This window comes from Trichococcus alkaliphilus, assembly GCF_003008695.1.
GTDB classification, from domain to species: domain Bacteria; phylum Bacillota; class Bacilli; order Lactobacillales; family Aerococcaceae; genus Trichococcus; species Trichococcus alkaliphilus.
On record NZ_PXZT01000011.1, the window covers coordinates 1 to 57,671 of the forward strand.

Consider the following 57,671-nt stretch of genomic DNA (forward strand, 5'->3'; position numbering starts at 1 on the left):
CAAAATCCAGTGCCCGCAAGGGCGTGCCGGTTCGACCCCGGCCGCCGGTATCCCACAAAACAGGCTCCCAACGATGACAGCATCGTTGGGAGCCTGTTTTTTTTTTTGCATAGTTACACACGAAACTGAAAGGAATATTTGAAATTGTCTCATTTTAAGTATATAATTCGTTGTAACTTACAAAAAGAAACTTACTATCTATGAGGTGAACAAGATGCTGACCAAAGAAGAATTGCCATTTTGTCCGGTTGCGACAACAGTCGATCTGATCGGAAATAAATGGAAACTGCTGATAATGCGCGAACTTTTGACAGGAACCAAGCGTTTTAATGAGATGCACCGACTGGTTGATGGCATCAGCCAAAAAGTATTGACTGAAAATCTTCGGAAGATGGAGACTGATGGGATCATCAGACGCGAAGTATTTCCAGAAGTTCCACCCCGAGTGGAATATTCATTAACCGATCTGGGTGACTCCCTAAGACCGATCATCAACAGCATGAGTGATTGGGGAACGGATTATATCAAAAATAATCTCTTGGAACAAAAATAAGCCAGCATAGAAAGTAGGAAAGCGGGTTGCGAATCCGTTCTTTTCTATGATCCGATACGGGTGCCAAAAGTTGTATCATTTTCATACTCCCTTTTGAAGCGTTATAATGCTTCAAAAGGGAGTTTTTTTTACAATCGTTTGTTGTAGGTATCATTGTAGCTGTAGCTTACAAAAAGGTAAGTACCTGATAAAAAAGTGCGTACTTTTGTAAGGGCATCTTTAAAGATATAGTAAGAGTATGGGAATCCATCCATAAGTATGGAAAGGGAGAAACATCAGTGAGGTGTTAAGCAAGTCAGACACGCACGAAGGCCCATCATGATGATATTGCTTGTGCGAAGAAGCTGGCTCAGCGAGAATTTTCGGTGCGCGTGTGTTGAAGGAGGCGGAATGCAGGTCATGATAGATCCTTTATTGGTATTTACAACAATCTTTGATACTGACATTAAGATTGCCATTATGTACCTGTTCCTTTACTACCCGACCATGAGCTGCAATGATATCGTCCGCTTGACTGGCGAGAAAAAAGAAAATGTGGCCAGCAGTCTGTGGCGACTGCAAGTGGACACGATTGTGGTCAATCAGATGGAAGGGGACAGGCAGTGCTATTATTCCTTGACGAGCAGCGGCACCGCCAGCTTGAAGATATTTAGCGAGGCGGCAAACGTTTCGGATCAATGTTTGAAGTGAAAGGAGGGCCAACATGCTAATTGATGACATACTGCAATACTTTCAAGAGAATTTTAGTCAATATTTGATTTACGTTTATCAGCACCTTGGATTGAGTATCCAAGCGATCGGCATTTCATGTCTGATTGGCATTCCACTGGGATACATCAGCCACAAGCACCGGAAGCTCAGTCAGATGATCACCCTCAGTTCTCAAGCCTTGCGGATCATCCCCAGTTTGGCGGTCCTCTTTTTATTGATCTCCTTCATAGGCGTCGGAAGGGCTCCAGCGTTGATCGCATTGGTGTTGTTGGGAATTCCGCCGATTTTGGTCAATACAACGGTCGGATTCCTGGAAGTTTCTGCTGTGATGATCGAAACGGGAAAGGGTTTGGGGATGACCGATTGGGAGCTCTTGAAAAGGGTGAAGATTCCGCTGGCTTTTCCTTTTGTGATGACCGGTGTGAAGCTGGCGTTGGTGGAAATCATATCGAGTGCGACGTTGGCTACATACATCGGGGCTGGCGGTTTGGGAACATTGATTTTTACAGGATTGGGTTTGAACAGGATGGATCTGCTTCTCATTGGAGGGGTATCGGTAGCGATGATTGCCTTCACGACAAGCATCTTTCTTGATTACATAATTAAAAGGAGCGTAAATTAAATGAAAAGAAAAAATATCATCACTACGATTGCAATGTTGGCCGTAACACTTATAGTCTCAGGTTGTTCAGGCCTGACTGGCGGAAGCGATAGCAGCACGGAAGATACAGTCATCCGAGTGGGCTCCAAGGATTTCACTGAAAACTTGGTGGTTTCGGAAATTTATGCGTTGGCTCTGGAAGATGCCGGTTATGAAGTTGAAAGGATCCCGAATATCGCCAGTTCGGTCGTCCACACATCGATCACCAATGATGAAATTGATCTTTATCCGGAGTACACAGGTACAGGTCTGTTGGTAATATTGGAAATGGAGATGGAAACCGACCCTCAGAAAGTCTATGATACAATCAAAGCAGAATACGCAGAGCAGTTTGATCTGACTTGGTTGGATTATGCGGAAGCCAATGACAGCGCGGGGCTGGTCATCAAAACGAGCGTAGCCGAAAAATACGGCATTGAGACCGTTTCTGATCTGCAGGAGCATGCAACTGAGCTGCGTTTTGCTTCCCAAGGTGAATTCGATCAGCGGGAAGATGGCCTGCCTGGCTTGACAAAAGCTTACGGTGAATTCAACTGGAAGAGCTCGACAGTCTACGACAACAGTTTGAAATATGAAGTTTTGAAAAACGATGAAGCCGATGTCGCTCCGGCCTATACGACAGAAGGACAACTGACCAATAAAGAGGAATTCACTGTTTTGGTGGATGACAAGAATTTCTGGCCACCGTACAACTTGGCTCCAGTAGTCCGGAATGAAGTGCTGGAAGAGAATCCTGAGATTGCAGAAATTTTGAATAACATCAGCAGCACGTTGGATACGGAAACGGTGACCGGATTGAATGCCAAAGTGGATGTCGATGGAGACGAGTATGAAGCAGTAGCGAAAGAGTACTTTGATTCGATAAAATAAGGAGGCGTTGAGGCCGCATGGAGCAAACCGCGATAGAATTCAAAAATGTGACGAAGCTCTACGGGGAAGGGGGCACGAAGGCAGTCGATGATATCTCTTTTGAGATTAAGGAAGGCGAGTTCATCACTGTCCTGGGCTCTTCAGGCTCCGGCAAAACGACGACTTTAAAAATGATTAACCGCTTGATCCGTGAAGATACAGGAAACATAACCTTCTTCGGGGAGGACATCAGCGGAATGAACGAAGTGGATCTTAGGCGGAAAATCGGTTATGTCGTCCAACAAATCGGCCTGTTTCCGCATATGACTGTTGCCCAAAATATCGCGACAGTACCGGAACTGCTGAAGTGGGACAAGAAGGAGATCCAAGCCCGCATCAAAGAATTGTTGGAGCTTGTTCAACTTGATCCTGAAGTGTTTGCCGACAGAAAGCCGAAACAATTATCCGGCGGGCAGCAACAGCGCGTGGGCGTTGCGAGGGCCCTTGCTGCCAATCCGAAAGTGATGCTGTTGGATGAACCGTTTGGAGCGGTCGATGCGATTACACGCCTGCAACTGCAGAATGAACTGCAAAAGATCCATAAAGAATTAGGCGACAAAACTTTTGTGCTAGTCACCCATGACATCAATGAGGCGTTCAAGCTGGGGACGAGAGTGCTGATAATGGACAAAGGCAAGATTTGTCAATTTGATACGCCGCGGGAAATCATGCGAAATCCGAAAACGGAGTTTGTTGCGGATTTGATTGCCACCGTAAAGGAACAAGAGGCATTTTGGAGTGAGTTGAAATGATTGCATACTGGAATACTTACCATGAAAAATTGCTTACCGCCACGATGCAGCACATCGAATTAGTGGGGACGACGCTGACGATTGCCATCCTCATCGCAAGTGGCATAATCTTGGCCTGCATGCATCAGGAACGCGTGATGAACGGTTTGATCTACTTGACCTCTTTGCTTTATTCAATCCCGAGTCTTGCTCTATTTGCTATCTTGATTCCGTTGACGGGACTGGGAAGGAACACGGCCATCATCGTTTTGGTGATTTATTGCCAATATGTCCTGTTGCGCAGTTTTTCTGCAGGAATCAGGGAAATCGATCCGACAATCATCGAAGCCGCTGTCGGGATGGGCATGACGAGGAATCAAATGTTCAGGAAAATCCAGCTTCCGTTGGCAATGTCATCCATCATCGCAGGGATACGAATCGCCGCGACCTCCACAATCGGCATCGCAACCATCGCCGCAACGATCAATGCCGGCGGGTTGGGAACCGTCCTTTTCGATGGCTTGCGGACATTCAGCGTCGTAAAACTTTTGTGGGGCACTGTGCTGTCGATGTTGTTGTGTCTGCTTGTCAATGTCGTCTTGTACTTTCTTGAGAATGCATTGCGGCGGAGATACGCTTGATTTTTTCAAAGGAGTGATCGCTTGAGTGATATCTGGAACCCATGGCACGGCTGCAAAAAGGTCAGCCCGGGATGCCAAAATTGTTATATGTTTCATTTGGACAGTCAACGAGGGAAAGATGGCGCGCATATTTATAAAGTCCAAAGCAGCTTCGATCGGCCGCTGAAAAGGAACCGGCGCGGCGACTACGTCATACCGCCCGGTTCCACGATACGCGTCTGCATGACTTCGGACTTCTTTCTTGAGGAAGCGGACGAGTGGCGCGGCGAAGTCTGGAAGATGATCGAGAAGCGGTCGGACGTGCTGTTCTACTTGCTGACGAAACGGATCGAACGCGTGAAGGATTGTCTGCCTGGAAATTGGGGAGACGGTTGGGAAAACGTATGGATGAATGTCTCTGCCGAAAACCAAAAGATGGCCGACAGGCGGATTCCGGTACTTCTGGATCTGCCTTTCAAACACAGAGGCATCATGGCCGCACCGCTGATCGGTGAAATCGACTTGACGCAGCATTTGTCTTCCGGAAAAATCGAACGCGTCATCGTCGGCGGGGAAAACTATGATGGGGCAAGGGAATGCCATTTTGAATGGGTGCAGAGGATGCATCAAGACTGCGTGGAGCAGCATGTGAATTTCGAATTCATCGAAACCGGTAATCATTTCGTGAAGAACGGACGGAAGTATGAAATTTTGGACAAAAGAAAGCAGCAAGAGCAAGCAAAGAAATCCGGACTGTTTTATGAAGGGCGTGCGGTTTCGGTTCACCTGACGGAAGTTGCCCAAGGCGAATCGGTGCCGCTTTTTCAAACCGATGCCGTGACTTTGTGCGATTCCTGTGCCTACAAGAAATTTTGCGGTACACAATCCGGTAGACCGAGCTGCATGCTGTCGTTGTGAAAAATTAAGACAGAGGGTGGAGAAATGAAGGCAGTCGTAGTGCACGAAGCGGGTGGCCCGGAAAAACTGGTGCATCAGGAAGTTCCTCTTCCGGAAATACGGGAAGGCTGGTCGCTCGTGAAGGTCATGGGATTCGGCATCAACCATTCGGAAATCTTTACGCGGGAGGGGAAATCCCCTTCGGTCACGTTTCCCCGCATTTTAGGGATTGAATGTGTAGGGATAGTGGAACGGACGAGCGACGAAGGAAAATTGCCGCTCGGTCAAAAAGTGGTGTCGATCATGGGTGAGATGGGGAGAGCCTTCGACGGGAGCTATGCGGAATATGCCCTGCTGCCGAATGCCCAAATCTACCCTGTCCATACCGATCTGCCATGGCTCCAACTGGCTACCATTCCGGAAACCTACTATACGGCTTTCGGTTCCATGAAGAATCTGCGGATCCAAACATCCGATCAAATTTTGGTTCGGGGGGCAACGAGCGGTGTGGGGGTTGCCTTTGCCAAGTTGGTCAGGGCACAATTCCCGGATATCAGGATTTACGGGAGCACGCGGAAAGCCGACAAAGGTCAGCGACTGAAGGAAGCCGGCTTCACCGACTACATCGAAGACCGCAACGGCGTGTTGGAAACGGAAGAGACTTTCGACAAGATTCTGGAATTGATCGGGCCTGTGACGCTCAAGAACAGCCTTTCCCATATCCGAGAAGCCGGCATTGTCTGCAGCACCGGCCAACTGGGCGGGAAATGGTTCCTGGAGGATTTCGATCCCATTATGGAATTGAAGCACAATAGCTATTTGACTACTTTCCATTCAAGTGACGTCTCCGGCGAAAAGCTGAATGAACTGCTGGCTTACATTGAGGGGAAAGGCGTTGCAGTGGAGCCCGAGAAAGTCTTCATGCTCGAACAGGTTGCCCAAGCCCATGCCTTTTTGCAGAGCCAGGACAGTTTCGGGAAAGTCATCGTGCTGGATCCGAGCGCTGCGGGAGAGCAAGCTTCAGAATAGGGTTGCGTTTCCGCAGCTTATTGGTTAGAATTGAGTGAGAAACACTGGGGGTGCGCAACTGCGCTGAGACCGACACTGTCGGAACTCTTTGTACCTGATCTAGTTCATGCTAGCGTAGGGAATGTGGCGTTTGACTATTCGCATAAATAGACATCAAAACGTTGTATTTTCTGATTTTCGCATCAGATTATATAACGTTTTTTAATTTCAGTAGGGGTGCGCGCGAGCGCTGAGACCGACACTGTCGGAACCCTTCAAACCTGATCCAGTTCGCACTGGCGGAGGGAACTGAGTTTGGTCTGGAGTCCGTACGTATATCCAAGACATCTCAGGGGAGGTGTCTTTTTATTTTCATTCAATTCTGGAGGAGGGAAACGGTTCGGAAAGATCAGGCTGCAAAAAGAACAAATCAAACTGAAAAGGGGAAAACATTATGAACACAAAAAAATTAGTCACCACCGCCTTGATCATCGCCATGGGGGTGGTCAGCAACAGCATCTTCGTCATTCCAATCGGCATTGCAAAAGTAGCGCCGGTGCAGCATCTTTTGAACGTATTGACCGCTGTCTGGTTAGGACCGGGGTATGCCGTCCTGCAGGCCTTCAGCGTTTCTTTGCTGCGCAACCTGTTGGGAACAGGGACCGTCTTTGCCTTTCCGGGCAGCATGATCGGGGCAATTTGCGCAGGTCTGTTCTATGCCAGAACGCAAAAAATCGGTTTCGCGGCACTGGGTGAGTGGATAGGCACCGGAATCCTGGGATCGTTGGCGAGTACATTGCTGGCGCAGTTTTTTATGGGCATGGAAGCCGCATTGATGCTCTTCCTGCCGAGCTTCGCGATCAGTTCCGCCATCGGAGCGGGTATGGCTTATTTCATCATCCTGGAAATGGGAAAAAGAAACGTGTTGGACCGGAACAGAATCTGAAGCATCTGCTCATGAAGGAAGCCGCTCTCGGAAGAGGCGGCTTTTTGCTGTCTAAAAGTGACTCCAATAGAAATAACAAAGAAAATAATTTTCATAAAATAGTAATTGAAAAAACTATTTTCATGTGTTATTCTATCAGCGTAGAGGAAAAGGCGAAGTCAAGAAATGCAGAACGCGCTTTTGACGGTTGCGCAAAGCAGGAGGAGGCAACAAGCAAATGACAATCATCAAAGAAATACAGAATCAGTATTCCGCTTTTTCCGCGAACGAGAAAAAAATCGCGGATTACATTCTGCAGAATAAAGCATCCATCAAAAATATGAACATCAAGGATTTGGCAGCGAAGGTGGATACCTCGACTTCCAGCATCACCCGTTTCTGTAAACGCATCAACATCGATGGGTTTGTGGACATGAAGATTGCGCTGCGCTCATTGGCGAGCGGTCATCCTTCGAAAGAAATGCCGACCGTCTATGACGATATTTATGGCTATTATACGCAAGTCATCGATGAAACCAATCAGATGATCGAGGATCAGGCAATCGAAACGGTTGTCGATTGGATCAAAAACGCAAACAAAACAGTCATCTACGGCATCGGCAGTTCCGGGTTCACGGCCGCAGAATTGGCGCAACGCTTGATCCGGATGGGTCTGAATGCAACGGGGGTTACGGATTCCCATCTTATGATCATCAACAGCTCGATCATCAAAGAGGACGAATTGGTGATCGCCATTTCAAATTCGGGAGAGACACCAGAACTGATTGCGTCTTTGGAAATCGCGAAGAAGAAAAAAGCGAAGATCATCGCCCTGACAAGCTTCAAAAATAGTTCGCTGACGAAACTGGCGGATGTCACGTGCTTTGGTTACCACTCGCGTTTCGTCAACAACACGGTATTCGTCAACACGCAGTTCGGGATGATGTACCTGATCGATGTGATTTCGACCTTCTTGGTGCAGGACGAGAACTTCAAATACAACATGGATCTGACGAGAGCAAATGTGCAGGGTTACTCAAAAAAATCGTAATAACGGGATGTGCCGCCTGAATCATGTAAGTGCACAATGAAAATAAAGGTCAGTAACAAAGAGGGGAAACGCAAATGAAAAAAGTGATTATCCATGCGGAAGTGTATACGGGAGAAACCGTCATCGCCGACGGGTATGTCCGGTTCGGAAAAGAAATCAACGCGGTCGGGAACATGTCGGAGTACATTCCCGAACCGGACGAGGAAGTGATCAATGCGGCAGGAAGCAGACTGGTGCCTGGTTTCATTGATGTCCACAGCCATGGAGGCTACGGAGTGGACAATATGGACGGCGACGCGGATGGCATCAACCGGATGATTGCGGCGATGCACCGGGAAGGGATCACCAGTTATTTTCCGACGACGATGACGCAATCTTCCGGAAATATCGAAAAGGCGTTGATCGGCATCCGCAAGGCAGCGGAAAAAAATCCGGTCATCCAAGGCATCCACCTAGAAGGGCCGTTCATTTCCGCAGTATTTAAGGGAGCGCAACCAGAAGAGCACATCAAACTGCCGGATGCAGCCTTGATGCGCAGGTGGCAGGAGTTGAGCGGCGGCTTGATCCGCTTGGTCACCTTTGCTCCGGAGACGAGTGATGCGACTGCCTTCGAAAAGTATTGCCTAGATAGCCGCATCGTGCTTTCAATCGGACATTCGGACGCCCTTCGCAGCCAATTGCAACAATCCAAAGCAACGCACATCACCCATCTCTTCAATGCACAAAGGGGACTCCATCACCGTGAGCCGGGTGTGACCGGACATGCGTTCCTGGAGGAGAATATCTACGCGGAAATGATTGTCGATGGCCTGCATATCAATCCGGAAATGGTGAAGATCGCCTTCAAACAAAAAGGCGCAGACCGCATCGAATTGATTACCGATGCCATGCGTGCCAAAGGGATGGGCGATGGTATCAGTGAATTGGGCGGACAGAAAGTCATCGTCAAAGATGGACAAGCCCGTCTGGAAAGCGGAAATCTGGCAGGAAGCGTGCTGGGATTCCAGGAGGCCTTCAGAAACATCATCGCCTTTACCGGCTGCAGCATCTTGGATGCGGTAAAGATGAGTTCGGTCAATCAGGCCCGCGAATTCGATCTGGTTCGAAAAGGGGGCATTGCTCCTGGAAAGGATGCCGATATGGTACAGCTTTCGGAGTCATTTGCGGTCGAGCGGACAATCAGTTATGGACAGACAGTATACAAAAATAACAGAAAGTAGGTTACAGATCATGGAAATAATCATTAAAGCGACTCCTGAAGAGGCAAGCCGTTGTGCATTCGAAAAAATCAGGAAGCAAATGGAAAACGGGGCGAAAGTGCTTGGGTTGGCAACCGGTAGCACGCCGGTCAGACTGTACAAAATCATGCGGGAAAGCGATCTTGATTTCTCGGGGATGATATCGATCAATCTGGACGAATATATGGGGTTGTCCGAGGACAGTCCGCACAGCTACCATCATTTTATGCATGAGCACCTATTCGATGCAAAACCCTTCAAAAAAAATTATTTGCTGGACGGCTTGGCGGATGAGGAAGAAGAGTGCGCGCAATTCGAAGCCATCATCGCAGCGAATCCGATTGATGTACAGATCCTCGGCATCGGCACGAACGGGCATATCGGTTTCAACGAACCTGGCACATCCTTTGATTCCCGGACCCAGAAAGTGGCGCTATGGCAGTCCACTATCGATTCCAACAAACGTTACTTTGCGGATGAAAAAGATGTCCCACGTTTCGCCTATTCGATGGGAATCCAATCGATTCTCTCGTCAAGACAGATCATCCTGATGGCTTTCGGAAAAGAAAAAGCCGCTGCCGTCAAAGCCGCGTTGGAAGGGCCTGTTACGGAAGATTTGCCGGCGAGTGTTCTGCAGACCCACAAGCATGTGACTGTGATACTGGATGAAGAAGCGGCACAAATGCTTACGAAAAAATAGTGAATCAGACAATCCACAGGCTACTCCCCATGAGTCTCCGGATTGTCGTTTTCGATTAAAACGTTTACAATGGAAGCAGAGGTAGCATGGAAAGCATGTGATCCAGGAATCCAAGGCGGTGATGGAAATGTTGACTGTCGAGACGGCTAGAACATGGTTGAGCCTGTTCGTCGAAAAGTTGGAAACAAACGAGAAGTATCTGAATACGCTGGATGAAGCGATCGGTGACGGTGACCACGGGGCCAATATGCTTCGGGGCGCCAAAGACCTGAAGGCAAAATTAGCGGAGGGGGTTCAGGCAGGGTTGTCAGATCTGTTCAAAATGGCGGGGATGTCTTTCATCCAGAAAACGGGTGGGGCAGCCGGGCTCCTTTATGGGCAAGCCTTTCTGCATATGTCGGAGGCTCTTCAAGAAGATAACGATCTGATGGCCAACCTGACAAGTGGACTTGAAGGAATCCAAACGTTCGGCCCTACGGAACTGAAGGAGAAGACCTTAGTGGATGTTTGGATTCCGGTCATGGAAGACATCCTGAATAAGCGCCTAACGTTGGGAAAAATCAATGAATATGTTATAAGTACGAAGGATTTTCACGCGAAAAAGGGACGCGCTGCTTATGTGTCGGAACAGCTGAATGGCCATATCGATCCAGGAGCTGCCTCATGCGGTTATTTCTTTGAGGCTATGTTGGAAGCGGGGGTGTATGATGAGTGAACAGTACGGTATTTTATTGGTTTCGCATGTTGCGGAGCTCGCTGAAGGGCTAGCCAGATTGCTGAAACCTGTAGCGAAGGACATTACCGTGAAAGCAGTCGGCGGAGTGGAAAACGGCGGAATCGGCACTAGTTTTGATAAAGTCACGGCAGCTCTCGATGAAATGTCAGAGCCTAATATATTGGCCTTTTATGATCTGGGCAGCGCCAAGATGAATCTTGAGTTGGTAAGTGAATCGACCAAAAAAAATCTGATCATTTGCGATGCGGCATTTGTGGAGGGAGCTTATCTGACAGCAGCTTTGTTGCAGGCGGATACGCCCTATGAAAAAATCCGTGAACAGTTGCAGGAATTGTATGTAAAATGAAATATTGAAGCCAAAAGAAACCCATGAGGTTTTCCTTTTCAAAAGGAGAATCTCATGGGTTATTTTTTTTAAAAGAGACTAGATCGCTCAGCAACAGATTTCTAGCTGGAATTCACCATGTTCTTATTAGACGCGTTCTGAATCGCAGATACCACTACCGTTTTGTAATCGGCAGTCGTCCACAAAAGAGGTGAACGGCAATCAATTACTCCAACCTATGGGGAGCAATCGATTTTTCTCACGCTCTTTATTTTGTATAGGCGAGTTTTTTTGAGATTTCTTTCGACATGCGCAGCATGTATTCTTTTATTTTCTCAACTTTTTCATCAGTCATACGGAATACGGGGCCGCTGATGCTGATGGCTGCCACGACTTTTCCGGTGTAATCGATAAGCGGTACCGAAATGCATTTAGCTCCAATCTCGCATTCCTCGTTATCCATCGCCACACCTGTTTCTTGGACAGTTTCCAACTCCTTAAAAAGAGCCTCAGGTGTTGTGAGGGTTTTGGCGGTCAATGCCGGCATTCCTTTTTCTTTCAGGATGTCCTCGATTTCCTTCTCCGTGTAGTTGTGAAGAATATTTTTTCCAACGCTGGTCGCATGTAACGGAGCTCTTTTTCCGATCCGTTGCATCGTCTTCAGCATGTTGTCCGGCCCGTTGATGACATCGATGTAAACCACTTCATGATCTTCTTCGATAGCCAAACAGGAAGATTCCTGGAATTCCTTCGATAGCGCGACCAGATCGTCATGGACCAAGTTACGGATATCATATTGCCCGCTCACCAGGCTGCCCAGTTGGGCCAATTTCAAGGTAAGTGCATATTTGGATGAGTCGGCGTTTTGGTAAACATATCCGAAGGAACTTAGCGTGCTTAAATAACGCAATACGGTGCTGCTGGGTGAATTCACTTGATCAGCGATGTCCTGCAGCCGCATTTCACCGCCTTGAGATACTAGTAATTCGATGATCTGCAATACTTTTTCGACCGATTGATTTTTTTTGACTTTTTTTTCAATCACTTTGTTTTCCCCCTCGTGAAAGGATTTCTCTTGATTGCAGTTTACCATATTCAACCGAATTTCTCAATTTTAATTTCACTAGGAGAAAACAGATTTCAAAAGTTGTTGACAGCGGAAAAAACCTCTGCTAAACTGTGGTTACACAAAAACAAAAACCTATTTCACAGAGTGAAATTAGATGGAGGGAAAGATATGTTAGTAGCAGAAGCGATTGTACAAATTTTGGAAAAAGAAGGAATTGAAGACGTTTTCGGAATCCCAGGCGCTGGCATCAACCCAGTATACAAATATTTGGAGAAATCCGATTCTATCAAACACATGGTCATGAGACACGAAGAAGCATGCACCCACGCAGCAGATGGATATTACCGTTCCAGCGGGAAAATGGCAATGGCTACTTGTACAGCCGGTCCAGGTGCGACGAATTTTATTACTGGAATTTATACTGCGAACATCGATTCCATTCCATTTTTGGCATTGACGGGACAATCCGTAAGATCGCAGTTGAACAAGGACGCTTTCCAGTCTGTCGACATCGTGTCGATCGCTAAACCGATCGCAAAAGGAGCCTGGTGCGTCATGGATCCGAATGAGACCGTTAACATTTTCCGCGAAGGATTCCGGATCGCACGCGAAGGCAAACCAGGCCCGATCCTGATTGACTTGCCGCTGGATGTGCAGATGGCCGAAATCGATTTTGACATCGAAAGCTACATCCCTTACGAAATCGAAAGACCGGCTCCCGAAACAGACAAAATCAAAGAGGCTCTACAATTGATTTCGGAAGCGAAAGCGCCTGTCATGATCATGGGCGGGGGTGTCATCCTTTCCGAAGCAACAAACGAATGCGTTGAGTTGGCTGAAATGCTGCAGTTGCCGGTCATCACAACCTATATGGCGAAAGGCGGCATTCCTGTCAATCATCCATTGAACGCAGGCCATGCCGGTATTCAAGTCGGCGGCCCTCTTGGGAACAAAGTATTGAGCGAAGCGGATGTTGTTTTGGGAATCGGTTGCCGCTTCACGGACCGCCATACTGGGGATATCAAAGTGTATTCGGAAGGCCGTAAATTTATCCACATCGATATCGAACCGAGCCAAATCGGCAAAATCATCCCGGCTGAGATCGGTATCGTAGCCGATGCAAAAATGGCGATCGAAGCGTTAATGGCTGAAGCGAAACAAAGGGGAACATTCGGGGCGAAAGGGCTTGTGTCGGAATTGCCGCAATTGAGCATCGATCTGAAAAGGAAAACCGACTATGACAGCAGACCGATCAAACCACAGCGTGTATTCAAAGAGATGAATGAAGTGTTCGGTGATGAAGTCATGTACACGACCGGTTGCGGATTGACGCAAATCTGGTCAGGGCAACTGCAGGACATCAATCGTCCAAGAAAATACTTGCCATCAGGCGGTGCGGGTACTTTAGGTTTCGATATTCCTGGCGCAATCGGAGCTTCTGTTGGGGCACCGGGAATCAAAACCGTTACTGTTTTGGGTGATTTCGGATTCACATTCATGGTTGAAGAAATCGCTGTTGCGGCGGTCAACAACATTCCGTTGGTTGTTGTCATCGTCAACAATGCCTACTTGGGACTGATTCGCCAAAACCAAAATTATGGCTATGGTTTTGACTACGCTGTCCGCATGGCGGAAAACCAAGGCTTGATGGATTACGTTAAGGTAGCGGAAGGCTTCGGCTGCGAAGCGGAGCGCGTCTTCAATCCGGAGGACATCAAACCAGCCTTGGAACGTGCTTATGCATCGAACACACCTTACGTCATCGATATCGTATGTGAAGAAGCGACAGATTGCTCAATGGGACCTAGCATCACAGCCGTAAGAGAATTCGTATAAATATACACGGGGAAGGGGCAGCACGCTTGTTTGCGAAAAGTCGCAACCGAGAATGTGCTGCCGTCTTTACCGGCAAATAAGCAGTCAAACAAGACAGTAAAGGAAGGGAAAAACATGATAGAACCAATGCATAAATATCTGCAGATCGGACTGATTCATTTTATGGCCTATCCACAGGCGATGAACTGGAAAGATCAAGGGAACGTCGTAGAAACCGTGAAAAAAATAGTTGTGGATGATTACTTTGATGCCATCGAGGTTTCGCATATCGAGAAGGATGAAGACCGCGCCGCAATCAAAAAAATGCTGGATTCCAGCCACATGAAAGTCTGCTACGGGGCGCAGCCGAGATTATTGACGGCTGGATTGAACCCGAATGCCATCGATGAGACGGAACGGCTGAAGGCGGAAGCCATTCTGATCGATTCGATCGATGAAGCGGAATACCTCGGTGCAAAAGGGATCGCGTTCCTTTCCGGTAAATATGAGGAGGCTTCGAAGGAAGAAGCTTTCCGTCAATTGGTCAAGACGACAAAAACTATCTGCGAATACGCGGCCAAGAAGGACATGACCATCACGTTGGAAGTCTTTGATTACGATCTCGATAAGAAATCACTAATCGGTCCGGCACCTTATGCTGCAACATTTGCCGCCGAAATGCGCAGTCTGGTGGAAAATTTCGGGCTGATGATGGATCTGTCCCATATTCCGCAAACACACGAGACATCAAAATATGCTATCCAAGTCACTAAGCCTTATATCACACATCTGCATATGGGCAACGGCGTCGTGAAAGAGGGCGCAGAGGCATTCGGGGATACGCATCCACGCTTCGGGTTCCCGAACAGCGTAAATGATGTTCCGGAATTATTGGACTTTTTAAGGGTCCTGCAAGCAGAGGGATTCTTTGACAGTGTCAATCCGCCAGTGCTATCCTTCGAAGTGAAGCCATGGCAAGATGAAGATCCTGATATCGTCATCGCAAACGCCAAACGGACATTGAATCGTGCCTGGAGCCTGTTATGACACAAGGAGGAAATGAAATGAAGATAGTTGTATTGGATGGCTATACGTTGAACCCGGGAGATCTCTCCTGGGAACGTCTGGAAAAATTAGGGGAATGCGCCATCTACGATCGCACTCCTAAAGATGAAGTCATCTCACGGATCGGGGATGCTTCGATCGTATTCACAAACAAAACACCTTTGACGGCTGAAATTTTCGCTGCTTGCCCGAATATCCGCTATGTCGGCGTTTTGGCGACGGGCTATAATGTCGTGGATACTGCAGCGGCCAAAGAGCTGGGCATCACCGTCACGAATATTCCGACTTATGGGACTGCATCAGTTGCTCAATTCACTTTCGCCTTGCTGTTGGAAGTGTGCCACCATGTAGGCGAGCACGACAAAGCGGTCAAGCAAGGCCGTTGGCAGGAGTCAGGGGATTTTTGCTTCTGGGATTATCCGCTGATCGAATTGGCCGGCAAGAAGATGGGCATCATAGGCTTCGGCCGGATCGGCCAGGCTGTGGCAAAAATTGCGATCGCATTCGGGATGGACGTGCTGGCATACGACCGCTTTGCCGATAAGGGCTTGGAGAACGAGCATACAAAACTCGTCGAGTTGGACGAGCTATTGGAGAACGCCGATGTTGTTTCCTTGCATTGCCCGCTATTCCCGGAAACCGAGGGGATTATAAACGCTGCCGCATTGGCAAAAATGAAGCCAAGCGCCATTTTGATCAACACGTCCCGCGGTCCGTTGATCGTCGAAGCGGATTTGGCTGCTGCATTGAATGAAGGTAAGCTGCACGGTGCGGCAGTGGATGTCGTTTCGACAGAACCCGTAACGGAAGAAAACCCATTGTTCTCTGCGAAAAATTGCTTGATCACACCGCATATTGCATGGGCGCCGATTGAAGCCAGACAGCGCTTATTGGATATCGCAATCGATAATGCCGAAGCATTTTTGGAAGGGAAGCCAGTGAATAGCGTTTCTTGATGAATTGAATTTGCAATGATTGAAAAGGAGAACAGACATGAAACTGAGAGATGATGCAACATATATCATAAATCAATCGATTCAGGCGGTATTACCGGATAAGGCCGTCACAAATGCCTTGAGTAATATGGATATAGACAGCAACTGCCATATCATCGCGATCGGAAAAGCGGCTTGGCGCATGACAAAGGCGGCGGCGGATTGTCTGGGCGAACAATTCAAAGGCGGGGTGGCCTTGACAAAGTACGGCCATTCCCTCGGCGAAATCGAGCGGGTGACCATTTTTGAAGCCGGACATCCGATACCGGATCAGGCATCAATCGACGCAACAACTGAGGTTCTGCGTTATGTATCCAGGATTCCGCAAGAAGACACGATACTGTTTTTGATTTCCGGAGGGGGGTCAGCACTGTTTGAAAAAACGCGTGATCAGATCAGTTTGGCTGAATTGGAGGATATCAACAAGCAACTTTTGAACAGCGGCGCGAATATCGTCGAAATCAATACGATCCGTAAACATCTCTCGGAAGTAAAAGGGGGCCAATTCGCCCAGCTGTGTTCTCCTCGTCAAATCCAGGCCATCATCCTATCCGATGTTTTGGGCGACCGCTTGGATACGATCGCATCCGGTCCAGCTTACCCAGATTTTTCGACGAGCACAGAGGCGCAGAGGATTGTGGAGAAATACGCTTTGAAATTGTCGGAAAAGGCACGGGAAGCCTTGCAGAGGGAAACACCTAAGTCTTTGGATAACGTAAAGAATACGCTGATCGGGAGTGTGGATATTCTGTGCCGTGAGGCGGTATCCCATGCTCAAGCGTGCGGTTACCATACCTGTCTGTTGTCGACCGCCATCGAAGAGGAAGCTTCTTCGGTAGGGGAACGTCTTGGGCAACTCGCCAGAAAAATTATCTCCGGGCAAGAAGATGCGCAGCTTCCGTGTGCGATTATCGCAGGTGGGGAGCCTGTCGTTACCATCAAAGGAGATGGCTTGGGCGGAAGGAACCAGGAATTAGCGCTGTCCGCGGCTTTTCAAATTTCCGGATTGCCGCAAGTGGTTTTGGCATCGGTCGGATCGGACGGAACGGATGGACCTACGGATGCGGCGGGAGGACTTGTTGATGGCGCCAGCTTAACGCGCATGCGACAAAGCTACGCTGATGTGGAAGGTTTGTTGGCGAATAATGATTCCAATAAAGCCCTTGAAAGCAGCGGGGATCTGATCGTTACGGGTCCTACCGGCACGAATGTGAACGATCTGATTGTTTTGTTGATAGAGAAAGCACCAGCCTAATGGAGTCTAGCATGAAACAGCTAAAGAAGGCTCGGGAAAAATTCCCGGGCCTTCTTTAGCTGTTTCATTTGTCGCACAAAGAATCCAACCAGGGGATCAATTGTTGATAGGTGCGCCGCCCGACAGGCTGTGCCAGATCAGCATCAAAGTCATGCGGCATTCCCAGGACAGGATGTAGGGAAGAGCCGGCTATCAGTTGAGCGGCTTGTTGGGTGAACCGATAGGGAACATCCTGGTCTGCGGTGCTAGCCGTAAGAAAAGTAGGCGGAAGCGACTGCAGATCGGCGTCGGACAGATTGAAGGCCGCTATTTTTGATTTGTCCTCAAGGAACAGCGGAACCCATTTCCCGCTCTGACGGGCATGGAGGTATAACGGAAATCTTTCCGTAACTGCGCCCACTGCAAGCGGCTGCTTCTGGATCAATTTTTTCAGATACGCCGCAGGTACCTTAGGAAATGTGTTGTAGTAGGTGCTGGGCTGATGGAAAGAGGGCTCATCCAGCGAATAGTAGCCATAAAAACTGGCAAGTCCTTTCAGATTGGGGTCCGTCGAGCGGGCTGCCAACAGAAAAGCCAGGTAGGCGCCGGCTGAGCGGCCGAAAAGCACATAATCCGCTGAAACCAAATTGAACAAATCCTTTCCTTCCTCTTTGAACCAAACCAATGCCTGCTGCAGGCACAGCAGGATTTCGGGCAATTGGGCTTCCGGTGCCAAAGGGTAATCGATTGTCAGCAGCGAATATCCAGCATCCGACAGCATCTGCTTATACACATCGGGAAGGTCATCGCGGTCTCCGAATACCAGCCCGCCTCCGTGCAAGTAGAGGAGCGTCAACGGTTTAGGCGAGGCTACAGCAGCAGGATAAAACGCCGCTTGCAGCGGCAAGCCTTCATACACGAAGTAAGTATTGGTTGAAACATCCATTTTTTTCATCATTCCTTTCGCTGATTTCCCTTTCACTTTAGCATAATCGCCTGCATTTAAAATGGTACGATGTGTACATATGGCACAAAAATATATCCGATTTTGTGTATTATGTTAATGATAAGCTATCAAGAAGCGCTTACAATATGAGTATGATATTTCGGAGGAGGAAACGGAAACATGGACTGGTTTAAGACAATTCAAGAAAATATTGATTTATTATCGGGTATCGGCAGCGATCCAACGGGCGGTATGACGCGCTTGCTTTACTCCGATTCTTGGTTGGAAGCTCAGAATGCCGTAAAAAACAAACTGGAAGAAATCGGAATGGAAACACATTTTGATGAAATCGGAAATCTTTTCGGAAGAATGGAAGGTTCGGAATACCCGGATGAAACAATCATGTCCGGTTCGCATATAGACACCGTCATCAATGGGGGCAATCTGGATGGCCAATTCGGTGTGATAGCGGCTTATGTCGCTATGGCTTACTTAAAAGAGACATATGGACAGCCATTGCGATCAATGGAAGTCATCTCGATGGCCGAGGAAGAGGGCAGCCGCTTCCCGACCGTATTCTGGGGAAGCAAAAACTTTGTGAATGAAGCCAAAATCGAGGACGTCGAGGCGATCAGCGATTTTGAAGGCATCCGATTTGTGGATGCGATGCGTCAAGCCGGATTCGACTTTAAGAAGGGTGAACAGAAGCGAAGGGAAGATATCAAGGCTTTCGTGGAACTGCACATCGAACAAGGGAATGTCCTTGAAAACCAGGGGCTGCAAATTGGAGTCGTCAACAGCATTGCCGGTCAACGGCGTTACACCATCATTCTGAAAGGTCAAGCGAACCATGCCGGAACGACACCGATGGGTTACCGCCGCGATGCAGTTTATGCTTTCAGCCGGATTTGTGCTGAGTCGATCGAAAAGGCGAGAGGAATCGGTGATCCGTTGGTGTTGACCTTCGGAAAAGTGGAACCGAAACCGAATACGGTGAATGTGGTGCCGGGAGAAGTTCTGTTCACAATCGACTGCCGTCATACGGACAGCAATGTGCTGATTGATTTCACCCAAAAACTGGAGCAACGCATCAATGAAATTGCGAGTGAAATGGATATCGAGGCAACCATCGACCTTTGGATGGACGAAGCACCCGTTCCGATGGATGCAAACATCGTCTCGATCCTCGAGGAAGCCGCTAAAAAAGCACATATGAAATACCGCGTGATGCACAGTGGAGCCGGACACGATTCCCAAATCATCGCACCGCATTACCCGACTGCCATGATTTTTGTTCCAAGCATCGGGGGCATCAGCCACAATCCGGCTGAAGCAACCAAGCTTGAAGATTTGGTGGAAGGCGTCAAGATGATGGCAAGCGCGCTTTACGAGTTAGCATACAAATAGAAAATATCAAACGGATAGGGTGGATAGAAGGATGGGCTATAAGAACAAGCAAACAGGTTATAGAGACGGACTCTTGGAATCAAGAGCCGTCATAAAAAGAGCAAACTACGCTTTGATCCCACATGATGGATTGGTGAAAAATGTCGTTCCCGGATTTGAAAATTGCGAGGTCACGATTTTGGCTTCGCAAAAACTGGGAGCCAGCTTTGTGGATTACATCATTTCGATGCAGGCCGGCGGCAATAATGTGCAAGGCTTCGGAGCTGAGGGCGTAGAAACCTTTGTTTACGTCGTAGACGGAAAGTTGAGAGTAAGTGATGGAACGGAGAGCCATGAATTGGAGACTGGTGGTTACGCCTACTTGCCGGCTGGCGTGTTGATGCATCTGGAAAACAACCAGGAAGAGGCTACGGAAATCTTCCTTTACAAAAAACGCTATGAACCTTTGGAAGGCCATGAAGCGCGTAAAGTCGTGGGCAACATCAATGACTTAGTTCCTACCGAATATGAAGGGATGAAAGATGTCTTGTTGTGGGATCTGTTGCCGACTGATATTGGTTTTGACATGAATTTCCATATCCTTTCGTTCGAACCGGGCGCTAGCCATGGCTATATCGAAACCCATGTACAGGAACACGGAGCGTACATCTTGTCTGGTCAAGGTATGTACAACTTGGATAATGACTGGATGTCTGTAGAGAAAGGCGATTATATCTTTATGGGCGCATATGTGCCGCAAGCCGCATACGCAGTCGGCAGAGGTGAGCCATTGCGTTACGTCTATTCTAAGGACTGTAACCGCGATCCTAAAATTTGAGGACAAGGAGCATAACAAATGGAAGGCACAGGAATAGAAGTTGAGGCGAAATTAGTTACTGTAATGCCTGATGAACTTCATCGACTGATCAAAAATAAATTAGAGGGAGCAGGACTGCATCCTGAGCAAGCAAATGAGGTCGCCAACCACTTGGTGTTTGCGGATTCTTCAGGAATCCATTCCCATGGTGCCGTACGCGTCGATTACTATGCTGAAAGGATTTCCAAGGGTGGAGTGACCCTTTCACCCGATGTTTCTTTCGAAAAGACAGGAGAAAGCACTGGGATTTTTCATGGCGACAACGGAATCGGTCAGTATGTCGCGAACCTAGGCCTGAAGGAAGCTATTGCCATGGCGAAGGAAGCTGGTGTGGCGGTGGTGGGCATTTCCAGAATGAGCCACAGCGGCGCACTGTCCTATTATGTAAAGCAAGCGGCTGAGCAAGACCTGATTGCGATTGCCATGTGCCAATCCGATCCGATGGTTGTTCCTTTCGGAGGTTCGGAAATCTATTACGGAACAAATCCGATTGCCTTTTCGGCGCCAAGGAAAAATGGTCCGCCGATCGTCTTCGATATGGCAACGACTGTACAGGCTTGGGGGAAAATCCTCGATGCCCGTTCAAAAAATAAAGCCATACCGGACACCTGGGCAGTGGATAAAGATGGGAAACCGACAACAAACCCACATGACGTGCATGGATTGCTGCCTATTTCGGGTCCAAAAGGGTACGGACTGATGATGATGATTGATATTTTATCAGGCGTGCTGTTAGGGCTGCCTTTCGGGAAGCATGTTTCCTCTATGTATGACCAAATTTCTGAAGGACGCAACCTTGGGCAATTATATATCATCATCGATCCAAAAAAATTCACGGATATAGAGAGTTTCAAAGAAAAAATCGAGACGACGGTGGCGGAATTGCATGAAGTCAAACCGGCAGCCGGGTTCAGTCAAGTCTATTATCCAGGCGAAATCAACCAATTGAACTATGAAAAGTACCAGCAACAGGGTATCCCTGTCGAGGAGAGCATTTACGCTTATCTGAAAAGTGATCTGATTCATTTTGACCAATACGGCGGCAAGGGAGCTTTTGCGGAATAAGCATTTGATCGAAGCACACAAAAAGAAACGGGAAACCGGGGAAGAGAGGCAATCAATGTTACACACAATCATCAAATCAAACAGCTACCAGGATTCCATCGTTTTGATGCTGTTGACGAATAAAATCAACACGGTCGCGGGAGTCACAAAAGTTTCCATCATGATGGGTACGCCCGCCAATAAAGATATCTTCAAAACAGGAGGGCTGTACACTCCGGAACTGGAGAAAGCATCGTCGAATGATATGGCTGTCGTCCTGGAAGTGGAAGATGAAGCAGTCATAGCTACAGTCATGGAGGAAATCGATCTTTTCCTGGAGGAACAGGCAAAAGGAAACAGCGGAGCATCAGTAGAAGAGACTGCCCGTACGTGGGACAAAGCCTTGGAAATGGCAAAAGATGCTCAAGTCGCGCTCTTTTCGATCCCTGGCACCCATGCAGCGCTTGAAATCGAGCGCGCGCTTGATGCCGGCAAACATGTCTTCTGTTTCAGCGATAATGTCTCGATCGAAGATGAAAAACGCCTAAAGATGAAGGCACATGAAAAAGGTCTGCTGCTGATGGGGCCGGATTGCGGAACAGGAATCATCAATGGCATTCCATTGGCTTTCACAAATGTCATCAGACCAGGGAAAATAGGCATCGTCGGAGCTTCGGGAACAGGGATCCAAGAAGTTTCCACGCTTATCCATAAATTGGGAGGCGGCGTAACGAATGCAATCGGCACTGGCGGACGCGACCTGAAAGAGAACATCGGCGGTATCACGTTGATGGACGGTATCATCACATTGGAGCAGGACCCGAACACGGAAGTGATCGTCGTCATCTCCAAACCACCGGCAGCCAGCGTCAGGGACAGGGTTCTGGCTTTACTGAGAAAAATTTCCAAACCGGCAGTAACAATCTTCCTGGGCGAAAAACCGACTTATCACGAACCTGATCTTTATCATGCCTATACGTTGGAGGAAGCGGCTGAACTGGCTGTCAAACTGGTGAACAAAGAAACGATCAGCTCCGAGGCTGATGCAGTCGCTGTGCCTGCCGTCAACTTCTCCGATGAGCAAAAATACATCAAAGGCTATTACTCCGGCGGCACATTAGCCAATGAAGCGGCCATGCTGATCAAAGATGGCCTTAGTTTGACCACGGACGCTGAGAAAAAAGAAGGCTACATACTTAAAAATGAAGGTTATGAAGTCCTTGATTTGGGGGACGACATTTATACGCAAGGCAAACCGCACCCGATGATCGATCCGGAAAAACGGATTGAAATGATCAGAAAAGCAGCGGATGATCCGAAGACAGCGGTCATTTTGTTGGATATTGTTTTGGGCTACGGCTCGCACATGGATATGGCCAGCGAATTGGTGCCGGCCATCAAGGAAGCGAAGTCGAAAGCCGCTGCTGAAGGCAGAGAGCTTGCGTTCGTTGCGACGATCGTAGGGACTGATGCTGATCCTCAAGACGGCCAAGCACAACAAAAAGTATTGGAAGATGCTGGAGTTATTATCCGGATGAGTAACAACCAAGCGGTCCGCACGGCTTTGGCGATGCTGGGAATCCATATCCAAGACAACAAAAAGGACCTGAAAGAAATCGATGCCCCTGCATTCACAGAAGAACTAGCGCCTTCACAAGCTATGTTGGACCTTCTGCATGCGAAAGATTTTTTGAATATTGGTCTGCGCAGTTTCTCCGATACCATCCGTGAAAACGGTGGGAAAGCGACGCAATTCGATTGGCGTCCGGTTGCGGGTGGCAACGTCACCTTGCAGAAAGCATTGTATTACTTGAATAATTATAAAACTGAACAAACAGATAGCATATAAGGGAGGAGAAACAAGGATGCATTATCAAACGATTGATGAAGCTAATCAAGCAGTAGCTGCTAAAATTGTTGCTGGATCCCCTTTCTTAGTGGATGTTGTACCAGCAAAATCAGTGATCAAAGAATTTAACGAAGGGAAAGTCCTGCTGCATGCAGGACCACCCATCAAATATGAGCAAATGGTCGACCCGATCCAAGGTGCTTGTGTAGGTGCAGCGCTTTTTGAGGGCTGGGCGGAAAATGAAGCCGATGCCAGAAAATTATTGGAATCTGGAGAGGTTACCTTGATCCCTTGCCATCATGTCAATGCGGTCGGTCCAATGGGCGGGATCACTTCGGCAAATATGGCAGTTCTGATCGTGGAAAACAGGACGGACGGGAACCGTGCCTTCTGTACGATGAATGAAGGGATTGGTGCAGTGCTGCGTTTCGGAGCTTATTCCGATGAAGTAATCACTCGTTTGCGTTGGATGCGCGATGTCTTGGGCCCAACCCTAAGCAAAGCGCTGCAAACCAAACCAGGCGGATTGAACGTGAATGTATTGGTTGCTAAAGCAATCGCTATGGGGGATGAATTCCACCAAAGAAACATTGCCGCATCCTTGGTCTTTTTGAAAGAAATGTCGCCGATTGTCGTCGGATTGGATATGGATCAAAAAGAAAAAGAACAGGTCATGCAATTCTTGGCGGACACGGACCAATTCTTCCTGAACATCATGATGGCAGCCGCTAAAGCTGTCCTGGATGGCGCAAGGACAATCCAAGAGGGAACGATCGTCACAGCAATGTGCCGCAATGGATATGAATTCGGTATCCGCATCGCAGGAATGGGAGATGAATGGTTCACAGGACCGGTCAACACTCCGCAAGGACTTTATTTCTCAGGATTCAGCGAAGACGATGCTGCTCCGGATATGGGGGACAGTGCCATAACTGAGACATTCGGTGTCGGTGGCATGGCGATGATCGCAGCGCCTGCAGTTACGCGTTTTGTAGGCAGCGGTGGATTCCAGGATGCCCTACAGACAAGTAATGAAATGCGTGAAATCTGTATCGACCAGAATCCGAACTTCTCAGTACCAACGTGGGATTTCCAAGGCATCTGCCTAGGCATCGACGCCCGTAAGGTCGTTGAAACCGGCATCACACCGGTCATTAATACCGGCATCGCCAACAAGAAGGCTGGTTTGGGCCAAATCGGAGCCGGAACGGTGCATCCACCGATCGCATGTTTCGAAAAAGCCGTATTGGCTTATGCCAAAAAATTAGGTTTCCAGGAATAACAAAGGGGGATGGTCGCAGTGTTCATAAAGGCAGCTTACCATGACGAACGCTTGACGGACACGCTGCAAAATAAGAGCACTTGGCGCGTCCATAGCCTATTCAATAAAAGTTTGAACATTCAAAGTGCTGATCAGGAAAATTTGATGCTGATAGCAGGTACAGCCTCACCGCGGTTGCCGAAAGCGTTGTATCTTCCGGATGACATGTTGGGGAAACTGGTCGGAACCGTTCAACCCGGCCAACCCGTTTCCATCTCGGACGGTAGGCTAATTTTCGAAGGATGCACTATTGTTGTTGATGGGACACCGCATTATCAGTCCCGCTATGCAACGGAACAAGGTTTGCATCAGGGAAGTTTGCGATATTACGTGGCATCGATGGCGAAAATCGAAAAGTTGAACGGTTTCGATTTCATAATGGCTGACTTGACGCGGGATTCATTTTTAGCGAATACCCCGGAAGGCAATCATTTCCTGCGGCTGTATTCGGGTGACGCGGGCAATAGAACCGAGGCGATAAGTTACTTCATCGGAAGAGGCAAGGGGTTGACGCCGTCCGGTGACGATCTTCTTGTGGGTGCTTTGGCAGCCGATCAGCTTCTGGGGATGCTTCCGGCGGATACGGAAGGCCTCATCAGGAAGCGCTTGTCGCAAACTCCGAAGCCGACTACAACAGTAAGTGAACATTATCTGGCGTGCGCCCTGGATGGTCTTTACAACGAACCCATCCATCGTTTGCTGCATGTTTTGCGGCAGGAAAGTGAAGAAAAAGCCATAGAAGAATGCATCAAACATATAATGGCGATCGGACATACGTCCGGACTGGATATGTTGACAGGCCTTACGGGTGCCCTGTTAGTATGGAACAGATTTGAAGGAGGATACAATCAATGGCAAAAAGAGTTGTCATCGCTCTAGGCGGGAACGCAATCCTGCGCCCGAACCAAGAAGCGACGTTCGATAACCAGATGCACAACATCAAGATGAGTGCGGAGCTGATTGCAAAAATAGAAAAACTGGATTATGAAATCGTAGTGACGCACGGAAATGGTCCGCAAGTAGGGAATATCCTGCGCCAAAATGAGGAAGCGAAGGATATCGTTCCTCAGATGCCGTTGGATGTCTGCAGCGCGGAATCGCAAGGATTCATCGGGTATATGATGGAACAATCTCTGAAAAATGCTTTGAATGAGGAAGAATTGACGAGCGGCGTATTGACGTTATTGACGCAAACGGAGGTATCACCGGATGATCCTGCGTTCGATAATCCTACAAAACCGATTGGAGTCTTCTATTCCGAAGAAGAGGCCGAGTTGTTGTCGGAAGAAAAAGGTTGGGTCATGATGGAAGATGCCGGAAGAGGCTACCGCCGGGTTGTCCCTTCCCCACAACCGCAGAAAATTCATGGCGTGGAGTCCATCCTGAAGTTATTAAAACAAAATACGATCGTAATCGCAGGTGGCGGCGGGGGGATTCCGGTAGTCCGCAACAAAATCGGCCAAATATCAGGAATCGAAGCCGTGATCGATAAAGATCGCACCGGCAAAAAGTTGGCGGAACAATTGGATGCCGATGTATTCATGATGCTGACGGACGTCAGCAATGTCTACATCAATTACGGTAAACCGAACCAAGAAAAACTTGAAGAAATTTCCGTTCTGAAAGCGAAACAATATTTGGATGAAGGCCAGTTTGCGGACGGCAGCATGGGTCCAAAAATGGAGGCAGCCATCGACTTTGCTATGCAAGGTAAAAAAGCTATCATCTGTTCATTGGACCAAGCGGCTGAAGCTTTATCCGGTTTTGCGGGTACGCGCATCGTCAACGGTTAAATAAAGAAACAAAGAACAGGAGGTTGTCTCATTACGAGGCTATCTCCTGTTTTTGTTGTGCGACAAGCACGGCGAAATAGCCCGCCAAAAAGCATTTTTGGCGGGCTGAAATACATTGAATTGCACAGAATAGCCTCCCGAAAATCATCACACTCTATTCAAACGTGTTCTGAATCCCATAAATACTCTATTCGTCGTTCTGGGAGAGTTCCAGGGCTAGTCTTAGGTTCAGACTGAAATTTGGATCATCGATTGGTGATCCGAGTATTTCTTCGCAATGGTTGATTCGGTACTTCACTGTGTTGCGGTGTATGAACATCGCTTTCGACGTGCGCGTGATTTCGCATTGGTAGTCAAGGTAGGTTTTCAGCGTCCGGCGCAATTCAACCATGGCGTCTTCTTCAGGATAGGCCAGTTCGTGCAGAACCGATTGGCAGAAATACTTGATTTCATCCGTCTGCATCCTTTCGAACAGGCTAAGCATGCCTTGCGGGCGATAGTAGCTGATGCGCGGCTGCGTGTCCTTGGCAAATCCCTCGTCGAAAGCTATCTTGGCTTCGATGTAGGAGTTGGCGATCATATCAATTTTTTCATAAGGATGGCCATAAGAGAAAGCCAAGGAAATCGGAAGGACCTTCTCAAGTTCCTCTGCAGTTGTCCGCAAGATGTCATCTATCGCCTCGTTTTTGGACTGCAGCAAAAGCAGTAGGTGGTTTGTGTTTTTCATCGGGAAAAGCAAGGCGTCATGGAAATGGAAGGCCAATGCATCCGTCAGCCACTGGTTGACCAATTGAATTTTTTCCCGGCTCAGCTTATCTTTGAAGATCGAACCCTTTTCATTCCGGCAATTGATGTAGATCACTTGATAATGATGGGAATTGACGATGCCGAAATTTTGGCCAAGGTCGAGCCAATTTTTTTGCTTGAGAGTCGGAGACTGCTGATTCTCTATCAATTGTTTGAAATAGTCGCTGCGGATATCCTGCTTAGATTCTTCCACTTTCAAGTTTTTGTAGATGACGAACGACAGAACCATGGAGGCTTGATCAACTGCGAATTCCGATACGGGATAAGGGATTTGTTCCGGCCTCAAAATGATCAGGTAGTAAGGGAAATAATTGTTCGCACGGATTGGGTAAATGGAAACCTGCATTTCCTGGTTGTCCATATCGGTTATCAGAAAAGAGTCCGTTGCATCCTCGGAAAGATGCGGCTTTTTCTCATGCACTTGCCCCACATAATAATCGGCAGGCTTGCTGGATTGGGAAAAGTGCTTGGAATGGGCGATAACTTGCCTGAAAGGATTCAGCAGGATGACCGGTGTTTTGATCATTTTGCCGAAATCGGAAATGAAGCGTGCAATGCTCGCATCGTTCATCAGCAGGTTCGAGAAGCGTTTCTGGATGTCCAAAGCATAGCTCATCTGTTCTGTTTTTTGGTTCCACAAGTAGTTCAGCATTTGATGGGAGAGTGTCCCCAGTGGTGTGGTGCTTGGAATCTGGATCAAAGGGAAACGCACCGAATTGGCATAATTGATGATGGCATTGTCGATTTCCGGAAGGAAGCGGCCGACTTTTATCCCCAGTCCAGCAGCATTCACACGCATCAAAGAATCGATCAAAGGGATCAAGCCTTGTTGGTCATTTTTATAGCTCATGGCAGTGGTCAGCAAAAAAACATCCTTTGGAATGTAAAAGGCAACGTCAGGCGTCTCGGATATTTCTATGCTTGTCACTGCATGAGACAGATCTGCTCCTGCATTGAGCACTTTGAGATCGGAGAAGCGGGGCAAATCCAACATTTCTTTCATTGTAGTCATTAAAAACCCTCCTAGTGGCTTTAATTTTAATTGAAACCGCCATCATCATCAAGTGTTTATTTGGGCATAACCTACAAATTTCATATTATTTTGTTCATAACATACAATGACATTTTTGCTGAGAATGGTAGGATGTAAGTAAATTATCAGACCAATAATCAATCTGGAGGAATAGTTATGTTCAAAGAAATCATCACACCCATCCGCACCATTATGACACCTGGTCCTGTAGAAGCTCATCCGAATGTACTTCGTGTCATGAGCACGCCTATTTTGGGACAGTTCGATCCAGCATTCTTAGCCATCATGGATGAAGTGCAAGAAATGATCAAAATTCCGTTTGGAACAAAAAATGAGCAGGCTTTTGCCATCGATGGCACATCGCGTTCAGGGCTGGAAGCTGCGTTTATCGGGCTGATTGAGCCCGGAGACAAAGTGCTGATTCCTGCATACGGGCGCTTCGCGTATTTGTTGGGCGAAATCTGCGAACGCGCGAAAGCGCAAGTGACTTACTTGGAAAAAGACTGGGACAGTGTCTTTGAAGAAGATGCGATCATCGCAGAAATCAAAAGGGTCAATCCTAAAATAGTCGCACTCGTTCATGGGGAAACAGCGAACGGCCAGATGCAACCGCTGGAAAAAATCGGTAAATTTTGCCAAGAGAACGACGTGTTTTTTGTGGTCGATACAGTCGCCACTTATGGTGGAGCACCCGTGAAGGTGGATGAATGGGGCATAGATATCGCCATCGCAGGCACCCAGAAATGTGTGAGCGTGCCATCCGGGTTGTCTTTGATCACCTATAACGACCGTGTGGAGAAGGTTTTGACAGCGCGCTACCAGAAGGAACTTGGTCTGAGCAAAGATTTCCGCAATGACCGCCACATCAGCAGCAATTACTTGGACTTGAGCCAACTGCAACGCTACTGGAACAAAGAACGCATCAACCACCATACCGAAGCAACCAGCATGATCTACGCACTGCACGAAGGCCTGCGGATGATGATCCAGGAAGGCATCGAGAACGGTTATGAACGGCATAGCCAAAATGACCGCGCCATTCAGGCTGGTATTGAAGCGATGGGCTTGGAAATCTTCGGTGACCGCAAAACGAAAATGCCGACGGTTACGCCTATCCTGATTCCTGAAGGTGTCGACGGTGATGCGGTACGCAATACATTGTTGCATGATTTCGGTGTCGAAATCGCTTCTTCATTCGGTCCATTGCAAGGGAAAGTCTGGAGAATCGGCAATATGGGCTTCAGCAGCCGCAAGGAGAATGTATTGCACGTGCTGGCTGCTTTCGAAGCGGCACTCCTGTTCCACAGGGCAGACATCAACCGCGGGGAAGCCGTCTTGGCGGCTCTGCGTGAGTATAACCAAAAATAGACAGATCCCAGTACTATAATGAAGGAACGACCAGGGTGGGGAATCCGCCCGGGCCGTTCCTTGCATTGTTTGAAGAACATCAGTAGCCATCAGATAACTTGAAAAGATGGTTGTCTGTTGTGCACAAGCGAAAAAATCACTTTGTACATCTCTTCCGATGTAAACGTTTTTAAGCCCGGTTACAATAAGCTTATCAATGATTGATAGCGATTACAAAGTTAGGGAGGTTATTACATGCAAGCAAGCAATGAGGAAGTGAAAATGCAAGAAACTGATCTTTTTGTCAGTGATGCACAAGTCGAAGAATTAAAGAAACGCGGTTATAATGAAGACGTCGTTCCAAAAACGGCGGAAAAAAGGAATATGAACGCAAAGAACTATTTCACACTTTGGATGGGATCGGTTCATAATATTCCGAATTATACGGCTGTTGGGGGATTCCTGTTCCTGGGTCTGTCGCCAATCAATGTTATGTTAGCTCTTATCGTCAGTTCTTTGGCAGTCAGTGCCTTTATGGTCTTCAACGGCAGAGCAGGATCGAAATACGGGATACCGTTTGCGATGCATTTGCGTTCAACCTATGGGGATCTGGGAGCCAAACTTCCTGGATTCTTGCGTGGCGGGGTAGCAGCCATCGCATGGTTCGGACTTCAGAATTATGCGGGGTCGTTGGCTTTGCTGATTTTGATAAGCAAGTTCTGGCCGGGATTTTTGAATATCGGTGGAGATTTCAATTTCTTCGGAATTGATCTTCCAGGCTTGATCACCTTCACCATTTTCTGGGCAATCAACGTTCTGATCGGTCTTGGCGGAGGAGGCGTGCTGAACAAATTCACTGCCATCCTGAATCCGCTGATCTACATCGTGTTCGGCGGCATGGCCATCTGGGCGATCAGAGTTGGCGGCGGCATGGGCAACATTTTGGCCTATACGCCATCCGGTGACAGTGTTCAAGGATATGCGCCTTTACTGGCCTATTTCATCATCATCAATTCCGTCATTTCCGTTTGGGCAGCTCCGGGGGCAAGCGTATCCGACTTTACGCAGAACGCCACTTCGACGCGCGACCAGTCGATTGGACAAACCGCTAGCCTTTTGGTTGCGTACTTGATTTTCGCATTATCCAGCGTCGCCATTCTGATCGGCGGATCCATCCACTTTGGAGTACAGGAATGGAACGTGCTGAACATCGTGAACAAGTGGGAAAGCGTCCCTGCAGCGGCATTAGCTGTAGTCGTGTTCCTGATGACTACCGTCTCAACGAATGCAACCGGTAACATTATTCCGGCCGCATATCAACTGTCGGCTTTGTTCCCTAAGTCTGTTGACTATAAGAAGGGCGTTCTGATCGCTTCCGTCATTAGCTACGTCATCATGCCATGGAAATTGATGGAAAATTCCGCGAGCATTTTCGCTTTCCTGAACATCATCGGCGCTGTTTTGGGTCCTGTAGCGGGTGTCATGTTGGCCCACTATTATTTCGTCAAGAAACAGAAAATCGATATAGACGCTTTGTATATGGATTTCAGCAAAGATAATTCGCAAAATCCGTATAAGGGCATAAATATAGAAGCCTACATCGCCACAATCGCAGCTTTGTTGATTTCCGTGAGCGGACAGTTTATTCCTGCTCTGCAGATGATCTCCAATCTGTCTTGGTTGATCGGAGCAGCTTTGGCCTTCGGTATCTATCTGATGCTGAAGAGGGGAAAAAAATAGTTTCATCCAACTTTTGGTTTTAAAATTATTGATATAAATCATTTATTATTAGGAGGAAAAAGTATGAGTTACGATTTACTGATCAAAAATGGTTTGGTTATCCTGGATAATGGTGAAATTGAAACAGATGTAGCCATCCAAGATGGTAAAATAGCAGCTATTGGCAGCGATTTGGGTGACGCAACCGAAGTCATCGATGCTAAAGGTCTTGTTGTCAGCCCTGGTATGGTGGATGCGCATGTGCATATCACAGATCCAGGCGGCAGCTATCGTGACGACTGGGAAGGCTACCTGACAGGAACAAAAGCTTGTGCCAAAGGCGGCGTAACGTCCTTCATGGAAATGCCTTTGAACCAAGTTCCAGCCACAGTGGATGCCAGAACATTGCAGATCAAAGTGGATGCTGGCCAAAATAAACTCACAGCAGACGTAGCATCTTTCGGTGGATTGGTTCCTTTCAACATCGAAGGCGGAATCCAAGAGTTGGATGAAGGCGGCGTTGCAGCCTATAAATGCTTCATGGCTACTTGTGGCGATCGTTCGATTGAAGGCGACTTCATGAACGCGGACGATTACACGCTGTATGAAGGCATGAGACAGATTGCCAAAACCGGCAAAGTGTTGGCGATCCATGCTGAAAATGCGACAATCACAGACAGATTGGGAGAGATTGCTTACAAAAACGGCGAAACGACGCTGAAAGCTTATGTAGCAAGCCGCCCTGTCTTCACTGAAGTGGAACCGATCAGACGCGCCATCTTGTTCGCAAAAGAAACAGGCTGCCGTATCCACATTTGCCATGTAGCTTGTCCGGAAGGCGTTGAAGAAGTTACGAGAGCCCGCAATGAAGGCGTTGATGTGACTTGCGAAACATGCACTCACTATCTGTACTTCGATACTTCTGAATTGGATGAAATCGGGCCGATCGTCAAGTGCTCGCCTCCAATCCGTGACAAAGAAAACCAAAACGGCATGTGGGAAAAATTATTGGCTGGCGAAATTGCCTTCGTTACTTCCGATCACTCTCCATGTACCCCTGATCTGAAGGACAAAGAGAATGCCTTTGAAGCTTGGGGCGGTATCGCAGGCGTTCAGAACAACGTCGATGTGTTGTTTGATGAAGGCGTTCAGAAACGCGGCATGTCCTTGAGATTATTTGCCGACATCATCGCTGCAAATCCGGCAGAACGTTTCAACTTGAGTTCAAAAGGCCACATCGCAATCGGCAAGGATGCTGACATCGTTCTGATCAAACCGAATGCGCCTTACACATTAAAAACAGAAGATTTAGAGTACAAGAACAAAATCAGCCCATACGTCGGACGCGAAATCGGGGCGCAAGTAGCAAGAACGATTCTGCGCGGCGAAACGGTCTACAGTCTGGAAGATGGCGTTTCGGATACTCGTTCGGGAGAATTCGTCTTCGTCAACGGCGAGACGGCCTTCAGCTCGGATACCCGTTCAGAGGAATTCGTTTCCGTCAAATAAGGCAAAAAAAGGATCCAGGGTTGGCGCCCGGATCCTTTTTTGCGTTGTCAATGGATTCCTGATGCGCCATCTGCTTGGTCACTCTAAACAAATTAGCGCATATTATTGTATGGAATGTACAGGGTTAGTGCGGCCGTAAATGCTTATAATGGAAACAGTCAGAGAAGAAATGGAAGGGCTTACCGTCATGCTTGGGGAGTATCTTGGAAGTCATGGCCATAATCATGAGATGCAATAATAAGTGATGGAGGAGAATCATATGAGTGAGACTGAAGCAACAAAAGAAGTAGAAGTAGTATCAAAAAAACGAGTGGAATACTGGAAACAAATCATTTATGTCATGACAGCCGGCTGGATAGCTATCTGGGTTTATCGCACAGCATTAGCGCCTATTTATCCTGAAATCAGTACTTATTTTGGGGGAGCAACGGATTCACAACTGGGTTCCATCTCAAGTTTTTATTTCCTGGGTTACGTTTTGATGCAGATCCCTTCCGGTCTGTTGGTGGATCGTTTCGGGAAGAAGACCATCCTGATTCCAGGTTTCCTATTGTTCGGATTGGGGACTATGGTTGTGGGCATGGCGGATACCTTGTTGGTCGTATATATCGGAAGTGTGTTGGCTGGAATCGGGTGCGGTACCTACTACGGCGTGGCCTATTCCTTGACAGCAGAACATGTGCCTAGTTCCAGAAAAAGCTTAGCAACCGCCATCGTAAACAGTGGCACGGCAGTCGGCAGTGGAATCGGTATGATCTCATCCAGTTACTTTGTCGCACAAATGGGCTTGCCTTGGCAATACATGATGTTCTTTACGTTCATCCTGATCATCACGATGGTTTTCATCTTCTGGAAATTCATCAAAGGCAATAAAGAGAGCGAAGCACTCATTTCGCAAACGAAAATGATCACGGAAACTCCGCAAGAAAAAACGTCATTCAAGGCTTTGATGCGTCCTCAGATGTTGGGCGCGTATTGTCTTTACTTTGCCACTTGTTACGCTTACTATCTTACAGATACATGGCTGCCTAACTTCTTGTCGACCGAAAGAGGGTTTGAGGGAGCAACAATCGGCTTGGCTTCATCGATGGTATTTTTCGCGGCTATCCCGGGTGCCTTGTTCTTCAGTCGGATCGCGGATAAATTCAGTCATAAAAAAATCAGTTTGATCATCTTTTTGGAAATAGTCGCAGCAATCATGCTGTTCTTGGCAGTTCAGGCACCGAACCAATTTCTATTGATGGTTGGCCTGATTTCCTATGGATTTTTCGGCAAGCTTGCCGTTGAGCCGATCATCATTTCGTGGTTGGGCGAGCATGCACCAAAACGGGGCATCGCTACGACGCTAGGATTCTTTAATTTCTTTGGGATGAGTTCTTCAGTTATCGTTCCCTCGCTGACAGGGGCGATTTCAGATGCGACCGGCTCAAAGGTTTATGCCTTTTACTTATCCGTGATCATCATCCTTGTCGGGACGACTATCTTCTACTTGGTGAACGGAAGGACAAAGAAAATCTAAAATGATAAAAGAAAGGTCTGTAGTATGAGCGAGCGTGCTCATACTACAGACCTTTCTTTTATATGCTTGAATTTGACGAATAGAAATGCAGTAAAAGGAAGACTGGGATAGGTATCCAAATTCAGGGGCCGCCCCAATATGGGACAGCCCCTGATCAAACATTATTCTTCATGCGAAATGAAATCCATCGGCATAGGTCCTGCAACACCTATAAAAACAAACCGTTCATTGCCGGTGTTGACCATTCCGTGTTGTTGTCCCCGCTCGGAGAAAATGATGTCACCCTTCGTGATTTCTACAGCTTCTCCAAATCCTGGATAAAAAGTGCCTGTACCTTGTATGCAAATCCAGATGTCATCAGAAGTAGAGTGCGAATGATTTACTACTTTTTGACCGGGTTCCAAGCACCAGACAGCCCCAGCCATGAAATCTGTTTCATAAAAGATGGTCTTTTTACCAGCATCAGGATCGAATTGAACGACCTCATCCAATCTGAACAACCGCTCCTTGATCTTTGATTGATTCGATTGCTTTATCTCAATCGCTTCCATTTCAGAAATGCTTCCTTTTGTTTCCATATCAACCGCTCCTTGTCTGTAATGTATATTGAAATAACCGATTCAATTCCACTGTGTTCAGATAATCACAAATGAAATATGACCTTAGTATAGCAAGGGGATAAAGCGCTAACAATGCAGTGTTTTCATAAAAAATAAAATTACTTAGCCATTTTGCACAAGAGAATCCCAAATGGATTGTTGGTTGTTCATAAGATGTGCCGGGATTCGGCATATGTGGACAAAAAAACCCAAAGTACCTTTGCTCAAGCTGGATTGACTCTCTGTTATTACTACTAATTTTTATCTACAGATTGAATTATTGGTCAATTTAGTGTAAGCTAGTCTTATGGAAAACGCTTACAAAGTCCGGGGGGTTTCAGAAATTCCTGATGATCGAGGAGGGATTTCAAAAGATTCGGATTGATAAAAAAATCACGAAAAACACGTTGCAATGCTGGCACCAAAGAAAAGAATGGATGTGATCGGATTGGAAAAAGGAAAGAAAGTGCTTTTTACTGAGACCGTTCTGCGCGATGCGCATCAGAGTTTGATGGCGACACGCATGTCTACGGCCGACATGCTCCCTATCGTGGAGAAAATGGATGAAGCCGGGTATTACGCGCTCGAGTGCTGGGGCGGCGCCACCTATGATGCGGCCATCCGTTTTCTGCATGAAGATCCGTGGGAAAGACTGCGGCAAATCCGAAAGCGCGCTCCCCATGCGAAACTGCAGATGCTGCTTCGGGGACAGAATCTGATCGGATACCGCCACTATGCGGATGATATCGTGGATCGTTTTGTCGGCAAAGCCGTCGAGAACGGCATCGATATTTTTCGGATTTTTGATGCCTTGAATGACACGCGAAACTTGAAAGCATCATTGGAAGCTGTCAAAAAATATGGCGCCCATGCACAACTGACAATCTGTTATACCATCAGCGATGTCCACACCATCCCATTTTACACCGATTTGGCCAAGGAATTGACCGAAATGGGTGCGGACTCGATCTGCATCAAGGATATGGCCGGCATATTGACGCCGAAAGTAGCCAAAGAGCTTATTCCGGCCATCAAAGCTGTGATCGATGTGCCTTTGAACATCCATACGCATGCCACCAGCGGCGTTTCGCAGATGACCTATATGGCCGCAATTGAAGCGGGTGCGGACATCATCGACTGCGCCATTTCCCCTTTTGCGGAAGGGACGAGTCAACCACCAACAGAATCGATGGCGCTGGTGTTGGAGGAGCTGGGGTACAGTACGGGCTTGGACATCGCCAAATTGGAAAAAATCGCGGATTATTTCAAACCGATCCGCGATAAGTACATCGCTTCGGGTGTGCTTGATCCGAAAATGCTGTCGGTCGATCCCAAAGCACTGATCTATCAAGTGCCGGGTGGGATGCTGTCGAATTTGAATTCGCAACTTAAGCAGGCAAAAGCCAGTGATAAGTACGAGGCCGTGTTGCGGGAAGTGCCCCGTGTCAGAGCGGACTTAGGCTTTCCGCCATTGGTCACACCGATGAGCCAGATGGTCGGCACTCAGGCTGTTTTCAATGTCCTGACGGGAGAACGCTACAAGATGGTACCGAATGAAGTGAAGGATTATCTGCACGGAAAATACGGTAAGACACCGGTACCGGTGAACGATAATTTCAGGCGCAGTATCATCGGGGATGATGCCGTCATCACGGATCGCCCGGCGGATCATCTGGAGCCGGAGTTCGCAAGATTGAAGGCGGAGTTGGGTGACTTGGCGCGGACGGATGAGGACGTGTTGACTTATGCATTATTCCCTCAAGTCGGTAAAGCGTATCTGCAGGAAGTCTACTATCCAACTATCCCTGAGGAAAAAGCCGACAAAAAGGCACCATCTTCAGTCGAAACGCCGGAAGCAGTTATTCGGATCCAGGCCCGGTATCGCAGTTAAAAGGAAGAGGTGAAGGAAATGGAAACATTCAATTTAGGAGATGGTCTGATTGTCACCATTGTTGCGATGATCGTTGTGTTTGCCGTATTGGCAACTCTTTGGTTCTTGGTCGAACTGGTCCATAAGCTAGTCGGGGAACCTGCACAGGCAGCTATAGCACCGATTCACCACGAAGATGATTTACAGCCCGTTCTGCAGGAGCCGGGTGTGGATGAACAACGCGCCAAAGTTGCGGCGATAATGGCATTGGTCGCGGCATATGAGGCACATCCGGCCAAAAAATTTGAAATTATTGATGTAACGCGTATTAAATAAATGCCATCTGCTGATTGTAAAGGGAGGATTTATTATGAAGAAGTATGAAATCGAAATCGACGGGCAAGTGTATCATGTCAAGGTGAGGGAGTTGCCGGATGATGCAGTCATGACAGAGCAACCTAAGACGGACAGCGGCAGAAGCACTGCTGATGCTGTATCCGAAACGGAAGGAAAAACAATGTTGGCGCCGCTGGCCGGAACCATATTGCGCATCCTCGTCAAAGAGGGTCAAAAAGTCAAAAAAGGTGAAAATCTCATCATCCTCGAAGCCATGAAAATGGAGAATGAAATCGTTGCGGATGAGGATGGCGTCATCAGAAGCATTCTGGTGAAAGCGAATGAAAGCGTCGAATCCGACCAACCGTTGTTGATTCTCTAGAAGAGGAGGGATTCCTATGATTCAAGCTTTGACGGATCTGATCCGGATGTCCGGATTGGTTAATCTTACGTATAAAGAAATCATTATGATCATCATTGCCTGCATTTTCCTCTATTTGGCCATCAAGAAGGGGTATGAGCCTTACTTGCTGCTTCCGATTGCGTTTGGCATCCTGTTGGTGAATCTGCCGTTGGCCGGATTGATGACGCCGCCTACCGAAAGCGAACCGGGAGGGCTGATTTATTATCTCTACCAAGGGACGAATTTGGGCATCTATCCGCCGCTGATTTTTCTCTGCTTAGGGGCAGCGACTGATTTTGGGCCGCTCATCGCCAATCCAAAAACGCTGTTGTTGGGCGGGGCGGCGCAGTTCGGCATCTTTGCGGCATTCTTCGGGGCCTTGGCCTTGGGGATGACGCCCCAGGAAGCGGCATCCGTCGGCATCATCGGTGGAGCGGACGGGCCGACTGCCATCTATTTGACGACAAAATTGGCCAACCATCTCTTGTCGGTCATCGCCCTGGCGGCCTATTCCTATATGGCCTTGGTTCCCCTCATCCAGCCGCCGATCATGCGCCTGTTGACGACCGAAAAAGAGCGGCAGACTGTCATGAAGCAGATGCGCGTAGTGTCCAAAAACGAACGCATCCTGTTCCCGATCGTCACCACGATTTTCGTCAGCTTGGTCGTCCCGTCAGCCACTGCGCTTGTGGGGATGCTGATGCTGGGTAATCTGATCCGGGAAAGCGGTCAGGTTCCGAAACTGACGGAAACGCTGCAGAATGCCATGATGTACACCATCACCGTCATCCTGGGCGTAACCGTTGGAGCCAAGGCGAACGGCGAGCTCTTCCTTTCACTAATCACGATAAAAATAATCATTCTGGGGCTGTTCGCCTTTGCTGTAGGTACTGCAGGCGGCGTACTGATGGGGAAATTGATGTACAAACTGACGAACGGCAAAGTTAACCCGTTGATCGGGGCAGCCGGCGTTTCGGCCGTTCCTATGGCTGCGCGGGTCGTGCAGAAAGAAGGCATCAAATACAACCCTTCCAATTACTTGCTGATGCATGCGATGGGGCCTAATGTGGCAGGTGTCATCGGTTCGGCTGTCGCGGCCGGGGTCCTGCTGGCTTTCTTCGGCTGAAAATGAATCATTAAAAAAATCTCCTTCTGATTCCATGTCAGAGGGATTTTTTTATTGTTTCATGGCTGTTCGATTGCTAAATCCATCTATTCTACACATGGAGGATGTATAATGAAGGCAACAAAAGGGTCAGAAATGGAGGGCGAATTATAATGAGTAAAAGAACATCATTGATTGTCGCTTTGGTCGTTTCATTAACTTTATTGCTGTTTGTATCAGCCAATCTTTTTTTGACGTTTTTTAATAGTGGGGAAAGCCGGACGTCTGTGACGACTATTGATACAGATTCGAGAAGCACAGGGAATTTCATAGGGATGGGACAAATGATGGGAGGAGACCAGTCTATCGTACTGGATGAAAGCGGGCAGAAAATGACCGCACTGCGGTTGCCGGAACTGTTGGAGCCGGATTCCGAATCCGCTAGTGAAATCACCTATACGGTTACAGCGCAAGCGGGGGAAACTGCCTTCTTGGATGGGGAAACGACGCAAACGCTCGGCTATAATGGTTCCTATCTTGGCCCGGTTCTGGTCGTGCATGAAGGCCAAGAGGTGCATATCAAGACCGAGAACCAGTTGTCCGAAGCAACCTCTTTCCATTGGCATGGAGTGAAGCTCCCTTCGGATATGGATGGTGGGCCGCATCACCCTGTCGGACCGAATGAAACGATGCAAGTGGATTTCACGGTCAAACAAGAGGCAGCGACTTTGTGGTTCCACCCACATGCTTTGGGGACGACAGCTGAACAAGTGTATGCCGGTTTGGCCGGTTTGATTTTTGTCGAGGACGACAACTCCGATCAGCTTGATTTGCCGAAGGACTATGGGGTGAATGACTTCCCTTTGATTGTTCAGGATCGGACCTTCGATGCGGACAACCAATTCGATTACGAAGGGACTTACAATCCCGATGGCACCTACGGAGACACGTTATTGGTGAATGGGACCATCAATCCCTATGTGGAAGTCAAAAATGAGCAGATTCGCCTGCGTTTGGTGAATGGCTCGAATGTCCGCAACTACACGTTCGGATTGGAAAATGCAGCGGTGTTCCATCAGATTGCCAGCGACGGTGGTTTTCTTGAGCAGCCGGTTGCCTTGACATCTGTGACATTGACACCCGGAGAACGGGCGGAAATCATCGTGGACCTGAGCGAATACGCTGAAGGGGATACCTTGAAATTGATGGATGGAAACGTAACGGTCCTTTCCTTGAATGTCACGGAGGAGACGGACGCACAGACGGCCCTCCCGCAAACTTTGAATGAGATTACTGAATTGACGACGGATGGTGCGGCTGTCCAACGGTTCACGTTGAGCGGCATGTCCTTCATGGTCAACATCAACGGCAACCAGTTCGACATGGATCGGATCGACGTCGAACAACGCTTGAATGAAACAGTCATCTGGGAAGTCCGCAATGCGCAGGATATGATGGGCAGCATGGTCCATCCTTTCCACATCCATGGAGTCCAATTCCAGGTGCTCTCGCGTGACGGAGTGGAGCCGCCGCAGAACGAGCAAGGTTGGAAGGACACTGTCGCCGTTTATCCCGGAGAGACGGTCCGTCTGGCGGTGACTTTTTCTGAGAAGGGGATCTTCATGTATCATTGCCATATTTTGGAACATGAGGACAATGGCATGATGGGTCAGGTCAGTGTACAATAAAAATCAGGAAAACAAGATGGAGATGGAGGTGGATGCCCATGAAGGTTTTGATTGTCGATGATGAACCAAATATTTTGGATATCGTGGAGGCCTATCTGGCTGCCAAAAAATATCAAGTGTACCGTGCTGAGACCGGGGCGGAGGCATTGGAAAAATTTCATGCTTTCCATCCGGATCTGATTGTGTTGGATCTGATGCTGCCGGATATGGCAGGCGGAGATATTTGTGCCATAATCCGCGAAGAATCCAACGTTCCCATCATCATGCTGACGGCAAGGTCATCCGAAAAGGATATCTTGAGCGGCTTGCAGATCGGTGCGGATGATTACATGGTCAAACCATTCAGCCCCAAGGAACTGGTAGCGCGGGTCGAGACGGTGCTGAGGCGCGCTGCCCCAGCCGATGCTGAAGAAAAATGGAGCTTCGATGGCGGCGAACTGGTCATTCATCCCAAAACGAAGCAAGTTTTCGTGCAGCAGCAGGAAGTCGCATTGACGGCTACCGAATATGAACTGTTGACGCTATTGGCCAAGAATCCGAGCCGTCTCTTCACGAGGGAAGAATTGCTGGAGAGCGTAAAAGGGATGGATTTTGAAGGTTTGGATAGGGTCATCGATACGCATATCAAGAACATCAGACAAAAGATAGAGCCGGAACCGAAACAGCCTATCTATATTCTGACTGTCCGGGGAAGCGGCTATCGGTTTGGAGGTAAACGATGAGGCGGACAATCAGTTGGCACCTGATCCTTTCCTTCCTGCTTTTTTCAATCGTCATTATCGGTTTGTTCGGCTGGTTCAGCATGCAGTTGGTGAACAGTCACTTCTCGGAATATGTCAGCGAACGGCGTACGGAAGAAATAACCGGCTACACAGATGAAATTGAGGCAGTTTTTGCTCAAACGGGAAGCTGGGACGAGGATGCGATAGCGGTCATTGGCAGGCAGGCGTTGCAGGACGACATCATCCTGAAAGTCTACGATAATCAGGGACAGCTGATTTGGAGCCCCAGCCTGATGGAGGAACAAGAAAACCGCCAGATGATGTCCAGCCATATGTCGCAGATGAGCGAGATGATGGGTGGAACAGAAAGCGAATATTCGGTTACCACTGTTGAACTTGATGAGGGCTCCCGGACAATCGGCAGTCTGGAAATCGGTACAATGGGGACGTATTTCTATACAGAACACGATGTATCATTCGTGAGCGACATCCGGAATAACCTGATTATTGTGGCGCTGTTTGCTTTCGCCTTATCGCTGTTTTTCGCTGTTTGGATCGCCAGAAAGTTAAGCGTGCCGGTCTTTGCGGTGAGCCGGTTTACTGGAGAAATCGCCAAAGGCAACTACACGGAGCAGGCGCCGAAGGAAACGAACATCGTCGAGATAGATGCGCTGATCCGTTCTGTGGACAGTCTTTCCCGTCAGCTGGACAGCCAACAGGAAATCCGGAACCGCCTTTCTTCCGATATTGCGCATGAAATCCGGACCCCGCTTACGACCTTGAAGGGCAATCTGGAAGCGATGCTTGACGGCATCTGGGAGCCGAGTAACGAGCGTTTGAAGATCTGTTATGATGAAGTGAACCGGATTTCCCGCCTGATCGGGAATATCGACAAAATCAACGAAATGGAAAGCAATCACGAGAAATTGGAATTCAGCCGTTTCGACCTGCAAGCTTTGAGCAAGAAAGTTGCGACGAACTTTACGGCTGCAGCCGCCAAAAAGAATATCATTTTGGCGGTTACTGGGGAGCCAGTGATGATAACGGCGGATCAGGACAAAATCAGTCAAGTGTTGACGAACCTTTTGGCGAATGCAATCAAATTCACTCCGAATCAAGGCCGTATCCATATCGAAATTTATCAGGAGGGTAACCAAGCGGTACTGAAAGTGTCCGATGACGGCATCGGCATCGATCCGGAAGACCAGAAAAAGATTTTTGAGCGCTTCTATATGACGGAGCCGTCGCGCAACAGCCGATCCGGAGGGCAAGGGCTCGGTCTGGCCATCGTCAAAAGCATCATCAAGAAGCACAACGGGACTGTGCGGGTTGCCAGCGATATCGGCAAGGGAGCCACGTTCACGGTTACCATTCCGTTGGATCAGCACAGATCATGAACGAAAGAGATTCGAACTTTAACTATCAGATGAATGACAAATAAAACGAGGGACAGCCACAAATGTGACTGTCCCTCGTTTTGTATTCATGCTGGGTTACAAAAGTTTCTTCTTGCGATCGAACTCTTCCTCGGTGATGTTCCCTTTAGCCAATTCCTTCTTCAGGATGTCCAAAGCGGATGCGTCCGTTGAAACTTTGCTTGATCTATCATTCAAAAGCCTGGTTGCCAAGTAAATGACGAGTATGATCAAAGCGACCCAGAAAATCCACATAAACATCATGCCGCCCATACCAAAACCTCCAAAATATTGTAGGCATCTGCCAAACATGCAAATTCCCCCATTTCTTTTCTTATGCAACCATTGTAACGCTGGACTGTGTAGATTGGATGTAGTTTTGCTGTCTGTTGCGGTGATTATTTGAAATGCATGCTCAGTCTATCTTCAAGAGCCTCGCGTTGACCGCGCAGATGATCGTGCTGATCGACATGACGGCTGCCCCGATGGCAGGCGTGATAAGGAAGCCTTGATTGGCCAATAAACCTGCAGCCAGTGGGATGGCGATCACGTTATAGCCGACAGCCCAAATCAGATTTTCGACCATTTTCCGGTAAGTGGCTTTCGAAAGGGTGATGATGGTCAATACGTCTTTCGGATTGCTGTCCACCAAAATGACGTCGGCTGTTTCGATTGCGACATCCGTTCCGGCGCCGATGGCAATGCCAAGATCAGCTTCAGCCAGAGCGGGCGCATCATTGACGCCATCCCCGACCATCGCGACTTTTTTATTTCCGGCTTTCAGTGCGGCGATGTGTTTCGATTTCTCGGCAGGCAGAACTTCCGCAAATACTTGAGCCAGCCCTAACTGATCGCCCACGTATTGCGCTGCGCGGCTATTGTCGCCTGTCAGCATGATGGCTTCAATGCCTTGCTCCTTCAGGGCAGTCACGACTTCGTGAGAGGACGAACGGATGATATCAGAGTTGGCGATCATACCCTGCAGGATGCCTTCCTTCAGGACGAAGACAACGGTTTTGCCTTGCTGGGCCAAGCTGGCGAATGTCTCCTTGTCGTATGCGATGCCGCGCTCATCCATGGTGCCGGGGCTGACGACAGCAATCTGCATGCCGTCCACAGTGACCTGCAGACCTTGACCGGTAAGGTTTTGATAATCAGTTACCGGCAAAAGGGTGAGGGCTGCTGCTGCCCCTTTGCGTACGATCCCTTTTGCAATCGGGTGTTCAGATTGACTTTCGGCAGAATAGGCCAACGTCAGCAATTCCTTCTCGGAGACCCCAGCTGCGGGAAGGATGTCGGTTACGCCGAAGTTGCCTTCTGTCAAGGTCCCGGTCTTGTCGAAGACGATCCGATCCACTTTGCGCGCCTCCTCGAATTGCGTCCGGTTGCGGATCAGTAAGCCGTTTCGGGCTGCAATCGAAGTGGACACCGCATTCACCAAAGGGACAGCCAGCCCGAGTGCATGGGGACAAGCGATGACGAGTACCGTCACCATCCGCTCCAAAGCGAAGGCCAAGTCGGCTGCAAAAATCCAATAAAGGAAAGTCAGTGCGCCGGCGATGACAGCTATATAGAATAGCCAACCGGCCGCTTTGTCTGCCAAACCCTGCGACTTGGATTTTTGTTTCTGGGCGGTCTGGACCAGGTTGATCACTTGGGCCAAGTAGGTTTCATTCCCGACCTTTTCCACGGTCAGCTTCAGAACGCCTGACCCATTGATGGAGCCTCCGATGGCCTGCATGCCCGGTTGTTTTTCAACGGGCACAGATTCGCCCGTCAACATCGATTCGTCAACCGTTGATAGGCCTTCGTAGATTTTTCCGTCCAAAGGGATCTTTTCGCCGGGTTTGATGAGGATGCGTTCACCCGGAACGAGGGCTTCGATCGACACTTCTTCGACATTGCCGGTCGCATTCAACCGATGGGCTTCCTTTGGCATCAATTTTATGAGTTCTTCCAGCGCTTTGGAGGCCCCCATCTGGGATTTCATCTCGATCCAATGGCCGAGCAGCATGATCAGGATCAAGGTTGCCAGTTCGAAATAAAAGTCCGAGCCTTCTATGAAGAAGGCGGTGAACGTGCTGTAGATATAGGCGGAAACGATCGCCAATGAGATCAGCATCATCATGCCGAGCGACCGGTTCTTCCATTCCTCCCAAGCGCCCTCCAGAAACGGTTTGCCGCCGTAGAAGAAGATGACGGTGGATAAACCAAAGACGACAAAATTTGCTCCCGGAAAGTCGAAATGGTAACCGAAGAGCATCATGATCATTGGGGACAGCAGGGTGACGGGAATCGTCAGCAGCAAGACGATCCAAAAACGTTTCCTGAAATCGGCAACCATCTGTTCGTGGTGGCCGGTATGCCCAACGGTGGTATGTCCTGTATGATCGTGCTCCATGTGCTGCTCGTGAATCTGGGAAGCAGCCTTTTGAGGTTCATGCGCCTGCGCTCCAGCATGAACATGTTCTGCGTGTTTTTCTGGTTGGGGCTCGGCAGCAGCCTGCTGTGGCGGGGGCATATGATGACCTGAATGGTCGTGCCCGGCGTGCGGATCGATTGCCTTTGGGGCTTCTGGAGTGTGGTCTGTGTGCGCATGTTCCGTATGTTTATGTTCATCCATTTCGATTCCTCCTTTGTTTCAAAACGCCCAAACAATAAGGTATATAAAAATGACTGCAGTTTCTCATGCTTATCATAGCAGAATTCGACGCTTGGATGGTAACAGTTTCATTTCTGCAGACGTTCAGGTAAAATAGAGGTTGTAAACGTTATCACGAAAGGGATGAAGGACTTTGACAGAATTGAAATTTCCAGAAAACTTCCTGTGGGGTGGCGCAACAGCCGCCAACCAATATGAAGGAGCATATGACGCGGACGGCAAAGGCTTATCTGTTCAGGATGTAACACCGAAAGGCGGTTTTGGGGGGCTGATCACTGACGGACCGACACCTGACAACATGAAATTGGTAGGGATCGACTTCTACCACCGTTATAAAGAAGATATCGCCTTATTCGCTGAAATGGGCTTCAAAACCTACCGGACTTCCATCGCTTGGACACGCATTTTCCCGAACGGTGACGAAACTGAGCCGAACGAAGCCGGCCTGCAGTTCTACGACGACCTGTTCGATGAATTGGCAAAATACGGCATCGAGCCGCTGATTACGCTATCGCATTATGAAACACCGTTGCACCTTTCAAGAGAATACGACGGTTGGATCAACCGCAAAATGATTGGCTTCTATGAAAACTATGTGCGCACGGTCTTCACGCGCTACAAAGATAAAGTCAAATACTGGCTGACGTTCAATGAGATCAACTCGATCATCCACGCGCCGTTCATGAGCGGCGGCATCTCAACGCCACCCGATCAACTGTCGAAACAGGACCTGTACCAAGCCTGTCACCATGAATTGGTAGCCAGTGCTTTGGCGACAAAGATCGGCCACGAAATCAATCCGGACTTCCAGATCGGCTGCATGGTCATCGCGATGCCTACGTATCCGTTGACTTCCCATCCGGATGATGTCATCGCCGTGATGGAAGCGGATCGCCAAAATTTCTTCTTCTCGGATGTGCATGTACGCGGCACGTATCCTGGTTACATGAAGCGCTATTTCCGTGAGCACGGCATCGAACTGAACATCACACCGGAAGACGAAGAAATACTGAAAAACACGGTCGACTTCGTTTCCTTCAGCTACTATATGAGCTCGACCGAAACAGCAGACCAGTCCAAAAAAGTGAAGGGTACAGGGAATATTCTTGGTGGGGTGATGAATCCTTATCTGGAAGCCTCTGCATGGGGATGGCAGATCGATCCGAAAGGGTTGCGTATCATCCTGAACACTTTCTGGGATCGTTACCAAAAACCATTGTTCATCGTTGAAAACGGCCTGGGCGCGGTAGATGAATTGGTCAAAGGCGAGGACGGCGAGTGGACGGTCAACGATGATTACCGCATCAAGTACCTGAACGACCACCTGGTGCAGGTCGCTGAAGCGATCGCGGACGGTGTCAATCTGATGGGCTACACAACTTGGGGCTGTATCGATCTGGTCAGCGCTTCGACTGCGGAATTGAAGAAACGCTATGGGTTCATCTACGTCGACCGCCATGATGACGGATCCGGCACGCTGAACCGTTACAAGAAAAAATCATTTTATTGGTATAAAGATGTTATCGCAACCAACGGCGAAAGCTTGAAGGCGTAACAGCGAACTAAAGATTGACTTGACACACTTATCATCAATTGCAAGACCGGGATGCACTGAAAAGCGCAACTGGTCTTGTATTTTTTTCTGCTTTGGGTAAAATGGTAGGGATAGGAAAACCATTCAAAGACACTTGGAGTTTGGAAGTTTGGTGAAAATCCAACGCGGTCCCGCCACTGTGATGACGTCCCGGAACGTCTAAGTCAGGTCTTCATTCCAAGGTGCTATTTTTTGCAAGCGTGCCGTTTCGAGGTAAAACGGTCCCGTTACTTGTCTATGCGATGGCGCATGGGCTTTTTTTGCATGATCACGGCCGTTGGCGATGCAACCCCTGTCGAATACAGATTAGGAGTGGTAAAATGAAAAAATTGTTGTTGGCCTTATCGTTGAGTTTGGTATTATTCGGGTGCGCCCCGACGGAAGAAGCGGAAACAAGCTCCGTCCTGCAGGAGTCGACTGTTGCGGTCAGCTCAGAAGCAGCGGAGACAGTCAGTGTAACGATCTCTTTGACGAATGGCGGCACAGTCATTGCAGGTTCTGAAAAAACGGTGGAGGTTGAAGCGGGCACGAGCTTATTTGATGTCATGAAAGAAAACTATACCATCGAAGAAGAGGGCGGCTTCATCACAGCCATCGATGGGTTGGCACAAGTGGAAGAGTCAGCCGAAACGAAAGCCAAATATTGGTTGTTTGATGTAAACGGCGAGCCTTCGATGGTCGGAGCCGCTGATGTGGCGCTCCAAGAAGGAGACGTAATCGTGTGGAACCTGACAGAAATGTAAGGAAGACTGTGGGCTTCGGGGTGAGGCGACTGGCGTTGCTGTCAATCTTGACGGCTCTGTGCTATGTCGGCAGAATGATATTCCAATTCATCCCGAATGTCCAACCGGTGACAGCCGTGCTGATCATCCTCACGCTGACATTGGGCATGACGGATGGATTCATCGTAGCCATCCTGTCGATTGTTTTGACCAATTTCCTGCTGGGGATGGGGCCGTGGACAATCGCGCAGATCGCCAGTTTCGGCGTTCTGATCGTGGTCACGGGTCTGTTCGTGAAGCCATTCTACAGCACAAGCCAAAAGAGGAGCCGCAGAATCCTTTTTGCGTTGTTCGCCTTTTTCGGGGGACTGCTTTATGGATTCGTCATCTCCGTCATTTCCGTGAAATTGATGGGCATCAACAGTTTTTGGGCCTATTACATCGCCGGGATCCCTTTCGATCTCCTGCACGGCCTGGGGAATGCCGGGTTCTATCTGATACTGGAGCCGATTTTGGCGCCCCTGTTGCTGGCGCAGCAGAAAAAAGGGTGAAGAAAAGCCAGATGGAATGCTCTTATTGAAGAGCGTATTCCATCTGGCTTATTTTTTTTTAGATTCCGGAACGCGGGTCTGCTAATGGAAATAGCTAGTGCACTCCAGTATAATGGTGTTGCATAGATACGATTCGTTATGCTTGCCGATTGGTGAATTCCCTGGGGAAGAAGGTTAGAGGGATGGTTCTATCCAAAATATATGTGGGGCTGTGGCTATGAAAAACATAAAAAATATATTCCTCATTCTTTTTCTGGTACTTCCCGTGGTTGGTTTTTTTGTGGGCGGTTTCCAAGGGCTGATTGTAACGGTAATGGTACTGTTTTTTGCAGTAGGTTCCTATTTGGCGTTTCTTATGTCCTCAAAGATGTCAGGTTCTGAAGATGATTATTTCAGCTTTGACAGGATGCGTTCGTTTTTGGAGCATTCGTGGGAAGGCCATCAGCGCGCAGAGCTCAGCGAAGCGATGCCTGCTGTTTTGATAAATGACTTTATCCGGGTAGACTACAGTTTATTTGCAGCTTTCCGTAAATACTTCGATCCCGGATCGAATGCTGTTCAAAAAGAGGACAGGCTGCTCACCAACTACGGTACTTCGATCGTTTATGTGGACGGCGCCATACGAGGATTCAGCTTTAAGTTTGAACATGAAGAAAACGAAGGAGAAAAAAGCGAAATAGAGCGTTGCTATGCAGTGCATAAAGATTATATCCAAGAAACACTCTTGCGGTATTACTTGGAAAAATATCGGAATGCATTCTTTCTTTTGCAAAAGAACGCTCTGGGGTCAAGATATTTGCAACCGAATATGCTTGCTTGGAAAAAAGTATCCAAGGAAAACCGAGAAATAGCTGTTGGCCTTGACGCACGTGCCGAAAGTTGGGCGAAAGAACAGTATCAAAATTATTTGACGACAGGGGACAGGACTCAATTGCCGCTGGACTTCGAAAGCTTGGATGCGGCATTCAGGAAAGAGCTATATGCATTCGTCAAACGTTACAGGTTGATGATCGATAAAGATGAAGTCGAGAAAAAATTAGCCAAAGAAATATCTCAAAGCCGAGAAGATTTAAAAAAATGTTTGCGCTATTTGGCTTAACTCCGCAAGAAACCCCTTCAGATTCAACTCGCGAATCTGAAGGGGTTTCTTGCATTCGATCGGGACTCGCTACTAGTTTTCAGAACTGCCGAGGACTATAATAGGACAATACAGGATCCTTTTCGATCTATAAGGACAACGGGGGATAGGCCTATGCATGCAATCGAGGTTCAACACGTTTCAAAAAAATTCAAACAACAGAGTGTTCTGGAAGATATTCATTTTACGATCGAGACAGGTGAAATCGTTGGAATCATCGGGCCTTCCGGGACAGGAAAGACTACTTTGATCAAGCTGATGCTGGGGATGGAAAGCCTGGATACGGGGCAAGCGAAAATTTACGATCATCTGATGCCCAATTTTTCTGTATTGGGAAAAGTGGGCTATATGGCACAATCCGATGCGTTATACGAAGAATTGACGGGTAAAGAGAACCTGACTTTTTTCGGTACATTGTATGGTTTGAAGCAAGACGCTCTTCAGCAAAGGCTGGATTATGTTGCTCAAGTGACGAATTTGACGAAAGATTTATCCAAACGCGTATCGAGCTATTCTGGAGGGATGAAGCGGCGTTTGTCTTTGGCGATAGCCTTGCTGCACAATCCGGATATACTTATTTTGGATGAACCGACTGTCGGAGTCGATCCGATTTTGCGGCAAGGCATCTGGCATGAGCTGAATGAGATCCGGGACCAAGGGAAAACGATTGTGGTTACAACCCATGCCATGGACGAAGCACTACGCTGCGACAAGCTAGTTCTGTTGAACCATGGCCGAGTGATCGCTTTGGGAACCGCTGAAGAAATGACCGGGAAATTCAACGTGGATACGATTGAAGAAGTCTTCTTGGTGGCGGGAGGTGAGGAAGAATGATTGCATTTGCCATCGCCAAACGGATTTTTATTCAAATGTTTCGGGATAAGCGGACGTTGGCCTTAATGTGGATTGCACCCTTATTGCTGTTTACGTTGATGTATTTTTTATTCGCTTCCTCGGGAACGGATGCAACCTACAAAGTGGGCGTCTACAACCTGAATCCGGAAATAGTCAAAAATCTGGAAGCGAATCACATCAAGGCCACCATCTTTTCGAGCGACGAGCACGTGGAGGAAAGCATCAAAAATAATCAATTGGTGGCTTTTATCGCCCAAAAGGATGCCACTCATCTTGAAATTACTTATGAGAACAGTGCGCCTACCAAGAGTGCGGTCGTCAGAGCAAAACTTCAAGGAGCCGTGATCAAACTGCAAATGGGCGCACTGATGACGCTTGGGCAGGAAGCGGTCGCGGCAAACCCGAACCTTGCTCAAGCTGTTCCACAACAGCCGACAATCGATGAGCAGTATCTTTACGGTGAAGCCGATTCAGATTATTTCGCGACCATCAGCCCAGTATTGCTCGGTTTTTTTGTCTTTTTCTTGGTCTTCTTGATTTCGGGGATGGCCCTTTTGCGGGAACGGACAACCGGGACGCTGGATAAGATATTGGCTACGCCGGTCCTGCGATGGGAAATCATTGCCGGCTACCTTTTGGGGTATGGTTTTTTTGCGTTTATCCAAACCATGTTGCTTGTGGAGTTTGTCGTCCATGTTCTGCATGTTACCGTAGCCGGAAGCCTCGCGTTGGTGATGATGATCACCTTCCTATCGGCGCTGTTGGCTTTGTCTTTTGGGGTGTTATTATCGACTTTCGCTGCATCGGAATTTCAAATGGTGCAATTCATTCCAGTTGTGATCATTCCGCAAATTTTCTTTTCAGGAATTATCGAGGTAGGCAGCTTGGCGGATTGGCTACAATTTTTGGCCAGATTCATGCCGCTTTATTACATCGGGAATGCTTTGCAAAGTGTCATGATCAAAGGGGCAACGTTGGTTGACATCGGGAATGACTTGGCAGCTATCGTGCTGTTTATCGGCATTTTTATCATTTTTAACATTCTGGGCTTGAAGCGCTACCGCAAAATATAGGCTGGATAGTTGAAGTTTCGGAAGGCACCGATCAAGTCTGGAATTTTGGAAAATAAACCACAGCGCAACCAACGGAAATCTCCGGATGCGCTGTGGTTTTTTGGACAGGAGCACCAGGTTGAGAACAAAAAGATGGCGTTAGCATAAAAATTCTGTGATATAGTAAGATTGACGAATCAAGAAATAAGGAAGTAGGAAATAGAGTATGGGAAAGAGTCTAGTATTAGCTGAAAAACCTTCGGTGGCGCGCGATATTGCCCGCGTGCTGCAGTGCGAGAAACAGGGTCAAGGGTACCTGGAAGGGAAAGAATACATCGTAACCTGGGCCTTGGGGCATCTTGTGACGCTTGCCGATCCGGAAGCCTATGATGTGAAATACAAAAACTGGAACCTGGCTGATCTGCCGATGCTTCCGCAAGACCTGAAGCTGACTGTCATCAAGCAGTCCGGCAAGCAGTTTAATGCCGTCAAGTCCCAGATGGTGCGGAATGACGTTTCCGACATCATCATCGCGACGGATGCCGGGCGCGAAGGTGAACTGGTCGCCCGCTGGATCATCGAAAAAGCGAAAGTCAATAAACCCGTCAAACGCCTGTGGATTTCATCCGTGACGGACAAGGCCATCAAAGACGGCTTCCAGAACCTGAAGCCGGGCAAGGACTATGAAAACCTGTATCAATCGGCTGTGGCCCGTTCGGAAGCGGATTGGTACATCGGCCTGAATGCAACCCGAGCGCTGACGACGAAATTCAACGCCCAGTTGAACTGTGGCCGCGTCCAGACCCCGGTTGTCGCCATCATCGCCAGACGCGAAGAGGAAATCAAAAAATTCCAGCCGAAGACGTATTACGGTATCGAAGCCCAGACAGATACGAAGCTGAAGCTGATTTGGCAGGACGAGAAAACGAACGATACGAAGAGTTTCGAGCGCGATAAAGTTACGGCCATCGTCAAAAAATTGGATAAGCAGCAGGCGACGGTTGTGGCCGTCGACCGCAAACCAAAAAAAACCTATGCACCAGGCCTTTATGACCTGACCGAACTGCAACGCGACGCCAACAAGCTTTTCGGTTATTCCGCCAAAGAAACGCTGAACATCATGCAGAAACTATATGAGCAGCATAAATTGTTGACTTATCCGCGTACGGATTCTCGCTACCTGTCGAACGACATCGTCGCGACGCTGCCGGACCGGCTGAAGGCATGCGCCATCAAGGAATACCGTCAGCTCGTGAACAAAGTATTGGCAAAACCGATCAAGGCGAATAAGTCGTTCGTCGACGACAGCAAAGTTTCCGATCACCATGCCATCATCCCGACGGAACAAGTCGTCCAAATCGGGAAATTGTCGGCTCAGGAACTCAAAATCTATGACTTGGTCGTGAAACGCTTCTTGGCTGTTCTTTTTCCGGCTTACGAATATGAGCAGCTGACTTTGCGTGCGGACATCGGCGGCGAGCGCTTCGTTGCCCGCGGCAAGACGGTCACAGTTGCCGGCTGGAAAGAAGTCTACAGCAATCGCACGGAGGATGAGGAGTCGGAAGACGGTCTCAAGGAGCAACTGTTGCCGAAAATCGAGGCAGGCGACGTGCTGGCTGTCCGTTACATAAGCGAGACATCCGGCCAGACGAAACCGCCTGCCTACTTCAATGAAGCAACGCTGTTGACGGCGATGGAAAATCCGGCAAAATATATGGAGACGACGGACAAGGCTTTGGCGCAGACGCTGAAGGAAACGGGCGGACTGGGAACCGTCGCTACGCGTGCCGACATCATCGAGAAGCTGTTCAATTCCTTCCTGATCGAAAGACGCGGTCAGGAAATCCATATCACTTCTAAAGGCAAGCAACTGCTGGAGCTGGTTCCGGAAGAACTGAAATCCCCGGCCCTGACAGCGGATTGGGAGCGGAAGCTCGAACAGATCGCTGCCGGCAAGCTGAAGAAGGACACATTCATCAACGAAATGAAGACCTATACGCAAGAAATCGTTTCGGAAATCAAGATGAGCGACGGCAAGTTCAAGCACGAAAACATCTCCACCAAGACCTGTCCGGAATGCGGCAAACCGATGTTGGAAGTGAACGGTAAAAAAGGCAAGATGCTTGTGTGCCAGGACCGCGATTGCGGGTACCGCAAGAATGTGGCGCGTGTCACCAACGCCCGTTGTCCGCAGTGCATGAAGAAAATGGAGCTGCATGGCGAGGGCGACGGGCAGATCTTCACCTGCAAGTGCGGCTATCGCGAAAAACTCTCGGCCTTCAACGAACGACGCAAAAAAGGCTCCGGCGGAAAAGCCGCGAAGCACGACGTTCAAAAATATCTGAAGAAACAGAATCAAGAGGAAGAGCCGGTGAATTCCGCCTTGTTCGAGGCGCTGAAGAAGCTCAAGCTGGACGATTAAAAACAATTTACCGAAAAGGACTGCAACGGCACTTTTTGTGCCTGTCGTAGTCCTTTTTCGATCAGGTTCCGGGAATGCGCGTATGTTATAATTGTAGGGTATCGATTGCCTTAAAAGTCTCAGACGGCAATCCTGTCAGGGAGGGAATTTCAGAATGAAAACAGTCATTTTAGCCGAAAAATCATCGCAGGCAGCTGCCTACGCGAGCTCTTTCCAAAAGAAGGCGACGGTTGCCGGGAACTACATAATCCAGGACAGCCTGTTCGATGGCGAAACGGTCATCGTGCATGCATCCGGCCATCTGTTGGGCTTGTTGCAGCCTGAAGAATATGATCCGAAATGGAAAAAATGGAGCCTGGACCACTTGCCGATTTTCCCGGAAAACTATAAATACAAGATCCAATACGGAAAAGGCAAGCAGATGGCGAACATCAAACAGCAGCTCAAGGAAGCGGACCGCATCATCATCGCCACCGACTCAGACCGCGAAGGGGAAAATATCGCCCGCTCGATCATCCGGCACGCCGGCGCAGAAAAGAAGGAAATGAAGCGCCTCTGGATCAACAGCCTGGAATCCAATGAAATCCGCCGCGGGTTCAGCGAATTGCTGGACGGGAAGGATACGTACCCATCCTACATCGAGGCCCAAAGCCGGGAAATCGCCGACTGGCTAGTTGGGATGAATCTGAGCCGGCTGTACACCATTGCGCTCCAGAAAGCCGGCATCAAAGAAGGTGCATTTTCGGTCGGGCGCGTGCAGACACCGACGCTCTTCATGATCTATAAGCGCATGAAGGAAATCGCAGCCTTCAAGGAAGAGACGCATTATGAGTGTTTGGCCCGGATCACGGTCAAGAATGGGACATTCGAAGCGAAGTATCAGCATGAATTTGAGTCCAAACAGGAAATGAAAACCTTCATCTCGGCGCACGGACTGGCGGCTGAGATGCCTGCCATCATCAAGCGCTTCGAAGCCAACGAGAACAAACGCGAGTTGGCGCCGCGCCTGTATTCGCTCAGCGATCTGCAGCGGGCAGCCAATGCCAAATTCAAGATGGGTGCGAAAGACACATTGGCAACCGTGCAGTCTTTGTATGAAGCAAAGCTGCTTTCTTATCCGCGGACGGACGCGACCGTCATCACCAAAAATGAATTTGCCTATTTGAAGGACAACCTTTCCGGCTATTTGGGTATCCTGGGCCATACCATTGACAAGCCGAATCTGACTCCGCGCAAAAAATACGTCGATGATGCCAAAGTGCAGGAGCATTATGCCATCATTCCGACGAAAAAAGTGCCGGATCAGGCGCGGATCGCGAAATTGAATGCGAACCAACAGAAAATCTATGATCTCGTCCTGCGCCGGACCTTGGCGATGTTCGAAGAGGACTTCATTTACGATGAACCGACCATCATTACCGATATAGGCGGACTGGACTTCGTGGCTTCCGGTAAGATCATCAAGAATCTCGGATGGAAGAAGCTGGAAGGCAACACAAGGAAAAAAGGCGAACCGGAGGACAAAATCCTGCCGATGGTTACGGTAGGGGAAACCGGAACAGCCGTTTTGGCCACGAAGGAGAAGAAGACAACTCCACCGAAACCTTACACAGAAGGCACGCTGATCGCAGCCATGAAGAACGCCGGAAAAGAAGTGGATGATGCCGAAGACAAGGCGATCCTGAAGGAAACGCACGGCATCGGAACGGAAGCGACCCGCGCCGGTGTCATCGAAAACTTGAAGGACAGGGGCTACATCACGGCTTCGAAGAATCAGCTGGCGATCACCGAAAAGGGAACTCTGCTTTGTGAGGCCGTGGCCGGCAACAAGATGAGCGATGTCGCCTTCACTGCCGAATGGGAAAAGTATTTGGCAAAAATCCATAAAGGCGAGGGTGACCAGGACTATTTCCTGGATAACATCAAACACTTCGTCATGGAAATCCTCGGCACGAAGAACGAGATGCTGCAGTCCGAAGGGATCGCGGAGCGTATCGATGCTGCCGGAGACGGTGCGGTCGTAGGCGTTTGCCCGGTCTGCGGGAAAGAAGCGATCATCAAGGGCAGTTACCTCCAATGCCAAGACTACGGCGAAGCCTGTTCGTTCCGTATTTCCCGCTATATCGCCCGACGCTATCTGTCCCTGGAGGAAGCTAAAGAGCTTTTGGCCCGAAAAGAAACGAAGCGTTTGTCCGGTTTCAAGAAAAAAGACGGCAAAAGTTTTTCGACGGCTTTGCTGCTGGGGAAAGACGAAACAGGCAATTATGCCGTTTCCTTCAAACCGTTCGCTCCGAGCAAGAAAAAGCCGGTTCGCAAAAAAACGCAATGAACAGAGAAAAGGTATCCGGAAATTTTCCCGGATACCTTTTTAAACATATAGGAATTAATAAATTATTCAAGCCTAAAAGTGCATCCACCAATAGCTGTGCTCCCATGATGGCTACGCATTAATTGAAGCGCTTGGCGCTTGAAATCGGTTATACCACGTGTAAACCAGTCTATATTTTGGGTGATTCCTGACTTCTAGTGTATGATTATGGTGAAGAGTAAGTAATAATCTATTCGCAAGCTTTACATGCCCTCTAGTGCCTAACTATAAAGGTGGGATTATCATGAAAAAAGTGTCCAAGGAAAAAACGATCACCGGAAAAATGCGAAATCTGCAAAAAGAGGAGATAGCAGAAAGTCAGATCGAAAGAAGATTTCCGGATAGTGATCTGAAGCAAGACGAAAAAGAATTTGAATCATTCTTCTCCGAAGTGTTAAAAAAAATACCGCAAAGAACATCCACCATTATACTTAATGCTTATGATAAATCAAAAGAGCGGGCTGAAAAGATCATGGCCAAAAGTAAAAAAAAATTTGACACTATCTTCGACGAGTTTTTGGAAGGTGTTGATGAAGAAACCCGCAAAAAATGTCATAAGATCGTTCATGCCGCATCTTTAACTGCAGCCATTATCGGCTTTTCACCCATCCCTTTTTCCGATGCTTTCTTGCTGGTTCCAGTCCAATTAACAATGATGGCTCGGTTGCACAAGATATTTGGTAAATCATGGTCTGAAAGTCTTGGGAAAAGCCTATCTAAAGAATTGGTCGTTGTTGGTTTAGGGAGAAGTGCAGTCGGCAATATTGTGAAGTTGATTCCGGGTGCAGGGACCGTCGCAGGTGCAGCAATTAACGCGACAGTTGCCAGTACAATCACAGAATCTTTAGGTTGGATAACCGTAAAAATGTTAAATGATGGCGAAGATATTTTCGAACAAGTCACGTCAGTTAAAGGACAGCTACGGACTCTATCTAAAAAGCTTCAAAATTCTAGTAAATCGTCGAATAAAAAGTGAATTTCCTATTAGATATTTCTCCAGGAGACAAAGTTGCATCCGCTTTGTCTCTTCCTGATGCTGTTTTGATTGTTTAAATTGGTTCTGAAGGGTACCGCTGGATGGGTGACGGGATGACTTTCGTATTCGGGATGTAATCGAACAGGGGCAATGATGGATTTTTGTTGTGGCATATGAAAAGCACCTCCTGATACGTTTATCGTACCAGGAGGTGCTGCTCATTTTTAGCCTAAATATTCTGATTCATCCATCAATTTCACGGCAGTTCCGCTGCAGGTGACCATCAGCATGCCGTTATCGGCTCCCAGCACTTCATAATCCATTTTCATGCCGACGATGGCGTTTGCGCCTTTTGCTGATGCGCGGCTTTCCATTTCTGACAAGGCGTTTTCGCGTGCCACAGTCAATTCATCCTCGTAACTCTTTGAACGTCCTCCAACGATATTGCGGATGCCGGCTCCGAAATCCTTGAACACGTTGATGCCTGTGATGACTTCTCCGAAAACGATGCCTTGATAGGCAGTGATTTTTTTGCCCTCGATATGGGCTGTTGTTGTAATAATCATGTGACTTACCATCCTTTCTCCTAACGGTGAAACAATCAGTTCAACAAATCGATTATAACTTTCTGGTGATGCCTTCATTATATCAAAAGTCCGGCTTGAAAAGATACAGAAACCTATCATCTTGGTGGCCGTTGGGCAGAAAAATATTGCAGGCAAGAGTGTGCAGATTGTTCCTTAGTGGTAAAATTATGGAAGACTCGAAACAGAAGGGAATGTTACCATGAAATTTGAAAA

General features: G+C 48.3%; 54 protein-coding genes and 3 riboswitches (1 of these 57 running past the window's edge). Of the genes, 47 read left to right on the forward strand and 7 right to left on the reverse strand.

The window, feature by feature from the left end; translation table 11 throughout:
• Nucleotides 1–214 precede the first annotated feature (214 nt).
• The 15 genes from C7R73_RS09470 to dhaM all read left to right on the forward strand — a co-directional run bounded on the left by C7R73_RS09470 (nucleotide 215) and on the right by dhaM (nucleotide 11,086).
• Nucleotides 215–553 carry a winged helix-turn-helix transcriptional regulator gene (locus C7R73_RS09470; RefSeq protein WP_106450285.1) on the forward strand — a complete coding sequence of 113 codons (339 nt, stop codon included), beginning with the start codon at nucleotides 215–217 and terminating at the stop codon, nucleotides 551–553.
• Between the two features lie 399 nt (nucleotides 554–952).
• Nucleotides 953–1,243, forward strand: a complete 291-nt coding sequence (locus C7R73_RS09475) for a hypothetical protein (RefSeq protein WP_143148215.1) — start codon at nucleotides 953–955, stop codon at nucleotides 1,241–1,243.
• Nucleotides 1,244–1,256: 13 nt separating this feature from the next.
• A complete protein-coding gene (locus tag C7R73_RS09480; RefSeq protein WP_106450286.1) occupies nucleotides 1,257–1,886 on the forward strand; it encodes an ABC transporter permease in 630 nt (209 codons plus the stop codon).
• On the forward strand, nucleotides 1,887–2,795 hold the full coding sequence (locus tag C7R73_RS09485; protein ID WP_106450287.1) for a glycine betaine ABC transporter substrate-binding protein: 909 nt from the start codon (nucleotides 1,887–1,889) through the stop codon (nucleotides 2,793–2,795).
• 17 nt (nucleotides 2,796–2,812) lie between these two features.
• Nucleotides 2,813–3,586 carry an ABC transporter ATP-binding protein gene (locus C7R73_RS09490; RefSeq protein WP_106450288.1) on the forward strand — a complete coding sequence of 258 codons (774 nt, stop codon included), beginning with the start codon at nucleotides 2,813–2,815 and terminating at the stop codon, nucleotides 3,584–3,586.
• Complete coding sequence (locus C7R73_RS09495; protein ID WP_106450289.1) at nucleotides 3,583–4,206, forward strand: ABC transporter permease; 624 nt, start codon at nucleotides 3,583–3,585, stop codon at nucleotides 4,204–4,206. Before C7R73_RS09490 ends, C7R73_RS09495 begins: the two co-directional genes overlap by 4 nt.
• Before the next feature lie 21 nt (nucleotides 4,207–4,227).
• A complete protein-coding gene (locus C7R73_RS09500) occupies nucleotides 4,228–5,103 on the forward strand; it encodes a DUF5131 family protein (protein ID WP_106450290.1) in 876 nt (291 codons plus the stop codon).
• A 24-nt stretch (nucleotides 5,104–5,127) separates the two neighbouring features.
• The gene (locus tag C7R73_RS09505) at nucleotides 5,128–6,111 is read left to right on the forward strand and encodes a zinc-binding dehydrogenase (protein ID WP_106450291.1); all 984 of its coding nucleotides are present in this window, start codon (nucleotides 5,128–5,130) and stop codon (nucleotides 6,109–6,111) included.
• 36 nt (nucleotides 6,112–6,147) lie between these two features.
• A riboswitch (TPP riboswitch) is annotated at nucleotides 6,148–6,250 on the forward strand.
• A gap of 63 nt (nucleotides 6,251–6,313) precedes the next feature.
• A riboswitch (TPP riboswitch) is annotated at nucleotides 6,314–6,415 on the forward strand.
• Nucleotides 6,416–6,544: 129 nt separating this feature from the next.
• A complete protein-coding gene (thiW, locus tag C7R73_RS09510; RefSeq protein ID WP_106450292.1) occupies nucleotides 6,545–7,036 on the forward strand; it encodes an energy coupling factor transporter S component ThiW in 492 nt (163 codons plus the stop codon).
• 11 nt (nucleotides 7,037–7,047) lie between these two features.
• The gene (locus tag C7R73_RS09515) at nucleotides 7,048–7,257 is read left to right on the forward strand and encodes a hypothetical protein (RefSeq protein WP_106450293.1); all 210 of its coding nucleotides are present in this window, start codon (nucleotides 7,048–7,050) and stop codon (nucleotides 7,255–7,257) included.
• Nucleotides 7,254–8,066: a MurR/RpiR family transcriptional regulator gene (locus C7R73_RS09520; protein WP_106450294.1), complete on the forward strand. Its 813-nt coding sequence runs from the start codon at nucleotides 7,254–7,256 to the stop codon at nucleotides 8,064–8,066. Before C7R73_RS09515 ends, C7R73_RS09520 begins: the two co-directional genes overlap by 4 nt.
• Nucleotides 8,067–8,140: 74 nt before the next feature.
• Complete coding sequence (gene nagA / locus C7R73_RS09525) at nucleotides 8,141–9,286, forward strand: N-acetylglucosamine-6-phosphate deacetylase (protein ID WP_106450295.1); 1,146 nt, start codon at nucleotides 8,141–8,143, stop codon at nucleotides 9,284–9,286.
• Nucleotides 9,287–9,296: 10 nt separating this feature from the next.
• Nucleotides 9,297–10,004, forward strand: coding sequence for a glucosamine-6-phosphate deaminase (gene nagB, locus C7R73_RS09530; RefSeq protein ID WP_106450296.1), 708 nt, complete (start codon nucleotides 9,297–9,299; stop codon nucleotides 10,002–10,004).
• Nucleotides 10,005–10,131: 127 nt separating this feature from the next.
• A complete protein-coding gene (dhaL, locus tag C7R73_RS09535) occupies nucleotides 10,132–10,719 on the forward strand; it encodes a dihydroxyacetone kinase subunit DhaL (protein ID WP_106450376.1) in 588 nt (195 codons plus the stop codon).
• A complete protein-coding gene (gene dhaM, locus C7R73_RS09540) occupies nucleotides 10,709–11,086 on the forward strand; it encodes a dihydroxyacetone kinase phosphoryl donor subunit DhaM (protein ID WP_192875258.1) in 378 nt (125 codons plus the stop codon). Before dhaL ends, dhaM begins: the two co-directional genes overlap by 11 nt.
• Before the next feature lie 247 nt (nucleotides 11,087–11,333).
• Here dhaM and C7R73_RS09545 read toward each other — a convergent pair whose 3' ends face one another.
• Nucleotides 11,334–12,110, reverse strand: a complete 777-nt coding sequence (locus C7R73_RS09545) for an IclR family transcriptional regulator (RefSeq protein WP_161525921.1) — start codon at nucleotides 12,108–12,110, stop codon at nucleotides 11,334–11,336.
• Between the two features lie 192 nt (nucleotides 12,111–12,302).
• Between C7R73_RS09545 and C7R73_RS09550 the strand changes: the two genes are divergently transcribed.
• The 4 genes from C7R73_RS09550 to C7R73_RS09565 all read left to right on the forward strand — a co-directional run bounded on the left by C7R73_RS09550 (nucleotide 12,303) and on the right by C7R73_RS09565 (nucleotide 17,264).
• Nucleotides 12,303–13,970: a thiamine pyrophosphate-dependent enzyme gene (locus C7R73_RS09550; protein ID WP_106450298.1), complete on the forward strand. Its 1,668-nt coding sequence runs from the start codon at nucleotides 12,303–12,305 to the stop codon at nucleotides 13,968–13,970.
• 114 nt (nucleotides 13,971–14,084) lie between these two features.
• The gene (locus tag C7R73_RS09555) at nucleotides 14,085–14,996 is read left to right on the forward strand and encodes a sugar phosphate isomerase/epimerase family protein (RefSeq protein WP_106450299.1); all 912 of its coding nucleotides are present in this window, start codon (nucleotides 14,085–14,087) and stop codon (nucleotides 14,994–14,996) included.
• A 17-nt stretch (nucleotides 14,997–15,013) separates the two neighbouring features.
• Nucleotides 15,014–15,970: a D-2-hydroxyacid dehydrogenase gene (locus C7R73_RS09560; protein WP_106450300.1), complete on the forward strand. Its 957-nt coding sequence runs from the start codon at nucleotides 15,014–15,016 to the stop codon at nucleotides 15,968–15,970.
• A 37-nt stretch (nucleotides 15,971–16,007) separates the two neighbouring features.
• Nucleotides 16,008–17,264 (forward strand): glycerate kinase type-2 family protein, encoded by a 1,257-nt coding sequence (locus C7R73_RS09565; protein ID WP_106450301.1) that lies wholly within the window; start codon nucleotides 16,008–16,010, stop codon nucleotides 17,262–17,264.
• A 64-nt stretch (nucleotides 17,265–17,328) separates the two neighbouring features.
• On the opposite strand, the gene C7R73_RS09570 is transcribed toward C7R73_RS09565, so the two are convergent.
• On the reverse strand, nucleotides 17,329–18,201 hold the full coding sequence (locus C7R73_RS09570; RefSeq protein ID WP_153060386.1) for an alpha/beta hydrolase: 873 nt from the start codon (nucleotides 18,199–18,201) through the stop codon (nucleotides 17,329–17,331).
• 168 nt (nucleotides 18,202–18,369) lie between these two features.
• On the opposite strand from C7R73_RS09570, the gene allC reads away from it, so the two are divergent.
• Genes allC through arcC form a run of 7 tightly spaced genes read left to right on the forward strand, consistent with a single transcriptional unit; the run spans nucleotide 18,370 to nucleotide 26,459 of the window.
• Nucleotides 18,370–19,596, forward strand: a complete 1,227-nt coding sequence (allC, locus tag C7R73_RS09575; RefSeq protein ID WP_106450303.1) for an allantoate deiminase — start codon at nucleotides 18,370–18,372, stop codon at nucleotides 19,594–19,596.
• 31 nt (nucleotides 19,597–19,627) lie between these two features.
• Nucleotides 19,628–20,413 carry a (S)-ureidoglycine aminohydrolase gene (allE, locus tag C7R73_RS09580; RefSeq protein WP_106450304.1) on the forward strand — a complete coding sequence of 262 codons (786 nt, stop codon included), beginning with the start codon at nucleotides 19,628–19,630 and terminating at the stop codon, nucleotides 20,411–20,413.
• A gap of 18 nt (nucleotides 20,414–20,431) precedes the next feature.
• A complete protein-coding gene (allD, locus tag C7R73_RS09585; RefSeq protein ID WP_192875259.1) occupies nucleotides 20,432–21,517 on the forward strand; it encodes an ureidoglycolate dehydrogenase in 1,086 nt (361 codons plus the stop codon).
• Nucleotides 21,518–21,572: 55 nt separating this feature from the next.
• Nucleotides 21,573–23,345: an acyl-CoA synthetase FdrA gene (gene fdrA, locus C7R73_RS09590; RefSeq protein ID WP_106450378.1), complete on the forward strand. Its 1,773-nt coding sequence runs from the start codon at nucleotides 21,573–21,575 to the stop codon at nucleotides 23,343–23,345.
• 16 nt (nucleotides 23,346–23,361) lie between these two features.
• The gene (locus tag C7R73_RS09595) at nucleotides 23,362–24,627 is read left to right on the forward strand and encodes a YlbE family protein (RefSeq protein ID WP_106450305.1); all 1,266 of its coding nucleotides are present in this window, start codon (nucleotides 23,362–23,364) and stop codon (nucleotides 24,625–24,627) included.
• An 18-nt stretch (nucleotides 24,628–24,645) separates the two neighbouring features.
• A complete protein-coding gene (locus C7R73_RS09600) occupies nucleotides 24,646–25,545 on the forward strand; it encodes an oxamate carbamoyltransferase subunit AllH family protein (RefSeq protein ID WP_161525922.1) in 900 nt (299 codons plus the stop codon).
• On the forward strand, nucleotides 25,518–26,459 hold the full coding sequence (gene arcC / locus C7R73_RS09605; RefSeq protein ID WP_106450307.1) for a carbamate kinase: 942 nt from the start codon (nucleotides 25,518–25,520) through the stop codon (nucleotides 26,457–26,459). Before C7R73_RS09600 ends, arcC begins: the two co-directional genes overlap by 28 nt.
• A 187-nt stretch (nucleotides 26,460–26,646) precedes the next feature.
• On the opposite strand, the gene C7R73_RS09610 is transcribed toward arcC, so the two are convergent.
• The gene (locus C7R73_RS09610; protein ID WP_106450308.1) at nucleotides 26,647–28,278 is read right to left on the reverse strand and encodes a PucR family transcriptional regulator; all 1,632 of its coding nucleotides are present in this window, start codon (nucleotides 28,276–28,278) and stop codon (nucleotides 26,647–26,649) included.
• Between the two features lie 177 nt (nucleotides 28,279–28,455).
• Here C7R73_RS09610 and C7R73_RS09615 point away from each other — a divergent pair, with 177 nt between their 5' ends.
• From C7R73_RS09615 to C7R73_RS09630, 4 genes are all read left to right on the forward strand, one after another.
• Nucleotides 28,456–29,667 carry a pyridoxal-phosphate-dependent aminotransferase family protein gene (locus C7R73_RS09615; protein ID WP_106450309.1) on the forward strand — a complete coding sequence of 404 codons (1,212 nt, stop codon included), beginning with the start codon at nucleotides 28,456–28,458 and terminating at the stop codon, nucleotides 29,665–29,667.
• Between the two features lie 261 nt (nucleotides 29,668–29,928).
• Nucleotides 29,929–31,386 carry an allantoin permease gene (allW, locus tag C7R73_RS09620; RefSeq protein ID WP_106450379.1) on the forward strand — a complete coding sequence of 486 codons (1,458 nt, stop codon included), beginning with the start codon at nucleotides 29,929–29,931 and terminating at the stop codon, nucleotides 31,384–31,386.
• Between the two features lie 63 nt (nucleotides 31,387–31,449).
• Nucleotides 31,450–32,874 carry an allantoinase AllB gene (gene allB / locus C7R73_RS09625; protein WP_106450310.1) on the forward strand — a complete coding sequence of 475 codons (1,425 nt, stop codon included), beginning with the start codon at nucleotides 31,450–31,452 and terminating at the stop codon, nucleotides 32,872–32,874.
• Between the two features lie 259 nt (nucleotides 32,875–33,133).
• Nucleotides 33,134–34,393: an MFS transporter gene (locus tag C7R73_RS09630; protein WP_106450311.1), complete on the forward strand. Its 1,260-nt coding sequence runs from the start codon at nucleotides 33,134–33,136 to the stop codon at nucleotides 34,391–34,393.
• A 161-nt stretch (nucleotides 34,394–34,554) separates the two neighbouring features.
• Here the strand turns inward: C7R73_RS09630 and C7R73_RS09635 are convergent, their stop codons facing one another.
• Nucleotides 34,555–34,971, reverse strand: a complete 417-nt coding sequence (locus C7R73_RS09635) for a cupin domain-containing protein (RefSeq protein WP_239992614.1) — start codon at nucleotides 34,969–34,971, stop codon at nucleotides 34,555–34,557.
• A gap of 532 nt (nucleotides 34,972–35,503) precedes the next feature.
• On the opposite strand from C7R73_RS09635, the gene C7R73_RS09640 reads away from it, so the two are divergent.
• From C7R73_RS09640 to C7R73_RS09670, 7 genes are all read left to right on the forward strand, one after another.
• Nucleotides 35,504–36,883: an oxaloacetate decarboxylase subunit alpha gene (locus tag C7R73_RS09640; protein ID WP_239992619.1), complete on the forward strand. Its 1,380-nt coding sequence runs from the start codon at nucleotides 35,504–35,506 to the stop codon at nucleotides 36,881–36,883.
• A gap of 18 nt (nucleotides 36,884–36,901) precedes the next feature.
• Nucleotides 36,902–37,198, forward strand: coding sequence for an OadG family protein (locus C7R73_RS09645; RefSeq protein WP_106450312.1), 297 nt, complete (start codon nucleotides 36,902–36,904; stop codon nucleotides 37,196–37,198).
• A 34-nt stretch (nucleotides 37,199–37,232) separates the two neighbouring features.
• Nucleotides 37,233–37,580: a biotin/lipoyl-containing protein gene (locus C7R73_RS09650; RefSeq protein ID WP_106450313.1), complete on the forward strand. Its 348-nt coding sequence runs from the start codon at nucleotides 37,233–37,235 to the stop codon at nucleotides 37,578–37,580.
• A gap of 16 nt (nucleotides 37,581–37,596) precedes the next feature.
• Nucleotides 37,597–38,727 carry a sodium ion-translocating decarboxylase subunit beta gene (locus C7R73_RS09655; RefSeq protein WP_106450314.1) on the forward strand — a complete coding sequence of 377 codons (1,131 nt, stop codon included), beginning with the start codon at nucleotides 37,597–37,599 and terminating at the stop codon, nucleotides 38,725–38,727.
• A gap of 152 nt (nucleotides 38,728–38,879) precedes the next feature.
• The gene (locus C7R73_RS09660; RefSeq protein ID WP_239992615.1) at nucleotides 38,880–40,394 is read left to right on the forward strand and encodes a multicopper oxidase family protein; all 1,515 of its coding nucleotides are present in this window, start codon (nucleotides 38,880–38,882) and stop codon (nucleotides 40,392–40,394) included.
• A gap of 38 nt (nucleotides 40,395–40,432) precedes the next feature.
• On the forward strand, nucleotides 40,433–41,116 hold the full coding sequence (locus C7R73_RS09665) for a response regulator transcription factor (protein ID WP_106450315.1): 684 nt from the start codon (nucleotides 40,433–40,435) through the stop codon (nucleotides 41,114–41,116).
• Entirely contained in the window at nucleotides 41,113–42,513 is a 1,401-nt protein-coding gene (locus tag C7R73_RS09670; RefSeq protein WP_106450316.1) for a sensor histidine kinase, read from the forward strand. The genes C7R73_RS09665 and C7R73_RS09670 overlap by 4 nt, the downstream gene beginning before the upstream one ends.
• Before the next feature lie 96 nt (nucleotides 42,514–42,609).
• Here C7R73_RS09670 and C7R73_RS09675 read toward each other — a convergent pair whose 3' ends face one another.
• Both C7R73_RS09675 and C7R73_RS09680 read right to left on the reverse strand, forming a co-directional pair.
• Nucleotides 42,610–42,804: an SHOCT domain-containing protein gene (locus C7R73_RS09675; RefSeq protein WP_106450317.1), complete on the reverse strand. Its 195-nt coding sequence runs from the start codon at nucleotides 42,802–42,804 to the stop codon at nucleotides 42,610–42,612.
• 142 nt (nucleotides 42,805–42,946) lie between these two features.
• Nucleotides 42,947–45,154 carry a copper-translocating P-type ATPase gene (locus C7R73_RS09680; protein WP_106450318.1) on the reverse strand — a complete coding sequence of 736 codons (2,208 nt, stop codon included), beginning with the start codon at nucleotides 45,152–45,154 and terminating at the stop codon, nucleotides 42,947–42,949.
• Between the two features lie 172 nt (nucleotides 45,155–45,326).
• On the opposite strand from C7R73_RS09680, the gene C7R73_RS09685 reads away from it, so the two are divergent.
• The 9 genes from C7R73_RS09685 to C7R73_RS09725 all read left to right on the forward strand — a co-directional run bounded on the left by C7R73_RS09685 (nucleotide 45,327) and on the right by C7R73_RS09725 (nucleotide 56,871).
• Nucleotides 45,327–46,748 (forward strand): glycoside hydrolase family 1 protein, encoded by a 1,422-nt coding sequence (locus C7R73_RS09685; RefSeq protein ID WP_106450319.1) that lies wholly within the window; start codon nucleotides 45,327–45,329, stop codon nucleotides 46,746–46,748.
• 115 nt (nucleotides 46,749–46,863) lie between these two features.
• Nucleotides 46,864–47,020: riboswitch (adenosylcobalamin (AdoCbl) riboswitch) on the forward strand.
• An 87-nt stretch (nucleotides 47,021–47,107) separates the two neighbouring features.
• Entirely contained in the window at nucleotides 47,108–47,530 is a 423-nt protein-coding gene (locus C7R73_RS09690; RefSeq protein ID WP_161525923.1) for a DUF4430 domain-containing protein, read from the forward strand.
• Nucleotides 47,509–48,060: an ECF transporter S component gene (locus C7R73_RS09695; protein WP_239992616.1), complete on the forward strand. Its 552-nt coding sequence runs from the start codon at nucleotides 47,509–47,511 to the stop codon at nucleotides 48,058–48,060. The genes C7R73_RS09690 and C7R73_RS09695 overlap by 22 nt, the downstream gene beginning before the upstream one ends.
• A gap of 217 nt (nucleotides 48,061–48,277) precedes the next feature.
• Nucleotides 48,278–49,159, forward strand: a complete 882-nt coding sequence (locus C7R73_RS09700) for a hypothetical protein (protein WP_106450321.1) — start codon at nucleotides 48,278–48,280, stop codon at nucleotides 49,157–49,159.
• Between the two features lie 153 nt (nucleotides 49,160–49,312).
• Nucleotides 49,313–50,032, forward strand: a complete 720-nt coding sequence (locus tag C7R73_RS09705) for an ABC transporter ATP-binding protein (protein ID WP_106450322.1) — start codon at nucleotides 49,313–49,315, stop codon at nucleotides 50,030–50,032.
• Entirely contained in the window at nucleotides 50,029–51,126 is a 1,098-nt protein-coding gene (locus tag C7R73_RS09710; protein WP_106450323.1) for an ABC transporter permease, read from the forward strand. Before C7R73_RS09705 ends, C7R73_RS09710 begins: the two co-directional genes overlap by 4 nt.
• A gap of 205 nt (nucleotides 51,127–51,331) precedes the next feature.
• Nucleotides 51,332–53,527 carry a DNA topoisomerase III gene (locus C7R73_RS09715; protein WP_106450324.1) on the forward strand — a complete coding sequence of 732 codons (2,196 nt, stop codon included), beginning with the start codon at nucleotides 51,332–51,334 and terminating at the stop codon, nucleotides 53,525–53,527.
• Nucleotides 53,528–53,681: 154 nt separating this feature from the next.
• Complete coding sequence (locus C7R73_RS09720) at nucleotides 53,682–55,856, forward strand: type IA DNA topoisomerase (RefSeq protein ID WP_106450325.1); 2,175 nt, start codon at nucleotides 53,682–53,684, stop codon at nucleotides 55,854–55,856.
• A 283-nt stretch (nucleotides 55,857–56,139) separates the two neighbouring features.
• The gene (locus C7R73_RS09725; RefSeq protein ID WP_106450326.1) at nucleotides 56,140–56,871 is read left to right on the forward strand and encodes a YcjF family protein; all 732 of its coding nucleotides are present in this window, start codon (nucleotides 56,140–56,142) and stop codon (nucleotides 56,869–56,871) included.
• Nucleotides 56,872–57,095: 224 nt separating this feature from the next.
• On the opposite strand, the gene C7R73_RS09730 is transcribed toward C7R73_RS09725, so the two are convergent.
• Nucleotides 57,096–57,437, reverse strand: coding sequence for a heavy metal-binding domain-containing protein (locus C7R73_RS09730; protein WP_086986697.1), 342 nt, complete (start codon nucleotides 57,435–57,437; stop codon nucleotides 57,096–57,098).
• Nucleotides 57,438–57,657: 220 nt separating this feature from the next.
• Between C7R73_RS09730 and gloA2 the strand changes: the two genes are divergently transcribed.
• A protein-coding gene (gloA2, locus tag C7R73_RS09735) for an SMU1112c/YaeR family gloxylase I-like metalloprotein (protein ID WP_086986696.1) crosses the window boundary here: on the forward strand, nucleotides 57,658–57,671 show its 5' portion. Its footprint extends 367 nt past the window's final position; only the first 14 of its 381 coding nucleotides appear in the window; its start codon is at nucleotides 57,658–57,660; its stop codon lies beyond the right edge, outside the window.

Excerpts from the sequence above, each read along its gene's own strand:
- C7R73_RS09470 (WP_106450285.1), top strand. The coding sequence starts at position 215 with ATGCTGACCAAAGAAGAATTGCCATTTTGTCCGGTTGCGACAACAGTC.
- C7R73_RS09475 (WP_143148215.1), top strand. The coding sequence starts at position 953 with ATGATAGATCCTTTATTGGTATTTACAACAATCTTTGATACTGACATT.
- C7R73_RS09480 (WP_106450286.1), top strand. The coding sequence starts at position 1,257 with ATGCTAATTGATGACATACTGCAATACTTTCAAGAGAATTTTAGTCAA.
- C7R73_RS09485 (WP_106450287.1), top strand. The coding sequence starts at position 1,887 with ATGAAAAGAAAAAATATCATCACTACGATTGCAATGTTGGCCGTAACA.
- C7R73_RS09490 (WP_106450288.1), top strand. The coding sequence starts at position 2,813 with ATGGAGCAAACCGCGATAGAATTCAAAAATGTGACGAAGCTCTACGGG.
- C7R73_RS09495 (WP_106450289.1), top strand. The coding sequence starts at position 3,583 with ATGATTGCATACTGGAATACTTACCATGAAAAATTGCTTACCGCCACG.
- C7R73_RS09505 (WP_106450291.1), top strand. The coding sequence starts at position 5,128 with ATGAAGGCAGTCGTAGTGCACGAAGCGGGTGGCCCGGAAAAACTGGTG.
- thiW (WP_106450292.1), top strand. The coding sequence starts at position 6,545 with ATGAACACAAAAAAATTAGTCACCACCGCCTTGATCATCGCCATGGGG.
- C7R73_RS09515 (WP_106450293.1), top strand. The coding sequence starts at position 7,048 with ATGAAGGAAGCCGCTCTCGGAAGAGGCGGCTTTTTGCTGTCTAAAAGT.
- C7R73_RS09520 (WP_106450294.1), top strand. The coding sequence starts at position 7,254 with ATGACAATCATCAAAGAAATACAGAATCAGTATTCCGCTTTTTCCGCG.
- nagA (WP_106450295.1), top strand. The coding sequence starts at position 8,141 with ATGAAAAAAGTGATTATCCATGCGGAAGTGTATACGGGAGAAACCGTC.
- nagB (WP_106450296.1), top strand. The coding sequence starts at position 9,297 with ATGGAAATAATCATTAAAGCGACTCCTGAAGAGGCAAGCCGTTGTGCA.
- dhaL (WP_106450376.1), top strand. The coding sequence starts at position 10,132 with ATGTTGACTGTCGAGACGGCTAGAACATGGTTGAGCCTGTTCGTCGAA.
- dhaM (WP_192875258.1), top strand. The coding sequence starts at position 10,709 with ATGATGAGTGAACAGTACGGTATTTTATTGGTTTCGCATGTTGCGGAG.
- C7R73_RS09550 (WP_106450298.1), top strand. The coding sequence starts at position 12,303 with ATGTTAGTAGCAGAAGCGATTGTACAAATTTTGGAAAAAGAAGGAATT.
- C7R73_RS09555 (WP_106450299.1), top strand. The coding sequence starts at position 14,085 with ATGATAGAACCAATGCATAAATATCTGCAGATCGGACTGATTCATTTT.
- C7R73_RS09560 (WP_106450300.1), top strand. The coding sequence starts at position 15,014 with ATGAAGATAGTTGTATTGGATGGCTATACGTTGAACCCGGGAGATCTC.
- C7R73_RS09565 (WP_106450301.1), top strand. The coding sequence starts at position 16,008 with ATGAAACTGAGAGATGATGCAACATATATCATAAATCAATCGATTCAG.
- C7R73_RS09570 (WP_153060386.1), bottom strand. The coding sequence starts at position 18,201 with ATGATGAAAAAAATGGATGTTTCAACCAATACTTACTTCGTGTATGAA.
- allC (WP_106450303.1), top strand. The coding sequence starts at position 18,370 with ATGGACTGGTTTAAGACAATTCAAGAAAATATTGATTTATTATCGGGT.
- allE (WP_106450304.1), top strand. The coding sequence starts at position 19,628 with ATGGGCTATAAGAACAAGCAAACAGGTTATAGAGACGGACTCTTGGAA.
- allD (WP_192875259.1), top strand. The coding sequence starts at position 20,432 with ATGGAAGGCACAGGAATAGAAGTTGAGGCGAAATTAGTTACTGTAATG.
- fdrA (WP_106450378.1), top strand. The coding sequence starts at position 21,573 with ATGTTACACACAATCATCAAATCAAACAGCTACCAGGATTCCATCGTT.
- C7R73_RS09595 (WP_106450305.1), top strand. The coding sequence starts at position 23,362 with ATGCATTATCAAACGATTGATGAAGCTAATCAAGCAGTAGCTGCTAAA.
- arcC (WP_106450307.1), top strand. The coding sequence starts at position 25,518 with ATGGCAAAAAGAGTTGTCATCGCTCTAGGCGGGAACGCAATCCTGCGC.
- C7R73_RS09610 (WP_106450308.1), bottom strand. The coding sequence starts at position 28,278 with ATGACTACAATGAAAGAAATGTTGGATTTGCCCCGCTTCTCCGATCTC.
- C7R73_RS09615 (WP_106450309.1), top strand. The coding sequence starts at position 28,456 with ATGTTCAAAGAAATCATCACACCCATCCGCACCATTATGACACCTGGT.
- allW (WP_106450379.1), top strand. The coding sequence starts at position 29,929 with ATGCAAGAAACTGATCTTTTTGTCAGTGATGCACAAGTCGAAGAATTA.
- allB (WP_106450310.1), top strand. The coding sequence starts at position 31,450 with ATGAGTTACGATTTACTGATCAAAAATGGTTTGGTTATCCTGGATAAT.
- C7R73_RS09630 (WP_106450311.1), top strand. The coding sequence starts at position 33,134 with ATGAGTGAGACTGAAGCAACAAAAGAAGTAGAAGTAGTATCAAAAAAA.
- C7R73_RS09635 (WP_239992614.1), bottom strand. The coding sequence starts at position 34,971 with ATGGAAACAAAAGGAAGCATTTCTGAAATGGAAGCGATTGAGATAAAG.
- C7R73_RS09640 (WP_239992619.1), top strand. The coding sequence starts at position 35,504 with ATGGCGACACGCATGTCTACGGCCGACATGCTCCCTATCGTGGAGAAA.
- C7R73_RS09645 (WP_106450312.1), top strand. The coding sequence starts at position 36,902 with ATGGAAACATTCAATTTAGGAGATGGTCTGATTGTCACCATTGTTGCG.
- C7R73_RS09650 (WP_106450313.1), top strand. The coding sequence starts at position 37,233 with ATGAAGAAGTATGAAATCGAAATCGACGGGCAAGTGTATCATGTCAAG.
- C7R73_RS09655 (WP_106450314.1), top strand. The coding sequence starts at position 37,597 with ATGATTCAAGCTTTGACGGATCTGATCCGGATGTCCGGATTGGTTAAT.
- C7R73_RS09660 (WP_239992615.1), top strand. The coding sequence starts at position 38,880 with ATGAGTAAAAGAACATCATTGATTGTCGCTTTGGTCGTTTCATTAACT.
- C7R73_RS09665 (WP_106450315.1), top strand. The coding sequence starts at position 40,433 with ATGAAGGTTTTGATTGTCGATGATGAACCAAATATTTTGGATATCGTG.
- C7R73_RS09670 (WP_106450316.1), top strand. The coding sequence starts at position 41,113 with ATGAGGCGGACAATCAGTTGGCACCTGATCCTTTCCTTCCTGCTTTTT.
- C7R73_RS09675 (WP_106450317.1), bottom strand. The coding sequence starts at position 42,804 with ATGGGCGGCATGATGTTTATGTGGATTTTCTGGGTCGCTTTGATCATA.
- C7R73_RS09680 (WP_106450318.1), bottom strand. The coding sequence starts at position 45,154 with ATGGATGAACATAAACATACGGAACATGCGCACACAGACCACACTCCA.
- C7R73_RS09690 (WP_161525923.1), top strand. The coding sequence starts at position 47,108 with ATGAAAAAATTGTTGTTGGCCTTATCGTTGAGTTTGGTATTATTCGGG.
- C7R73_RS09700 (WP_106450321.1), top strand. The coding sequence starts at position 48,278 with ATGAAAAACATAAAAAATATATTCCTCATTCTTTTTCTGGTACTTCCC.
- C7R73_RS09705 (WP_106450322.1), top strand. The coding sequence starts at position 49,313 with ATGCATGCAATCGAGGTTCAACACGTTTCAAAAAAATTCAAACAACAG.
- C7R73_RS09710 (WP_106450323.1), top strand. The coding sequence starts at position 50,029 with ATGATTGCATTTGCCATCGCCAAACGGATTTTTATTCAAATGTTTCGG.
- C7R73_RS09715 (WP_106450324.1), top strand. The coding sequence starts at position 51,332 with ATGGGAAAGAGTCTAGTATTAGCTGAAAAACCTTCGGTGGCGCGCGAT.
- C7R73_RS09720 (WP_106450325.1), top strand. The coding sequence starts at position 53,682 with ATGAAAACAGTCATTTTAGCCGAAAAATCATCGCAGGCAGCTGCCTAC.
- C7R73_RS09725 (WP_106450326.1), top strand. The coding sequence starts at position 56,140 with ATGAAAAAAGTGTCCAAGGAAAAAACGATCACCGGAAAAATGCGAAAT.
- C7R73_RS09730 (WP_086986697.1), bottom strand. The coding sequence starts at position 57,437 with ATGATTATTACAACAACAGCCCATATCGAGGGCAAAAAAATCACTGCC.